This is a genomic window from Vibrio sp. V43_P6S15P86 (assembly GCF_009904725.1).
In the GTDB taxonomy this organism is placed as follows: Bacteria; Pseudomonadota; Gammaproteobacteria; order Enterobacterales; family Vibrionaceae; genus Vibrio; species Vibrio diabolicus.
Genome location: NZ_WXWT01000358.1, coordinates 1 through 54,505, shown reverse-complemented (window position 1 = coordinate 54,505; position 54,505 = coordinate 1). Strand labels below are relative to the sequence as shown.

The 54,505-nt window shown below is 44.9% G+C and carries 55 protein-coding genes; 21 read left to right on the top strand and 34 right to left on the bottom strand.

Annotated elements, in window-relative coordinates; all coding sequences use genetic code 11:
• The 14 genes from lpxB to rpsB all read right to left on the bottom strand — a co-directional run.
• The coding region (lpxB, locus tag CAG69_RS16325; RefSeq protein WP_161445164.1) for a lipid-A-disaccharide synthase at positions 1-508 on the bottom strand (508 nt) is incomplete at its 3' end.
• Positions 509-627: 119 nt separating this feature from the next.
• Entirely contained in the window at positions 628-1,416 is a 789-nt protein-coding gene (lpxA, locus tag CAG69_RS16320) for an acyl-ACP--UDP-N-acetylglucosamine O-acyltransferase (protein ID WP_005380357.1), read from the bottom strand.
• 1 nt (position 1,417) lies between these two features.
• The gene (gene fabZ, locus CAG69_RS16315) at positions 1,418-1,870 is read right to left on the bottom strand and encodes a 3-hydroxyacyl-ACP dehydratase FabZ (RefSeq protein WP_005380349.1); all 453 of its coding nucleotides are present in this window, start codon (positions 1,868-1,870) and stop codon (positions 1,418-1,420) included.
• A 232-nt stretch (positions 1,871-2,102) separates the two neighbouring features.
• Positions 2,103-3,134 carry a UDP-3-O-(3-hydroxymyristoyl)glucosamine N-acyltransferase gene (gene lpxD, locus CAG69_RS16310; RefSeq protein ID WP_065645509.1) on the bottom strand — a complete coding sequence of 344 codons (1,032 nt, stop codon included), beginning with the start codon at positions 3,132-3,134 and terminating at the stop codon, positions 2,103-2,105.
• A gap of 6 nt (positions 3,135-3,140) precedes the next feature.
• Entirely contained in the window at positions 3,141-3,650 is a 510-nt protein-coding gene (locus CAG69_RS16305; protein WP_005391804.1) for an OmpH family outer membrane protein, read from the bottom strand.
• A 13-nt stretch (positions 3,651-3,663) separates the two neighbouring features.
• A complete protein-coding gene (gene bamA, locus CAG69_RS16300) occupies positions 3,664-6,078 on the bottom strand; it encodes an outer membrane protein assembly factor BamA (protein WP_161445162.1) in 2,415 nt (804 codons plus the stop codon).
• Between the two features lie 44 nt (positions 6,079-6,122).
• On the bottom strand, positions 6,123-7,481 hold the full coding sequence (gene rseP / locus CAG69_RS16295) for a sigma E protease regulator RseP (protein WP_124008424.1): 1,359 nt from the start codon (positions 7,479-7,481) through the stop codon (positions 6,123-6,125).
• Positions 7,481-8,686: a 1-deoxy-D-xylulose-5-phosphate reductoisomerase gene (ispC, locus tag CAG69_RS16290; protein WP_161445160.1), complete on the bottom strand. Its 1,206-nt coding sequence runs from the start codon at positions 8,684-8,686 to the stop codon at positions 7,481-7,483. The genes rseP and ispC overlap by 1 nt, the downstream gene beginning before the upstream one ends.
• Positions 8,687-8,736: 50 nt before the next feature.
• A complete protein-coding gene (locus CAG69_RS16285; protein WP_161445158.1) occupies positions 8,737-9,579 on the bottom strand; it encodes a phosphatidate cytidylyltransferase in 843 nt (280 codons plus the stop codon).
• A gap of 12 nt (positions 9,580-9,591) precedes the next feature.
• Positions 9,592-10,347 carry an isoprenyl transferase gene (locus CAG69_RS16280; RefSeq protein WP_161445156.1) on the bottom strand — a complete coding sequence of 252 codons (756 nt, stop codon included), beginning with the start codon at positions 10,345-10,347 and terminating at the stop codon, positions 9,592-9,594.
• 96 nt (positions 10,348-10,443) lie between these two features.
• Complete coding sequence (gene frr / locus CAG69_RS16275) at positions 10,444-11,001, bottom strand: ribosome recycling factor (RefSeq protein WP_005380330.1); 558 nt, start codon at positions 10,999-11,001, stop codon at positions 10,444-10,446.
• Positions 11,002-11,100: 99 nt separating this feature from the next.
• Complete coding sequence (pyrH, locus tag CAG69_RS16270) at positions 11,101-11,826, bottom strand: UMP kinase (protein ID WP_005380329.1); 726 nt, start codon at positions 11,824-11,826, stop codon at positions 11,101-11,103.
• A gap of 147 nt (positions 11,827-11,973) precedes the next feature.
• Entirely contained in the window at positions 11,974-12,819 is an 846-nt protein-coding gene (tsf, locus tag CAG69_RS16265; protein ID WP_012841502.1) for a translation elongation factor Ts, read from the bottom strand.
• Positions 12,820-12,951: 132 nt separating this feature from the next.
• Positions 12,952-13,680 carry a 30S ribosomal protein S2 gene (rpsB, locus tag CAG69_RS16260; protein ID WP_012841501.1) on the bottom strand — a complete coding sequence of 243 codons (729 nt, stop codon included), beginning with the start codon at positions 13,678-13,680 and terminating at the stop codon, positions 12,952-12,954.
• 384 nt (positions 13,681-14,064) lie between these two features.
• Here rpsB and map point away from each other — a divergent pair, with 384 nt between their 5' ends.
• The 3 genes from map (at position 14,065) to CAG69_RS16245 (ending at position 18,202) form a co-directional block, all read left to right on the top strand.
• A complete protein-coding gene (map, locus tag CAG69_RS16255; RefSeq protein ID WP_161445154.1) occupies positions 14,065-14,943 on the top strand; it encodes a type I methionyl aminopeptidase in 879 nt (292 codons plus the stop codon).
• Between the two features lie 108 nt (positions 14,944-15,051).
• The gene (glnD, locus tag CAG69_RS16250; protein WP_085344087.1) at positions 15,052-17,676 is read left to right on the top strand and encodes a bifunctional uridylyltransferase/uridylyl-removing protein GlnD; all 2,625 of its coding nucleotides are present in this window, start codon (positions 15,052-15,054) and stop codon (positions 17,674-17,676) included.
• Positions 17,677-17,818: 142 nt separating this feature from the next.
• Positions 17,819-18,202 carry a DUF3461 family protein gene (locus CAG69_RS16245; protein WP_005380322.1) on the top strand — a complete coding sequence of 128 codons (384 nt, stop codon included), beginning with the start codon at positions 17,819-17,821 and terminating at the stop codon, positions 18,200-18,202.
• A gap of 91 nt (positions 18,203-18,293) precedes the next feature.
• Here CAG69_RS16245 and truC read toward each other — a convergent pair whose 3' ends face one another.
• Positions 18,294-19,064, bottom strand: coding sequence for a tRNA pseudouridine(65) synthase TruC (gene truC / locus CAG69_RS16240; RefSeq protein ID WP_161445153.1), 771 nt, complete (start codon positions 19,062-19,064; stop codon positions 18,294-18,296).
• Between the two features lie 4 nt (positions 19,065-19,068).
• Positions 19,069-19,383, bottom strand: coding sequence for a YqcC family protein (locus tag CAG69_RS16235; RefSeq protein WP_161445151.1), 315 nt, complete (start codon positions 19,381-19,383; stop codon positions 19,069-19,071).
• A 76-nt stretch (positions 19,384-19,459) separates the two neighbouring features.
• Between CAG69_RS16235 and CAG69_RS16230 the strand changes: the two genes are divergently transcribed.
• Both CAG69_RS16230 and CAG69_RS16225 read left to right on the top strand, forming a co-directional pair.
• The gene (locus tag CAG69_RS16230; protein WP_161445149.1) at positions 19,460-20,497 is read left to right on the top strand and encodes a DUF3549 family protein; all 1,038 of its coding nucleotides are present in this window, start codon (positions 19,460-19,462) and stop codon (positions 20,495-20,497) included.
• Between the two features lie 13 nt (positions 20,498-20,510).
• Positions 20,511-20,810 (top strand): DUF3301 domain-containing protein, encoded by a 300-nt coding sequence (locus tag CAG69_RS16225; RefSeq protein WP_012841498.1) that lies wholly within the window; start codon positions 20,511-20,513, stop codon positions 20,808-20,810.
• Here the strand turns inward: CAG69_RS16225 and CAG69_RS16220 are convergent.
• Complete coding sequence (locus tag CAG69_RS16220; protein ID WP_080936742.1) at positions 20,770-21,255, bottom strand: GNAT family N-acetyltransferase; 486 nt, start codon at positions 21,253-21,255, stop codon at positions 20,770-20,772. The two genes, CAG69_RS16225 and CAG69_RS16220, sit on opposite strands and share 41 nt — an antisense overlap.
• A gap of 935 nt (positions 21,256-22,190) precedes the next feature.
• On the opposite strand from CAG69_RS16220, the gene CAG69_RS16215 reads away from it, so the two are divergent.
• The 8 genes from CAG69_RS16215 (at position 22,191) to CAG69_RS16180 (ending at position 29,355) form a co-directional block, all read left to right on the top strand.
• Entirely contained in the window at positions 22,191-22,484 is a 294-nt protein-coding gene (locus CAG69_RS16215; protein ID WP_012841496.1) for a hypothetical protein, read from the top strand.
• Positions 22,481-22,930 carry a YaiI/YqxD family protein gene (locus tag CAG69_RS16210; protein WP_005380310.1) on the top strand — a complete coding sequence of 150 codons (450 nt, stop codon included), beginning with the start codon at positions 22,481-22,483 and terminating at the stop codon, positions 22,928-22,930. Before CAG69_RS16215 ends, CAG69_RS16210 begins: the two co-directional genes overlap by 4 nt.
• A gap of 194 nt (positions 22,931-23,124) precedes the next feature.
• Complete coding sequence (locus CAG69_RS16205) at positions 23,125-24,114, top strand: ketoacyl-ACP synthase III (protein WP_202600799.1); 990 nt, start codon at positions 23,125-23,127, stop codon at positions 24,112-24,114.
• Positions 24,111-25,097 (top strand): NAD-dependent epimerase/dehydratase family protein, encoded by a 987-nt coding sequence (locus CAG69_RS16200; protein ID WP_161445147.1) that lies wholly within the window; start codon positions 24,111-24,113, stop codon positions 25,095-25,097. Before CAG69_RS16205 ends, CAG69_RS16200 begins: the two co-directional genes overlap by 4 nt.
• Complete coding sequence (locus tag CAG69_RS16195) at positions 25,066-25,929, top strand: MBL fold metallo-hydrolase (protein ID WP_161445145.1); 864 nt, start codon at positions 25,066-25,068, stop codon at positions 25,927-25,929. Before CAG69_RS16200 ends, CAG69_RS16195 begins: the two co-directional genes overlap by 32 nt.
• Positions 25,917-27,185, top strand: a complete 1,269-nt coding sequence (locus CAG69_RS16190) for a F390 synthetase-related protein (RefSeq protein WP_202600798.1) — start codon at positions 25,917-25,919, stop codon at positions 27,183-27,185. The genes CAG69_RS16195 and CAG69_RS16190 overlap by 13 nt, the downstream gene beginning before the upstream one ends.
• Complete coding sequence (locus CAG69_RS16185) at positions 27,173-28,285, top strand: ATP-grasp domain-containing protein (RefSeq protein WP_161445141.1); 1,113 nt, start codon at positions 27,173-27,175, stop codon at positions 28,283-28,285. The genes CAG69_RS16190 and CAG69_RS16185 overlap by 13 nt, the downstream gene beginning before the upstream one ends.
• Positions 28,282-29,355, top strand: a complete 1,074-nt coding sequence (locus CAG69_RS16180; protein WP_161445139.1) for a hypothetical protein — start codon at positions 28,282-28,284, stop codon at positions 29,353-29,355. The genes CAG69_RS16185 and CAG69_RS16180 overlap by 4 nt, the downstream gene beginning before the upstream one ends.
• A gap of 106 nt (positions 29,356-29,461) precedes the next feature.
• Here the strand turns inward: CAG69_RS16180 and CAG69_RS16175 are convergent, their stop codons facing one another.
• The 3 genes from CAG69_RS16175 to CAG69_RS16165 form a co-directional block, all read right to left on the bottom strand.
• Complete coding sequence (locus tag CAG69_RS16175) at positions 29,462-31,048, bottom strand: AbgT family transporter (RefSeq protein ID WP_006742541.1); 1,587 nt, start codon at positions 31,046-31,048, stop codon at positions 29,462-29,464.
• Between the two features lie 230 nt (positions 31,049-31,278).
• Entirely contained in the window at positions 31,279-31,404 is a 126-nt protein-coding gene (gene ykgO / locus CAG69_RS16170; protein ID WP_009844388.1) for a type B 50S ribosomal protein L36, read from the bottom strand.
• Positions 31,405-31,407: 3 nt separating this feature from the next.
• On the bottom strand, positions 31,408-31,668 hold the full coding sequence (locus CAG69_RS16165; protein WP_012841491.1) for a type B 50S ribosomal protein L31: 261 nt from the start codon (positions 31,666-31,668) through the stop codon (positions 31,408-31,410).
• A gap of 123 nt (positions 31,669-31,791) precedes the next feature.
• Between CAG69_RS16165 and tsaA the strand changes: the two genes are divergently transcribed.
• From tsaA to CAG69_RS16140, 5 genes are all read left to right on the top strand, one after another.
• Positions 31,792-32,487, top strand: a complete 696-nt coding sequence (gene tsaA / locus CAG69_RS16160; RefSeq protein WP_161445137.1) for a tRNA (N6-threonylcarbamoyladenosine(37)-N6)-methyltransferase TrmO — start codon at positions 31,792-31,794, stop codon at positions 32,485-32,487.
• Between the two features lie 111 nt (positions 32,488-32,598).
• Positions 32,599-34,314, top strand: coding sequence for a proline--tRNA ligase (locus CAG69_RS16155; protein WP_161445135.1), 1,716 nt, complete (start codon positions 32,599-32,601; stop codon positions 34,312-34,314).
• A 177-nt stretch (positions 34,315-34,491) separates the two neighbouring features.
• Positions 34,492-35,160 carry a tellurite resistance TerB family protein gene (locus tag CAG69_RS16150; RefSeq protein ID WP_161445133.1) on the top strand — a complete coding sequence of 223 codons (669 nt, stop codon included), beginning with the start codon at positions 34,492-34,494 and terminating at the stop codon, positions 35,158-35,160.
• 111 nt (positions 35,161-35,271) lie between these two features.
• Positions 35,272-35,478, top strand: coding sequence for a YaeP family protein (locus CAG69_RS16145; RefSeq protein ID WP_005391765.1), 207 nt, complete (start codon positions 35,272-35,274; stop codon positions 35,476-35,478).
• Positions 35,478-35,669 carry a DUF4250 domain-containing protein gene (locus CAG69_RS16140; protein WP_012841490.1) on the top strand — a complete coding sequence of 64 codons (192 nt, stop codon included), beginning with the start codon at positions 35,478-35,480 and terminating at the stop codon, positions 35,667-35,669. The genes CAG69_RS16145 and CAG69_RS16140 overlap by 1 nt, the downstream gene beginning before the upstream one ends.
• Before the next feature lie 110 nt (positions 35,670-35,779).
• On the opposite strand, the gene CAG69_RS16135 is transcribed toward CAG69_RS16140, so the two are convergent.
• The gene (locus CAG69_RS16135) at positions 35,780-37,144 is read right to left on the bottom strand and encodes a sodium-dependent transporter (protein ID WP_046874979.1); all 1,365 of its coding nucleotides are present in this window, start codon (positions 37,142-37,144) and stop codon (positions 35,780-35,782) included.
• Positions 37,145-37,520: 376 nt separating this feature from the next.
• Between CAG69_RS16135 and CAG69_RS16130 the strand changes: the two genes are divergently transcribed.
• Entirely contained in the window at positions 37,521-40,067 is a 2,547-nt protein-coding gene (locus CAG69_RS16130) for an Ig-like domain-containing protein (RefSeq protein ID WP_161445131.1), read from the top strand.
• 134 nt (positions 40,068-40,201) lie between these two features.
• Here CAG69_RS16130 and CAG69_RS16125 read toward each other — a convergent pair whose 3' ends face one another.
• Together CAG69_RS16125 and CAG69_RS16120 are read right to left on the bottom strand one after the other, a co-directional pair.
• Positions 40,202-40,945 (bottom strand): YggN family protein, encoded by a 744-nt coding sequence (locus tag CAG69_RS16125; RefSeq protein ID WP_161445129.1) that lies wholly within the window; start codon positions 40,943-40,945, stop codon positions 40,202-40,204.
• A gap of 61 nt (positions 40,946-41,006) precedes the next feature.
• Positions 41,007-41,486 carry a GreA/GreB family elongation factor gene (locus tag CAG69_RS16120; protein WP_161445127.1) on the bottom strand — a complete coding sequence of 160 codons (480 nt, stop codon included), beginning with the start codon at positions 41,484-41,486 and terminating at the stop codon, positions 41,007-41,009.
• 76 nt (positions 41,487-41,562) lie between these two features.
• On the opposite strand from CAG69_RS16120, the gene CAG69_RS16115 reads away from it, so the two are divergent.
• Positions 41,563-43,488, top strand: coding sequence for a RecQ family ATP-dependent DNA helicase (locus CAG69_RS16115; RefSeq protein ID WP_161445168.1), 1,926 nt, complete (start codon positions 41,563-41,565; stop codon positions 43,486-43,488).
• Here the strand turns inward: CAG69_RS16115 and dinB are convergent.
• The 11 genes from dinB to bolA form a co-directional block, all read right to left on the bottom strand.
• Positions 43,485-44,549, bottom strand: coding sequence for a DNA polymerase IV (dinB, locus tag CAG69_RS16110; RefSeq protein ID WP_161445166.1), 1,065 nt, complete (start codon positions 44,547-44,549; stop codon positions 43,485-43,487). The genes CAG69_RS16115 and dinB overlap by 4 nt on opposite strands.
• A 75-nt stretch (positions 44,550-44,624) precedes the next feature.
• On the bottom strand, positions 44,625-44,858 hold the full coding sequence (locus CAG69_RS16105; protein ID WP_012841486.1) for a DUF2789 domain-containing protein: 234 nt from the start codon (positions 44,856-44,858) through the stop codon (positions 44,625-44,627).
• Between the two features lie 231 nt (positions 44,859-45,089).
• Positions 45,090-45,323 carry a (Na+)-NQR maturation NqrM gene (gene nqrM / locus CAG69_RS16100; RefSeq protein WP_005436655.1) on the bottom strand — a complete coding sequence of 78 codons (234 nt, stop codon included), beginning with the start codon at positions 45,321-45,323 and terminating at the stop codon, positions 45,090-45,092.
• Positions 45,324-45,345: 22 nt separating this feature from the next.
• A complete protein-coding gene (locus CAG69_RS16095) occupies positions 45,346-46,350 on the bottom strand; it encodes an FAD:protein FMN transferase (RefSeq protein WP_047008896.1) in 1,005 nt (334 codons plus the stop codon).
• A gap of 155 nt (positions 46,351-46,505) precedes the next feature.
• The gene (gene nqrF, locus CAG69_RS16090) at positions 46,506-47,729 is read right to left on the bottom strand and encodes an NADH:ubiquinone reductase (Na(+)-transporting) subunit F (RefSeq protein WP_005380271.1); all 1,224 of its coding nucleotides are present in this window, start codon (positions 47,727-47,729) and stop codon (positions 46,506-46,508) included.
• A 33-nt stretch (positions 47,730-47,762) separates the two neighbouring features.
• Complete coding sequence (gene nqrE / locus CAG69_RS16085; RefSeq protein ID WP_005380270.1) at positions 47,763-48,359, bottom strand: NADH:ubiquinone reductase (Na(+)-transporting) subunit E; 597 nt, start codon at positions 48,357-48,359, stop codon at positions 47,763-47,765.
• A 7-nt stretch (positions 48,360-48,366) separates the two neighbouring features.
• Complete coding sequence (locus CAG69_RS16080) at positions 48,367-48,999, bottom strand: NADH:ubiquinone reductase (Na(+)-transporting) subunit D (RefSeq protein ID WP_005380269.1); 633 nt, start codon at positions 48,997-48,999, stop codon at positions 48,367-48,369.
• Positions 48,999-49,769 carry a Na(+)-translocating NADH-quinone reductase subunit C gene (locus tag CAG69_RS16075; RefSeq protein WP_006742550.1) on the bottom strand — a complete coding sequence of 257 codons (771 nt, stop codon included), beginning with the start codon at positions 49,767-49,769 and terminating at the stop codon, positions 48,999-49,001. Before CAG69_RS16075 ends, CAG69_RS16080 begins: the two co-directional genes overlap by 1 nt.
• The gene (locus CAG69_RS16070; protein ID WP_006742551.1) at positions 49,759-51,003 is read right to left on the bottom strand and encodes an NADH:ubiquinone reductase (Na(+)-transporting) subunit B; all 1,245 of its coding nucleotides are present in this window, start codon (positions 51,001-51,003) and stop codon (positions 49,759-49,761) included. The genes CAG69_RS16075 and CAG69_RS16070 overlap by 11 nt, the downstream gene beginning before the upstream one ends.
• 5 nt (positions 51,004-51,008) lie before the next feature.
• A complete protein-coding gene (locus CAG69_RS16065) occupies positions 51,009-52,349 on the bottom strand; it encodes a Na(+)-translocating NADH-quinone reductase subunit A (RefSeq protein ID WP_041853022.1) in 1,341 nt (446 codons plus the stop codon).
• Between the two features lie 473 nt (positions 52,350-52,822).
• A complete protein-coding gene (gene bolA, locus CAG69_RS16060) occupies positions 52,823-53,131 on the bottom strand; it encodes a transcriptional regulator BolA (RefSeq protein ID WP_005380262.1) in 309 nt (102 codons plus the stop codon).
• A gap of 243 nt (positions 53,132-53,374) precedes the next feature.
• Between bolA and CAG69_RS16055 the strand changes: the two genes are divergently transcribed.
• The coding region (locus CAG69_RS16055; RefSeq protein WP_161445125.1) for a methyltransferase at positions 53,375-54,505 on the top strand (1,131 nt) is incomplete at its 3' end.

Here is a 54,505-nt window from a genome sequence, read left to right as displayed (position 1 = left end):
TGGCATCAGCCAAGGTATGACCAATGAACTCGCAAGGTACATTAAATTTGTCGTAGAACGCTTTCTCAAACGGAAGAAATGCTAGCACCAAGTTCGTTGCCGCTTCTATTTTAAAGATGCGCTTCTGACGCCAAGCCCAAACAGACGGACTCACGTAATGAACGGTTTTAATGCCCGCTTGCTTGAGGTCAAGCTCTAGGCGTAAGTTAAAGTCAGGAGCATCGATCCCGATGAAAACATCAGGCGGATTCTGAGTAAAATACTGAACGAGTTCAGCTTTCACTTTAAGAAGTCTCGGTAAACGGCCTAAAACCTCGACTAACCCCATCACCGCAAGCTCTTCCATATCAAACAGAGACTCGCAACCTTGGGCTATCATTTTCGGACCGCCAATACCTACGAACTCTGCGTCTGGATATTGCTGCTTTACTGCTTTGATAAAGCCTTCACCTAGCGTATCGCCAGACAATTCTCCGGCAATGATGCCAATACGTAATGGTCTTTCCATATCTACTTCGCTATTTTTCCTGTGCGCTATGGATAACGGTTTGCCTTATCCATAAAACACAAAAAGATCGTAACCTCAAATTCGGTCACGATCTTTTTATTTATTGCTTCATTCGCCAATTAACGAATAATGCCACGTTCCGTCGTTTCCAGAATATCTGAGAAACGCTTCACAGCCGGCCACTCTTGAGCCATTTCAGCCAGAATAGGCTTCACTTCTTCTAGCGTCTTACCTGAACGATAGATTTCTTTATACGCTTTTTGCAGCGCACGAATCTCTGGTTTCTCAAAGCCGTTACGCTTCAAGCCAACAAGGTTCAAGCCGAAAGGAGTCGCGTGGTTGCCTTGCGCGAGTACGTAAGCAGGGACATCTTGCACCACTGCTGAGCAGCCGCCAATGTACGCGTAAGCGCCCACTGTACAAAACGGGTGAATCGCAGACAGTGCCATCACACCAGCATAATCATCAACAGTAACGTGACCACCAAGAATCGAGTTATTACCGATATGAGTGTGGTTACCAATAACAACATCATGCGCAACGTGTGCATTCACACACAATAAGTTATCATCACCAATGATCGTGGTTGCTTTGTCCTGCACTGTGCCGCGGTGAACTTGGACCGCTTCACGAATGACGTTACGATCACCGATAACCACAGTTGTGTCTTCACCACCGTATTTTTTGTCTTGGTTTTCTTCGCCAATGACAGCATGCGGGAAAATACGGTTATCTTTGCCAATAGTCGTGTGACCTTTGATCACAACGTGAGACATCACTTCTGTGCCTTCACCAATTTCAACCGTAGAGGTGATGTACGTAAAAGGACCTACTGTTACGTTAGCACCAATTTTGGCGCCCTCTTCTACCACCGCTGCCGGGTGGATTTTAGCGGTTTCATGAATCATATTAAAACTCTCGACGAGCACACTTCAGTTCTGCAGAACATACCACTTCGCCGTCAACTTTTGCTACACCGCTAAATGCAGCAATGCCGCGACGTTCTTTCAGAAATTCTACCTCAATAACCAATTGGTCGCCCGGAACCACTGGTTTACGGAATTTCGCGCCGTCTACGCTTGCAAAGTAGTACAGTTCATTTTCTGTTGGTGCACCAAATGATTTAAATGCAAGTAAGCCTGTTGCCTGAGCCATTGCTTCTAAAATCAAAACACCTGGGAATACTGGTAGTTGAGGAAAGTGACCTGTGAACTGAGGTTCGTTAACCGACACGTTTTTAATCGCGTGAAGATACTTTTCTTCTTGGAAGTCTATCACTCGGTCGATCAATAAGAATGGGTAGCGATGAGGTAGTAGCTCTTGAATTTCAGAGATGTTCATCGTTTTCTTTTCAGTAGTCAAAGTCGTCTTCCTATATCAATTTTTTGCCGCCAAGATGGCAAACGTGGCAACAGGTCGTAAAGCCGAATCGCTTTGCAATATACTAGCAAAATACGCACCATCTTGGAGTTAAATCTACTTAGAGCGCGTCATTATAGAAGAAAAAGACCCGCATTTCGCGAGTCTTCGTACAGAATATGGAACTAGAGCCTGTTAGCTTTCACGTTAAATACAGAGCGAAAGATAACTTGTTCTAAATTTCTTCTTTCTGTTCCAGCTGTTTTTCAACCGCTTTCAGGCGCTTATTCATCTCATCAATACGGTGAACTCGAGTTGCAGTTTTACGCCACTCTCTGTTCGTTTGTAGTGGAATACCTGATGAGTAAAGGCCTTTTTCTTCGATACTGCGCATTACCATGCCCATACCTGTAATCGCCACACCATCTGCGATAGTGATATGGCCATTCAGAACAGACGCGCCGCCAATCTGGCAGTACTTACCAATTTTTGTACTGCCCGCGACAATAGTACCACCAGGCATCACGGTACCATATCCGATCTGCACGTTGTGCGCGATTTGAAGTTGGTTATCCAGAATGACATTGTCTTCAATGATAGTATCTTCGAGTGCACCGCGGTCAATCGTAGTACAAGCACCAATCTCAACGCGGTTACCGATACGCACTGAACCAAGCTGAGGAATTTTAATCCACTCGCCTTTGTCATTCGCATAACCGAAGCCATCAGAGCCAATGACGGTGCCCGATTGAACAAGACAGTCATCACCCAATGACACTTCATGATAGATAGTGACATTAGCCCAAAGCTTGGTGTTATTCCCTAGCTTGGCGTTCTTACCGATAAAACAACCAGCGCCAACGCTTACGTTGTCGCCGAGTTCCACGCCCGTTTCAATCACGGCGTTAGCGCCGATTGTAACATTCTCACCCATCTTAACGTCAGCGGCAATCACAGCACTTGGTGCAATATCGTCTGCCGGTTTTGGTGTGGTATCCATCGCTTGGACCACACGAGCAAATGCGACATAAGGGTCCGAAACCACTAGCGCGTTTCCAACGCATTGCTCTTTATGCTCAGCCTTTACCATAACAACGGTAGCTTGGCACTCAGAAAGGTGTTTTGCGTATTTTGGGTTAGACAAGAAGGTTACATCACCTTCTTGTGCTTTATCCATTGGGGCAACACGGCTTACAACGAGAGACTCGTCACCAAACAGCTCACCCCCGGTAATTGTCGCCAATTCGGCTAATGTTAATGTCTTCATAACTTCTTATTTTAGAGCTTTAATTACGTCTTCAGAGATATTGTATTCTGGCTTGCCGTACTGCAAAGCAGAGATATCAATCACAAGATCGTAACCATTTTTGTCTGCGACTTTCTTAACTGCATCTTGAATCGTTTTGAAAAGCTTCGCTTTTTCTTCAGCTTCACGACGCGCACTTGCTTTTTCAAGTGCTTGTGCTTTCACTTTGTACTCGCTGTCTAGCTTCGCGATATCGATACGTAGCTTTTCAACTTCGTCTTGACCCAAAAGCTCGCCGTCACGTTGTAGCTTTTCGATCTTTGTTTTAGCTTGGGCTTGGATTGACTTCAGTTCATCAGCTTTGCTTTTGAAGTCTTTCTGCATTTTTTGTAGTACAACTTCACGTTGAGGAAGAGCTTGGAAAACTTGAGCTGTATTTACGTAAGCAATTTTCTGTGCAGCTTCTGCCGCATTTGCAAACATTGAAGAGCTCAGTACAAGAAGGCCAATCCCAGCCGCTTTGATCATTTTATTCAAAATATTTTCCTCTTTAGAAAGTTCTACCGATAGTGAATGTGAAGAACTCTTCATCATCGCCATCAAATTTCTTAATTGGTTTCGCTAGTGAGAAGACTAGTGGCCCCATTGGAGACATCCACTGCAACGCCGCACCGTAAGAAGAGCGGTAGTTGGTTGGATCTGAGTAATCGTAGTAGTAACGGTCACCATATTCCGCACCTGAATCGCGGTAGTCAAACTCCGTATCCCAAACACTTGCCATATCAAAGAAGATACTGGTACGAATTTGGTTTTGTACTTCTTCTGATGCAAATGGTGTTGGGACAATCAACTCAACACTTGCTAGCGCTACGGCGTTACCACCAACAGAGTCATCTGTTGCTGTATCTGCGCCATTGTTTGAACCAGATGTATCACGGTAAACCGCTTTAGGACCAACAGAGTTTGAGCCAAAGCCACGAAGCGATGTAAAGCCACCTGCGTAGTAGTTTTCGTAGAATGGGAACAAGTTATCGTTACCATCTGTTTGACCGTAACCATTACCGTAACCTAAGCGGCCACGGAACAAGAGGGTAAACTCGTGCTTTTTAGTCAATGGCACATACTGACGGACATCGTACTGCATTTTGAAGTATTGAACGTCAGAGCCAGGTACGGTCATTTTATAGAATGCACGCTGATGGTTACCTGCCGTAGGGAAGTAGCCACGGTTTAAGTTATTACGTGTCCAAGAGATATTGAAATCGAAGTCGTTCGTGTTCAATGCCCCACTTGAATCTATATTATCTTTTTGCGCTTCTAAGAACTGCTCTACCTGCAAGTAAGGCGATAAGTTACCGATCTTGTTGTGCGTATAACCGACACCGAATTCAAAACGGTTCAACTCATCGAATGGGAAGCCCCACGTTAAGCTCGTGCCATAGCTTTCGTTGGTATAGTCAACGATATTGGCTTCTTTCGCTTCAAATTCGTTATAGAAGACCTTACCACCCAAGCTTACACCGTCTAAGTTCCAGTACGGGTCTCGGTAATCTAGACTGATGTTTTTCTGGTAGTCATTCATCATCGCGTTGATACCAACACGGTTACCGCTACCAATAAAGTTATCTTGTTGCAGGCCAACCTGGAAGCTCACACCCGATTCTGTACCGTAGCCAACACCGAAGTTAACGCTACCAGAGTTCGCTTCTTTGACAGAGTAAACTAGGTCAACTTGATCATCACTACCAGGAACTCGAACCGTCTGTACTTCAACATTTTCAAAGTAGCCCAAACGATTTAGACGAGTTTTACCCGTTTCAATCGATTTCGAGTTCAACCAACTGCCTTCCATCTGACGCATTTCACGACGAAGGACTTCATCTTTGGTTGAGTTGTTACCCGTGAAGCGGATATCACGTACGTAAATACGGTTACCTGGATCGACGTTAACGACCAAAGAAACTTCTTGATTCTCGTCGTCAAACTCAGGAATGGTATTCACTTGTGGATAAGCGTAGCCGGACTCACCAAGCACACGTTTAATACCCTCTTCCATTGAAGTGACCAACGAGCCGTTGTATGTCTCATTGTCTTCAAATGGCACAAGTCTTTCGAACGTCGCTTCCTCACCGATCAAGTCACCACGGAACTTCACGTCCTTAACGGTGTAAACCTCGCCCTCTTCTAAGCCAAGAGTAATGTATACCCCTTTCTTGTCAGGAGAAATTGCAACTTGTGTCGAATCAACGTTAAATTTTAAGTAACCGCGGTCCAGATAGAATGATTTGAGCGCTTCAATATCACCTGCAAGCACTTGTTTTTGGTACTTTTCGTCAGACAGGAAATTCCACCACGGCACATCAACATTCAAGTTAAAACGAGAAAGAAGGTCCTCATCGCTGAAAACTTCATTGCCGATAAAATTGATTTGCTGAATTTTTGCCGACACGCCTTCAGTAAAGACAAACTTTAGGTCAGAACGGTTACGTGGCAGTGGAGTCACCACAGCTTTTACTGTGGCGTTGTATTTACCTACGCTGTAGTAAAAGTCTTCTAAGCCTTTTTCAATGTTGCTTAGCGTGGTGCGGTCAAGCGCTTCGCCTTCACGAACACCAGATGCGTTCAGGTTTTCTTGTAGCTGCTCGTCCTTGATTGCTTTGTTACCAGAAAATGAGATGCTGGCAATGGTAGGACGCTCTTTGACTTGAACCATCAGAACGCCGCCGTCACGTAACACTTTCACATCTTCAAAGTTACCAGATGCATACAGTGCACGGATAATCTCTGCAACATCGCCTTGGCCAATGGTATCACCGACACGTACAGGCATTTTCAACAACGCAGCACCCAGTGCTACACGCTGCAATCCATCGATTTCAATATCTTGAACTACGAAGTTCTCTGCTCCATTTGCAGATACACTGGTCGCCAGTAAACTTGCAAATAGAATTCGCTTAATCGCCATACTTGTTCTAATTATTCCTTGCTACTGCTTTTGTCTCTGAACTATCACAGACGAGTAAAATCATTAAATAGCGCTAACGCCATGAGCGAGAAGATGATCGCACCACCAATTCTAAAACCCATTTCCTGCACTCTCTCAGGAACGGGACGTCGAATGACTGCTTCAATTGCAAAAAACAACAAATGACCGCCATCCAACATTGGTAAAGGAACGAGATTAATAATACCTAGGTTAACACTAATTAGAGCGAGAAAACCTAAAAAGTAGACCAAGCCATAATCAGCCGTCGCGCCTGCGCCTTTGGCTATTGATATTGGACCACTCAGATTATTCAGACCAACGTCACCAACAATCAGTTTCTTAAGCATGCTGATTGTCAAGCCAATGACTTGGCCGGTTTTGTCTACCGCCTTACCTACTGACTCGAATACACCAAACTGAAGGTCGAAGCGATAACTTTCTGGCCATTCTGCGACTTTAGGTGCAATACCTGCAAAACCAACGACTTCTTTGTTAGCTAGCTCACGGCTACCAGGCGTCAGCGTTAATGTTTGCTCATAGCCCTGACGCAATACCGTTAATTCAATCGGTGTATCAGGATTAGAGCGAACCGCTTCAACAACCTGCTTCCACTCCGTGACGCGTTGTTCACCAATAGCGACAATCTCATCACCTGGAAGCACACCTGCTTTTTCCGCCGCTCCACCTTGCGAAACCTGTTCGATAACGCGATACACCTCCGGTGTATACGGCGCAAAACCTAAGGACTGCATCGCAGACTGAGTTTCAGGGTCGAACTCCCATTCGCGCAGATCGAGCGTTTTCGTTACTTCTGAACCAACTTCATTCGCTGACGTCAGTGTTACTGTCATCAAATCATCGCCAATATGAGAAATCAATCCCATATTTACCGATTCCCAATCCGGAGTTTTGATACCAGATATCGATTTAAGTTCCATTCCTGATTCAATTCCGGCTTCTGCGACGATCGAATTGGGCGTAACTTCACCAATTACTGGCTTAACTGCTGGGATACCAATAAGAAATACGAGCCAATAGGCGAAAATTGCGAAAAGGAAGTTAAAGATAGGGCCTGCCGCAACAATAGAGGTTCGCTTCCATAGCGGCTTCTTATCAAACGCTAAGTGCTTCTCATGTTCTGGCACCTCATCAACACGGCTATCAACCATTTTTACATAGCCGCCGAGAGGGATCATTGAGATGCTGTACTCCGTTCCGTCTTTGCCTACCTTACTCCAGATAGACTTACCGAAACCGATTGAAAACTTTTCAACTTTCACGCCGCAACGGCGAGCAACCCAAAAATGCCCAAACTCGTGCACAGCGACAAGAATGCCCAGTGCGACGATAAAAGAAATGAGATTCCACAATATACCAGTCATCAGATACGCTCGCGTATGGTTTCTAGGGCAATAGTTCGTGCCATTCTATCTAGCTCTAACAAGCTTTCCAAGCTATTCGCATTCTCAGCTTTGCAGCTTGCATTGATTTTATTCAACACAGACTCATTGATGCGAGCGATATCCGTAAAACCTAGGCTGTTATTTAAAAATGCATCAACAGCGACTTCATTCGCTGCATTCAGTGCCGTTGTTGCATGTTGACCTTCATAACAAGCGTCAATTGCTAGTTTTAGACATGGGTAACGAGCAAAATCAGGTTGCAAAAACGTCAATTCGCCAATTTGCGTGAAGTCTAGTGGCTTAACCCCAGCTGCAACCCTTGATGGGTATGACATAGTCAGTGCAATAGGGGTCGCCATATCCGGCTCACCCATTTGTGCCAAAACCGAACCATCGCGGTATTGAACCATTGAATGAATAACAGACTGCGGATGAATAATAACCTTTAGCTGCTCGCGAGCCGCATTAAACAACCATTTAGCTTCGATATACTCCAGGCCTTTGTTCATCATCGTGGCTGAGTCAACGGAAATTTTTGGTCCCATCGACCAGTTTGGATGGGCGATCGCCTGTTCAGGAGTCACCTTTTCCAGTTCTGCGATGTCAGTGTAACGGAAAGGACCACCAGAACCAGTCAGCAAAATATGAGAAATGCCATGTTCTTGTAAATTACAACGACCTAAATTGGTTTGTACTTGCTGTGGTAAGCATTGGAAAATAGCATTGTGTTCACTATCGACGGGAAGTAGCTCCGCACCAAACTCTTCTACGGCATCAATAAATAACTGGCCTGACATGACCAATGCTTCTTTATTTGCCAACAATACTCGCTTACCAGCTTTCACAGCAGCCATGGTAGGCAGTAGACCAGCCGCTCCGACAATAGCGGCCATCACACTGTCAACTTCATCCAATGAAGCAATATGGCATAGAGCATCCACACCACCTAATACTTCGGTGTTTGGCGAAACCAAATGTAACTCAGATTGGAGTTGAACCGCTGCGGCTTTGTCCGCCATGACCGCGTATTTAGGTTGCCACTGACGACATAGCCCGATCATCTTTTCAACGTTGGTGCTTGCCGCTAAGGCAACGACAGAAAACAGCTCTGGGTTTTGTTCGACCACTTTAAGCGTGCTTGCACCAATGGATCCAGTAGCACCAAGAATCGTTAACTTTTGCATGTTGTAAGACCGTTAGAAAGCTCAGGAGCGACAATGCCGCTCCTGATAAATTAGAATACGTAGTAAAGAAGAGCAAAAACTGGGAATGCTGCGGTTAGGCTGTCAATACGATCGAGCACACCGCCATGTCCTGGGATAATGTTGCTGCTGTCTTTAATGCCTGAGACACGCTTGAACATACTTTCCACCAGATCGCCGAGCACTGATATAACAACAGTAACCAACGTAATCAACACCATATGTACAGGACTGGTGAACTGAATATCGAACCAACCAGCAAATGCCCACGCCACGATCAATGCCGTGATAATGCCGCCAATAAGCCCTTCAATGGTTTTATTCGGACTGACATGTGGCGCCATCTTGCGTTTGCCTAAGCTTTTGCCTGCAAAGTAAGCACCGCTATCTGCAGCCCATACCAAGAAACAAACGTATAACACGAGCTTTGCTCCGTGGTATGGATCTACCGTAATGTCATGAGCTCTAAGAATAACTACACTCCAAAGGAATGGAATTAATGTCAGAAAACCAAACACATGGCGTAAAACAAAATTATTTTGCCAAGATTTCGTCGTGTTGGGATAAGTAATCGCCATTAAGCTAGCAATAATCCACCAAACAAAACCAAGGCCCAGCACAACATAATGAGGCGTTGCTAAATGGTTGAGGCTATGTGCGTCAGGCGAAATATATAGAAAACTAAGTCCGGTAACAATGACTGCCGGAACGAGGGCAGCAAAGCGAGAGTTGCTTCCTGTAAATTGAGTCCACTCCCAAAAACCTAATAAGGTAATTGCAGTTAAAGCGGCAATAAAGCCCATTAGGGGTAATTTAAAAATGCCTAAAATAACCAGGGGAGCTAAAATTAGTGCTGTTATTATTCTCTGTTTCAAACTAACTAGTCCTTATTGAGCTGCCATCAATGCCTTTATTTGTTCACCTGTACAGCCAAAACGACGTTCTCGATTGATAAACCAAGTTACAGCTTCAACTAAGCTGTCTTCGTCGAATTCCGGCCAATACTCGGGTGTAAAGTACATTTCTGCATAAGCCATTTGCCACAACATAAAGTTGCTGATGCGACACTCTCCACTGGTACGAATCAAAAGATCCACTTCAGGTAAGTCTGCCATGGTCAAATGCTCAGTGATTAGCTGCTCATTGATATCCTCTACACGAATCTCACCGCTACGTGCTTTTAACGCTAACGTTTTGGCCGCTTCTGTGATGTCCCACTTACCGCCATAATTGGCTGCAATGTTGATCACCATCCCCGTGTTACCTGCCGTTAGATTTTCAGCTTCTACAATCTTCTTTTGTAGACGCTCACTAAATCGACTGGTATCACCGATCACGCGCAACCGTAAATTATTTTTGTGTAGTTTTTTTACTTCACTAGACAGGACCGTGATAAACAGTTCCATCAAAAGACCCACTTCTTCCTCCGGACGACGCCAGTTTTCACTACTAAAAGCAAATAGCGTCATGGCTTTAATGCCAAGCTTTGAAGCAGCAGCCACGGTCTTACGAACGGCATTAACGCCTTTTTTGTGACCAAATACGCGAGGTTTTCCTTTGGACTTAGCCCAACGGCCATTACCGTCCATAATGATGGCAATATGCTTAGGAAGGGAATCAGAGAAGGCTTGAGAATTTTGCATAGGGAGTTAATTGAGTTCCATCAGTTGGATAGACTAACATAAAAAAACGCTGAGCTGTGAGCACAGCGTTTTCCAACAGTGATGTGTGTGGGAGTATTAAACTTCCATCAACTCTTTTTCTTTTGCAGCAAGAACTTCATCGATCTTCTTAACTGCAACGTCAGTTAGTTTTTGAATTTCGTCTTGTGCTTTACGATCTTCATCTTCAGAGATTTCTTTATCTTTTAGAAGCGCTTTTAGATCGTTGTTTGCGTCACGACGGATGTTACGAACAGCAACACGACCACCTTCAGCTTCACCACGAACGATCTTAACTAGGTCTTTACGACGTTCTTCCGTTAGCGGTGGAAGTGGAACGCGGATGATAGTGCCAGCTGACATAGGGTTTAGACCAAGGTCAGACGTCATGATCGCTTTTTCTACTTTCGGCGTCAGCTCTTTATCGAAAACCGTGATTGCAAGTGTACGCGCATCTTCAGCAATAACGTTTGCTACTTGGTTTAGAGGTGTTGCTGCACCGTAGTATTCTACAGAAATACCAGATAGTAGGCTTGGGTGTGCACGACCTGTACGAATTTTAGAAAGGTTGTTCTTAAGCGCTTCAACGCTTTTATCCATGCGCTCTTGCGCGTCTTTTTTGATTTCGTTAATCACAGTTTCACCTTAAAAATGTCATCTTTCCTGAAGAAAGCCTAAAACGGTTGAGCAAAGCAAACGCCACCCTAACGCTTTGGGTGGCACCTTGGGACAAGCTTATTCGTTGATGAGCGTGCCTTCTGCTTCGCCCATAACCACGCGACGTAGTGCGCCTGGCTTGTTCATGTTAAATACGCGGATTGGCATTTTGTGGTCACGAGCTAGCGTAAACGCCGCCAAGTCCATCACTTTCAGCTCTTTATCCAGAACTTCTGCGTAAGATAGCTTATCATACAGCTCTGCGTCTGGGTTTGCTACAGGGTCAGCAGTAAATACACCATCAACTTTCGTCGCTTTTAGTACAACATCCGCTTCAATTTCAATACCACGTAGGCAAGCAGCAGAATCCGTTGTAAAGAACGGGTTACCCGTACCAGCAGAGAAGATGACAACACGGCCTTGGCGAAGCTCACGGATCGCATCAGCCCAATTATAGTCGTCACATACGCCTTTTAGAGGAATGGCAGACATAACGCGCGCATTCACGTATGCACGGTGAAGAGCATCGCGCATCGCTAGGCCATTCATTACTGTAGCAAGCATACCCATGTGGTCACCAACTACGCGGTTCATACCAGCTTCAGCAAGGCCTGCACCACGGAACAAGTTACCGCCACCGATAACTACACCAACCTGAACACCCAGTTCAACCAGTTCTTTAACTTCTTGTGCCATGCGATCAAGGACCGCAGGATCAATACCAAAACCGTCTTCACCTTGAAGAGCTTCACCACTCAGTTTTAATAGAATACGTTGATACGCTGGTTTAGGGTTCGTAGTCATGGAGTTTACCTTCCAAAGAGAGTTGTTGATTAACAGTCATGAATAGACACAAATTCAGTTATGGCTATTCATCACGGCTAATCGTTCACTGCTCATAAAAAGACCGCAGCCAAGGCTACGGTCTAATCTTTATACAGTCTCTAAGGATTAACCTTTTTGAGCTGCAGCAACTTCTTCAGCGAAGCTCATTTCTTCTTTCTTCTCGATACCTTCACCTACTTCTAGGCGAACGAATGTAGAAACTGAAGCGCCTTTTTCTTTCAGCATTTCACCTACAGTTTTCTTAGGTTCCATGATGAAAGCTTGACCTGTTAGAGAGATCTCGCCAGTGAATTTCTTCATGCGGCCAACAACCATCTTCTCAGCGATTTCAGCAGGCTTGCCTTCGTTCATTGCGATTTCAACTTGAACCGCTTTCTCTTTTTCTACTACGTCAGCTGGTACGTCTTCTGGGTTAACGAACTCAGGCTTAGAAGCAGCAACGTGCATTGCAACGTGCTTAAGAGTTTCTGCGTCGCCTTCACCAGCAACAACAACACCGATTTTCTCACCGTGACGGTAAGAAGCAATTGCAGTGCCTTGAACGTATTCTACGCGACGGATAGTGATGTTTTCACCGATTTTAGCTACAAGAGCTACACGTGCGTCTTCGAATTGTGCTTGTAGCTCTTCAACAGTCGCTTTTGAAGCTAGAGCTGCAGCTGCAACTTCTTCTGCGAATGCAGTGAAGTTACCGTCTTTAGCAACGAAGTCAGTTTGGCAGTTAACTTCAAGAAGAACAGCAACGCCGTTTTCTTCTTTGATGATGATTGCGCCTTCAGCTGCAACGTTACCAGCTTTCTTAGCTGCTTTCGCTGCGCCAGATTTACGCATGTTTTCAATTGCTAGTTCGATGTCAGCGTTTGCTTCTACAAGCGCTTTCTTACATTCCATCATGCCAGCGCCAGTACGCTCGCGAAGTTCTTTAACTAGAGCAGCAGTTACAGTTGCCATTCTGTATTCCTCGTTTGATTCGAAATAAGGTAAAAAACAGGGGCCTAACATTGTCGGCCCCCATTGCTAACTATAACTTAGTTTATGCTACACAAAGGTTTCACATAGACCAAGTGTGACACAGAGCCGCTATTATTCAGCTTCTACGAAACCGTCTTTTTCAGCAACTGCAGCTACGTCTTTGTTACGACCTTCAGATACTGCTGAAGCAGCAGCGTTCAGGTATAGCTGTACAGCGCGGATCGCGTCGTCGTTACCTGGGATTACGTAGTCAACGCCGTCTGGGTTAGAGTTAGTATCTACCACAGCGTATACTGGAATACCTAGGTTGTTAGCTTCTTTAATTGCAATATGTTCGTGATCAGCGTCGATTACGAATAGAGCGTCTGGTAGGCCGCCCATGTCTTTGATACCACCAAGAGATTTCTCTAGCTTCTCCATTTCGCGAGTACGCATTAGAGCTTCTTTCTTAGTTAGTTTGTCAAAAGTACCGTCTTGAGATTGAGTCTCTAGATCTTTTAGACGCTTGATAGACTGACGAACTGTTTTGTAGTTTGTAAGCATACCGCCTAACCAGCGGTTGTTTACGTAAAACTGGTTGCTTGCGATTGCAGCTTCTTTAACAGCTTCAGATGCAGCGCGCTTAGTACCTACGAATAGAACTTTACCTTTCTTCTCGCCAACTTTAGCTAGTTCAGCTAGAGCGTCGTTGAACATTGGTACAGTTTTTTCTAGGTTGATGATATGAACTTTGTTACGAGCGCCAAAGATGAATGGCTTCATTTTTGGGTTCCAGTAACGAGTCTGGTGACCGAAGTGAACACCAGCTTTTAGCATATCGCGCATTGATACAGTTGCCATTTTAAATTCCTCTATGGGGTTAGGCCTCCACATTCCCCATAACTCCGACCAAGCTTCTGCTCAGCACCCCGGAATATGTGACGGAATGTGTGTGATTTAAAGATAAAAGGTTATTCGGATGAAGCTTGCTTCGCCGCTTAGCTTTGCTAAACGAAGAGAACAATCCTCTATTCCGGCGCGCTTTATACCATATTTTAGCTCACTGTGGCTAGTAAAAATTATTTCTTCACCGTGCCACTTTCTCCTATTTATAAGCAAAACTTTAAACATACGATCGAATTAAGAATGATGCATATTCCTATCTAACTTGGGTTAACGCCCCGATGTCTGATAGAATGCGGCCATTCGCACGTTTACGTGCTTAGGAATAAGTAGAGAAAGCCAATGTCAATCAAGATTAAAACTGCTGAAGAAATAGAACGCATGCGCATTGCGGGCAAGCTGGCCGCAGAGATTCTAGAAATGATCGAACCTCACATCAAAGTTGGTGTGACGACAGAAGAGTTGAACAAAATCTGTCATGAGTACGCTCTAGAAAAAGGCGCATACTCTGCTCCGCTTGATTACCATGGTTTCCCTAAGTCGATTTGTACTTCAATCAACCATATCGTATGCCACGGTATTCCAGCAGAAAAAGACGAAATCGGTAGCAACGGTCAAATGAAGCCAGCGGTACTAAAAGATGGTGACATCTTAAACGTTGATATTACCGTAATCGTTCCAAATGACGAAAATGCGGACCTGAGCGTGCGTCCTCAAGGTTACCATGGTGACACTTCTAAGATGTTCCTAGTCGGTGATGTTTCACCTGCAAACAAACGTCTATGCATGGTTGCTCAAGAAGCACTGTATGTTGGTATGCGTACCGTAAAGCCAGGTTCAACAGTTGGTGACATCGGTACAGCTATCGAGAAATACATCAAAGAGAACAACAAAAACAACCCTCGCAACAAGTTTTCTATTGTGAAAGACTTCTGTGGCCACGGTATCGGCGATGAGTTCCATGAAGAACCACAAGTGGTTCATTACAAGAACAAAGACCGCCGCGTACTAAAAGAAGGCATGTGCTTTACTATTGAGCCGATGATTAACGCAGGTAAATTTGGTTGCTCTGTTGACGCTCAAGACGATTGGACCGTTTACACAGGCGACGGCAAGCACTCTGCTCAATGGGAACATACCATTGTTGTAACAAAAGAAGGTTGTGAAGTACTGACGCTTCGTAGCGACGATACGATTCCTCGCCTAATGAAAAACGCGTAAAGCTGACGACCACTCGTTGTTTACTATATCCCTGCTTCGGCGGGGATATTTTTTATCTGCCACAAATTTGTTAGATTGTAACTAGATTAGCTTGCACGGATGGCAAATATGACACTTCAGTCCCCTCTTACCTTTTCCGATGAACAAATCAATATCGGAGAGCTCAAACAAGAGTTAGAGAAATTTAGCTCCGATCAAAACCAAGAGTTTCTCAATCATCATCCGGTAACAAGCTTGGTTTTAGCCAGGGCAGAATACATGGATCTGCTTCTGAATCGTTTGTGGCAACATTTTGGCTTCAAAGATATTTACAACATTTCTCTAGTTGCCGTGGGTGGCTATGGGCGTGGCGAGCTGCATCCGCTCTCCGATATCGATATTTTGATTCTGTCGAACAATAAGCTGCCGACCGCGCTAGAAGCAAAAATCAGCGAATTCATTACGCTGTTGTGGGATTTAAAACTCGAGGTCGGACACGCTGTTCGCACCGTTAACGAATGTGCGGAAATTGGTAAAGCCGATCTGACCGTCGCGACAAACCTTCAAGAAGCGCGTCTACTGTGTGGCAGCGAGGATACCTTTCAGGCACTGAAGAAAGTCGTGTTATCAGACTCCTTTTGGCCAAGTGAAACGTTTTACCGCGCGAAAATTCAAGAGCAGCGCGAACGCCATGCGCGTTACCACGATACGACCTACAACTTAGAACCAGACATTAAGTCGACCCCTGGCGGGCTGCGCGATATTCATACATTAAGCTGGGTCGCCCGACGTCACTTTGGTGCCACGTCATTGTTGGAAATGAGCCGATACGGATTTTTAACTGACGCAGAATACCGAGAATTGGTTGAATGTCAGGACTTCCTTTGGCGAGTGCGTTTTGCTCTACACATGGAGCTTCGCCGCTATGACAACCGCTTGACCTTTGCCCATCAAGCACAAGTTGCGGAAAACCTAGGCTACGTCGGTGAAGGCAACCGAGGCGTAGAAATGATGATGAAAGAGTTCTATCGCACACTTCGTCGTGTGGCAGAGCTCAATAAAATGCTACTCAAACTTTTTGATCAAGCGATCATTAATGGTGGTGCGACAGAAAGTGCCGAGATTCTCGATGCCGACTTCCAACGTCGTGGCTCTTTGATTGAAGCGCGGAAACCCGCATTATTTCAAGCTCGCCCAGAAACTATTCTGGATATGTTCTTACATATCGCGAACGACTCAACCATTGAAGGGGTGAGCCCACCAACACTACGTCAGCTGCGCACCGCGCGCCGTCGACTCAACAAATTTTTGCACACTATTCCTGCTGCGCGTGAAAAGTTCATGGCGTTATGTCGTCACCCTAATGCTCTGCATAAAGCATTCAGCCTGATGCACCGATTAGGGGTTATGGCGGCCTATTTACCGCAATGGAGCCAAATTGTTGGTCAAATGCAGTTTGACTTATTCCACGCCTACACGGTTGATGAGCACAGTATTCGCTTACTGAAACACATTAATACCTTTAGTGACCCAGACAATCATGCGAAGCACCCTATTTGTTGTGACGTCTACCCACGGATGCAAAAGAAAGAACTGCTGATTATTGCCGCTATTTTCCACGATATCGGTAAAGGACGTGGCGGCGATCACTCTGTTATAGGCGAAGGTGAGGCTTACGACTTTTGTATTGAGCATGGCTTATCAAAGCCCGAGGCCAAACTTGTCGCTTGGTTGGTAAGGCATCATCTATTAATGTCCGTCACCGCACAGCGCCGAGACATTTATGATCCCGATGTGATTACCGAATTTGCCAAAAAAGTCAGAGACGAAGAATCTCTCGATTATCTTGTGTGCCTGACAGTTGCAGATATTTGTGCAACCAACCCAGAACTTTGGAATGCTTGGAAACGAACCTTACTGGCAGAGCTGTATTACTCCACACAACGTGCTTTACGTAGAGGGTTAGAGAATCCTGTCGATGTGCGTGAGCGAATTCGCCACAATCAACAAATGGCCTCCGCAATGCTACGTAAAGAGGGCTTTGCCGCGCGCGAAATTGAAGTATTGTGGCAGCGCTTTAAAGCTGACTATTTCCTTCGTCATACTCATACGCAAATCGCGTGGCACTGCGAACACTTACTTCGCATGGAAGATCCGACTAAGCCTTTGGTGTTGATCAGTAAAAAAGCCACTCGTGGCGGCACTGAGGTGTTTGTATATACGAAAGACCAGCCAGCTTTATTTGCGACGGTCGTGGCGGAGTTAGATAGGCGTAATTTTAATGTACACGACGCGCAAATCATGACCAGCAAAGATGGGCACGTGATTGATACCTTTATGGTGCTCGATCAACATGGCGAAGCGATTGATGAGTCTCGTCACGCCGCGGTGATTAAGCACCTCACCCATGTACTAGAGGCGGGCCGACCAACCAAGATTAAAACACGCCGTACTCCGAACAAACTTCAGCACTTTAATGTGAAAACCAAAGTCGACTTCTTACCAACCAAAGGTAAAAAACACACGTTGATGGAGTTTGTCGCGCTAGACACACCAGGGCTGTTGGCCAAAGTAGGCCGTACGTTTGCTGATTTGAATATCAACCTTCATGGTGCAAAAATCACCACCATTGGTGAGCGAGCAGAAGACTTGTTTATTTTAACCAGTGATGCAGGGGGAAGATTAAGTGAAGAACAGCAAGATGAGCTAAGAGAGAGATTGATCGAAAAGTTATCTGATGAGGTCGCAGCTTAGATCAAACCTGCCAATCTTTTCGGTTCAGGGCGAGAGCGATCTTGCCCACAAGTTAAGCATTTTGGCTAAATATCAGCTATCTAGCTCATACATAGGCTGCTACAGTTATATCAATATCAATTCGATGTAATAGAGGTAGCCTATGTATCCCCACCTCACTGGTTTGGGTATTCACGACCCTAAGCAGATTGAACGTTATTCCCTACGCCAAGAAGCACACAAAGACGTGCTCAAGATCTATTTCCACAAGCAAAAAGGCGAGCTGTTCGCCAAAAGCGTTAAATTCAAATACCCGCGCCAAATCAAAAATGTTCTTGTGGACAGTGGCAGTCACAAATATAAAGAAGTAACGGAAATCAACCGTAACCTCACATTGGTCATTGATGAACTGAATAAAATTACTAAGCCAACGAAACAACCTGAGGTTGATGTAAAAGAGAAAATTCTTTCAGACCTTCGTCATTTAGAAAAAGTCGTTTCGAGCAAGATCGCAGAGATCGAAGCAGATCTCGAAAAACTCAAGTAAAACGTTAAGTCTTAAATACTAAAAAAGGGTTAGCATTGATGCTAACCCTTTTTATTTGTACCCAATCATTATCTAGATCTAACTAATCCCATTATCGGTTGATCATTGATTCATCCCACTCAAATCGAGTAAACAATTGCTGCCAAGTTTCATCAAGATTGGCCGTCATGACAATCTCTTGATCGGTAAATGGATGGACGAACCGTAACTCTGAAGCATGCAGTAGCAAGCGGTGAGCATCAAACTCTGTGCGATATAGCTTGTTGTGCTTGCCATCTCCGTGCGTTGTATCACCCACGATCGGATGGCGTAGATGCGCCATATGACGACGAAGTTGGTGCTTACGCCCCGTTTTAGGTTTCATCTCAACTAAGCAATAACGCGTTGTAGGAAATTTACCCGTCGAATAGGGAACTTCCACTTTAGCCAACGGTTTATATTCCGTCACCGCTTCTTGCGCTTCTTTTTCTTGTGAAGCGAACTTATCAGCAATCTTGTCTAACTCGACTTTGAGTGCGTAATCCAAGATGCCCTCTTCCTCAATCCAACCGCGTACTATTGCGTGGTATGTCTTTTCCATTTTATGTTCAGCAAACATCGGCATGACTTGTGATGCGACTTCACTCGACAACGCAAACACGAGCACACCAGATGTTGGACGATCCAGACGATGCAATGGGAACACATGCAGGCCAATTTGGTCGCGCAAAGTTTGCATGACAAACTGAGTTTCGTGTTTATCTAACCAACTGCGATGTACTAACATGCCTGCAGGCTTGTTGACCGCTACAAAATATTCATCCTGATAAACGATCTCCAGCTCAACTGGTTCTGAAGATCGCGCTATTTCTTGTTCTAGCATTCGTTTACTTACACAGTTCGTCAATGGTTCGGATTGTAACAAGCAGCTCTGCGAACTGCGGTTCCTGCTTCCACGCTTCTGAAAAATAGGGCTCGAGAGAAAACCCTCTTGGCAATGGTTGGTTGTTTTCCACTAGCACGTGCATTCTGTCTATAAAGATCCACTGCAACCACTCATGAGGATGCAATGTATCAATCGCAAATGGCTCCACGCTTTGTAAGGCTTGCTCTGAAGGCCTAGTGTGTTGCCACAACTTATGTTGTTTGAGCTGCGCTTCAAGTTGGTGAAGTAAGTCGACCAATTGAGTATTTGTTACCATTAATTCTATCTCGAACCTTGAATTAGCCGAGAATGATACCATTTCTTGTGAAAAGAACGTTAGGACGTCGTATTTAATGGAAAACATTCAAACCCTCACTCAACTGTTGAACAACAGCCACTGTGATTATCAAATCTTCGATCTTGGTCGTCGTATCAAAACCATCGCTAAGAAAGAGTTTGCCGATGTAGAAAAAGGTCAAGCACCGTACCCATTCCCAATGCAGCGTAAAGCACACCTTGCCATCGCTTATTGGAATGAACAAAAGCAACCTTGGATTTGGTTTCTAAAGTTTGAATTGGACGAGCGCGGTTTGTTAAAGCAAGCGGATATCGGCAATTTCATTAAATACGTAGTGGAAGCCATGGGAACACGCCTCAATGATGATATCACTGAAGAGCAACAGCAAAAGCTGTCTAATAACCCATATACGTTCAAACCTTCCGAAGACAAAATGGCCGTGTTCCATAGCCAGGTCCGCGCGAATCTCGATCTTCCTACCAGCCAATATTATGAGCACACTCAGCATTACTTTTCAGGTGGTTTAGGTTGGGATAATTGGCAAACCGTAGGTCTGCAAGGAATCACCGACATGGCCGCTCGTTTGGACAAGGAGCAAAACGGGGTAATGATACGCAAAGCATTGAACCACCTACCGAATGAACCACTTTATGCTCTGTTGGGTGCGCTTGAGCATGTAGAGTTACAAGAGCGTTTAGCTGAGCGTATCGCCGACAAAGCACAACAAGAAATCGCAAGTAGCGAACCGGATCTCTTCCTACTTTCAGCACTTATCCGAGCTTTGGCTGGCGCACCAACAGCCATTGCCTCTCCAGTGTTAGAAGCGATTTTACAAAGCCCTCGTTTAAGCCATCAGGAAGTACTGATTGGCGTGGCTGGCCGAGCTTGGCACTTACTAGCCAATGAAAAGGTAGCAGAACAGTTTTTGCTGCGTTTAGCTCAAACCGGTAATCAAGCCCTATTTAATCAGTTATTTGCCGATTTAGTGATGCTACCAGAGTTAAGAATGGTGCTATTGCCCTTGCTACATTCAAATCCATCTGAAGAACTAGCAAACGCGCTAGTAAGCTTACAACAAGCAACAAAGGGATAATAAAGGTTCAGGGATGATTGGTGATCTTTTAGCAATTTTAGGGCTATGCTTTTTCTGTTATCTGTTTTGGCAACAACGTCGTCAAGCCGAACTCGCAAAAGTGGCAATCACGCGTAAATGTGAGCAATTGGATCTCCAATTAATCAGCATCGCCTTTGGTGCCCACAAACTAAAAACGCCAGACGGAGTCTGGCGTTGGCATACGGTGTATCAATTTGAGTTTTCATCTCTTGGTGACGATTGCTACCAAGGGGAGTTAACCATGGTCGGTTTCAGGCCGCAGAACTTTCACCTACCACCGCATCGCTTGTAAATTCCATTTCAAAGTAAGGACCATATAGATCCTTACTTTCTTTTGTTTCAACAAATCCCAGTTTTTTCAGCACCGCCATAGAAGCTTGATGGTTGCTATTCACATTAGCTTTCACCTTATGTAGCCCCAGCTCACGGCACGCCTTAGGGAAAAACGCTTTTAGAGCTTCTGTCGCTAACCCTTTACCCCAATAAGATTTATCAAAAATAAACCCTAACTCAGGCTCGGAATCGAGATGGGAAATGAACACGTGCCCCATATAGTCACGACTGGTGCTCTCTAGCACCGCCATACTATAAATATTTTCATCATCCAGTATTTTCTCAAACATCTGTTTGGCAGACGCGACAGTATACGGACCGTTCATTTCAGCACGGTTTTTCGCACAGCAATTCAGCATGACGAACTCTAGTTGCAACGACTCATTGTAGGGTAGAAGAAGCATTCTTCTGGTTACTATGGCCACATCTGTTCCTTGATTACAACAAACTTTATTTATCCGCAGATCGCAAACTCGATGAGCTTGAATATGCTCAATAACTGCGGGGCATAACACCTTGTAGAGAAGCCGAAAGTTAAACCAACTGATTGGAAAGGATATTGATCTGGATTGTTTTTTATTAAGTGTTATTAGGAATTTATAAATTTTGTGATACTGATATACCCAAGTCACCTCGAGGTGCTTAATTCAACGAGAACGACTAGGTATCTTTTTTATATAAGAAAGACCCCGACACATAAGTATCGGGGTCATGGTCTTACTCGCAGCAGTCCGGCTACTAAAAGTGCTCCATGCATCATCCATAATAGTGGCTGATTCCGTCAGCTTATTCCTTACGTCGCCGTCCTAGCGGTGTCCTTATCATCCTGATAACTAACATTCCCCGTTAGCACACATCACTTGTTCCTTGAGCGGTGTCCCTTGCATCTTCCTGACGCTGTCCATAACCTCTATCCTAGAGGGGTCCATTGTCTATCCTTAGTCATCAACATCCTATTAATGATAGTGTCCTTACAATGTCCTACGCTCCATGCTTGATTAATCATCCTGACCAACCAAATCGTCTTCCTGACGATAACCAAATCCTTGGTGCTTTCCTGTTCCATGTCTGCTTCCTGCTGACAACTCTCAATTTACGCCTTTCCTAAAAATTGACAATCTATCTTAGATAAATATTTATACACCACATTGGTTAAATAGTTGTTAAATCATTATTTATCAATAAGTTGATGATTGTAATTTCTATTTTTCCGCTCACGAAATCGTTTTCTCTCACAACCCATGTAAGAGATCTCTCACACCACACATTCCAAATTGCTATTCGCCAAATTAGGGGACTCAACGTATGATGATAGATATATCGTTGTTAAGGATTAAAAATGTTAACTCAAGACGTTACTAAAGAATTAGAAGCGGTAATGGAACAACTGCAACAACAAGGAAAAGAACCAACCGTAGCGTTAGTGAAAGCACGCTTGAAAACGCCCGTCCCAATGCCTGCATTAATCACCGCAATAAAAAGTTGGAAAAGTGCTCAGCGTGTTCCCAAGGTTGAAGTCGCAGCACAAGCGCACACCGATAATGATCGTCTTGCAGCGCTAGAAAGCACGGTGAAAAAATTAGTGGCTCGTATTGAAGAGCTAGAAGCCAAGCTAAGTGAGAAGTCATCATGAAGTTATGGGTAGATGCAGACGCATGTCCGAAAGTCATCCGCGAAACCATTGTGCGCGCCGCCGAACGCACGGGGATTGAATGTACGTTTGTCGCCAACCACGTTGTCCCGGTGCCCAAAAGAGACAACATCCACTCGCTGCAAGTTCCAGCTGGATTTGACATCGCTGACAACGAAATCGTTAAGCGTGTGGAGGCCAACGATTTGGTGATCACATCAGATATTCCGCTTGCAGATGAGGTCATCTCTAAAGGCGCTCAAGCCCTCAGTTCACGTGGCGAGCTTTATACGAAAGACACCATCAAAGCGCGTCTAAATATCCGCGACTTCATGGAAACCATGCGTTCAAGTGGAATTCAGACTGGTGGTCCCGCTGCGCTTTCCCAAACCGATCGCCGCGAATTTGCGAACCATTTAGATCGTATTTTGGCTAAATTTAAGAAGTAACCCTCACTCTATTCATATTGAGCCAGCAAATCAAAGCCTGGCTCATTACTGAAAATTCACTTTCAGCATTGCACCCAAAGCGTGCTCTTACTCCCATTTGTTTTGTTCTGTTTATTTTTCATCTCGCTCGCCATAGCTTCAATATGCAACGTGGTTTATTTTGAACGACGTTTTTAATAAATGTATAGAGAATAATGGGCTTTAACATCGTTTCCAGTGGAAGCTACCTGCCAACGAATCAATGGTCAGATCGAGAGATGGATCGCTTCCTAAAATTAGCGCCAGGGACCTGCCGAAATAAATTCGACGTTGAATATCGTCATGTAGCCAATACAAAAGAGACCGCTATTTATATGGCGGTGCAGGCGGTAGAGCAGTGTTTAGGAAACATACATACCTTGGGCTCCGTTGATCTCCTTATCTACGCCAGCGGCACTCACCACCAGTCTCTGCCCTACGACGCTTCAGCGGTTCTCGCCGCGTTAGACGCTCCAACATGGCTAGAAAGCTTTGATTTGAACAGCACCTGCTTATCATTTCTCTCTGCGCTTGATCTTGCTCAGAGTCTATTCTTCGCAAAACGATACCGTCGGATTCTCATTGTTACCAGTGAGCTCGCCACTGGCATCACACTGAATCGAAATTTTACGCTCAAACCAGAAGTTGCAACCTTATTCGCCGACGGTGCCGCCGCGTTTTTGCTCGAAGAACAAAACGGTGATGGATTACTCACCAGTCACTTTGAAACGCATCATACCGGGTATTCATTTTGTCAAATTAAGGGCGGAGGTAGTCATGTCAACCCTCACACCTCAGAGCATCAAGCTTATTTAAAAAGCTGCCAGTTTGAGATGGAGGGCAAAGCACTCTTTAAACATGTGCGTAAAACCTTACCGGCGTTTCTAAAAAAAGGCTTTGACGCCTCTCCGGTAACACTCGGCGATATTGATTATTTTCTTCCGCATCAAGCCAGTGCGCACGGGTTAAAAAAACTGCCATCACTCACCGGGTTACCAACCGAGAAAACCGTTAATCACTTTTCGACTTTGGGAAACCAAGTCGCCGCCTCACTCCCAATTAACTTACACTGGCTGCGTAATCAGCCAGAAACAGCAGGAAAACATGTGTTATTAGCTGGCACCGCCGCAGGGTTGTCACTAGGGATGGGAGTGCTAAAACTATGAAAATATTAGTCACTGGCGGCAGTGGGATGTTGGGTAGCGCAATTCTAAGAATGTTTCACCAGCAACATGAACTGCATTTTACAGCACGAAATACAGTCATCGCCAAACAACTCACTGAGCAATTCGATGTAATCCCACATTTAGTCGATTTGAGAGACCACTCTGCTGTTCATGCGGCATGCCAAGGCATGGATGCAATCATCCATTGTGCCGCTCTCTCAAGCCCATGGGGCAAGTGGGAAGCGTTTTATCAAGCCAATGTAGATGCCACCAAAAACCTCGTCAGTGCGGCTAATTCGCATCAAATCTCGCGCTTTATCCATATTTCCTCCACCAGCGTCTATTTTGACCATCAAGACCGTTGGAATATTCGAGAAACCGACGCCATTGCTTCACACTGGTGTAATGATTACGCACACACCAAATACCTATCTGAACTTGAAGCCGTAAAAGGCCAAAGCAAAGCGATCATTTTAAGACCGCGTGGCATTTTTGGCCCCAACGATCGCGCGATTATCCCAAGAGTGCTTAAGGCGATAAAAAACAACACTCTGCTTCTGCCATCGGGTAGAAACCCAGTGGTTGATCTAACTTATGTCGACAACGTTGCCCATGCGGCGATGCTCGCTTGCACTCAGGCAGACCGACTTCAGCATGGTGATGTCTTCAATATATCCAACAACGAACCAATGCCAATTGAGACTGTACTGCAAGCTTTATGTGTGGGGTTGAACCTAAAAGTAACGTTACAATCACTACCATACGGTGTGGTATCACCATTATTAAAGCTCAGTGAGCAAATACGAAGGCGCTTACCACATCAGCCAGAGCCAAGGCTCACTTCATACAGCGCAGGATTGTTTAACTATCATCAAACTCTGGATATCAGCAAGGCGATAAAAAACCTGAATTACCAACCGCTTTTTTCAATTCAAGAAGGAATACAGCAGTATGCAAACTGGTCTAAAAATAAAAATCTTTGAGGCTGGACACTGCGTACACCCAGGCTTTGTTGTCAAACCAGGCTCTGGTATCAAGCCTAGAGCATTTCCGGCAGCCGTTGCGTTAATTCAACACCCGACACAAGGCAACATCCTGTTTGATACGGGATATCACGAGCACTTTTTTAGCGCGACTCGTTCCTTCCCTGAACGTTTTTATGCTTGGACAACACCTTGCCGCTATCAACAAGAACATGGGATTGTTGCGCAGTTAGCAAAAGAAAATCTCAAACCTCATGATATTGAGCATTTAGTGCTCTCCCACTTTCACGCTGATCACATTGCCGCCGTGTCTGAGTTTTCTCACTCTCAATTGCATTGCCAACAAAAAGGGGTAGATGCGATAACTAAAAGTGGTCGAATTGGAGGCGTAAGAAAAGGCTACCTAAAAGCTCTACTCCCTCCACAGCTTGAATCTAACTTCATCATTCATGGTGATTTTTCTGTGCCAATCAGCCAAATTCTTCCTCAGTGCCAAGGGGTTAACTTGCTCTGTAAAGACATGTTCGACGATGGACTTATTTATATGGTTAGCTTGCCAGGCCATGCAGCTGGCCAAGTGGGCTTGCTGGTTAAAAGAGACCAAAGTTGGCTGTTCTTACTCGCCGATGCATGCTGGTTAATCGAGAGCTTGAGTGAAAATATCGATCAGCATTGGCTGGCGAACATGCTTTGCGATGATACAAAAGCCTATAAAAACACCCTCTCTGAGTTGAGAAGTTGCTACCAACAAACCCGCCACGTTGTTCGCTTCGTACCTTCACATTGTCAGGAAACTATCCAACAGCTAATCAAAGAAGGATGGATGAAGTGAGAACGCTTATCTCAGAATTCTGGCGAACCCGCTACCGCACTTTCGGTTCAAGGGAACAAGTCGAAGCGTGGCAGCAACAACATTTAACGCAACACCTGGATTGGGTATGCTGTCGTTCACCGTATTACCGCTCTTTTCAAGGTGCACCACTCAGTGATTTCCCTATCATGAATAAGCAAACCATGATGGAGAACCTTTCAGAGTTAAATACGAAGGGCTTAGATGCTGAACAGCTAATGCAACAAGCACTCGAAGCAGAACAGTCACGCAACTTCGCCGCTTCGAAAGTTGGCGATGTTACGGTTGGACTTTCTTCGGGCACATCAGGCATGCGCGGGTTGTTTCTTGCTGACAAACAGGAAACGCAACTATGGGCTGGCAATATATTGGCTCGCCTGTTGCCCAACCTATGGCAAAAACACCGAATTGCTCTAGCCTTGCGCGCCAACAGCCCACTGTATAAATCCGTCGCGAAAGGGCCTGTCACATTCTTTTATGCCGATTTAACCAAACCTTACCAAGAATGGATAAAAGAGCTAGATGAGTTCCAACCCACGCTTTTGGTTGGTAGTGCGCAAGCTCTTCAGCTCTGCGCCCAGTTCAGCGGTCAATTTGGTCAACCCGCAATTCAACCACAGCGGATCATTTCTGGTGCAGAAGTCCTAACCGAGAGTGACCGTCACTTTATTTCTCAACGGTTCGACAGCGAACTCCATGAAGTCTATCAATGTACTGAAGGTTTTCTTGCATGTACGGATCAGCATGGACAAATGCGCTGGAATCAAGATGTTGTTTACATCGAAAAACATTGGCTGAATACCGAACGTACTCATTACAGCCCAATTATTACCGATTTTCGTCGTAAAACTCAGCCCATTATTCGTTATCAGCTCGACGATATTATTGAGAATAAACAGGATAATGGCGTATTTGAACCTCTTGGCGCGATTGCCGGACGATGTGGTGATCGCCTCACGCTAAACGCAAACCACGTCCCAGTGACGGTGTTACCAGATCTCATCTACCGCGCTATAACACTATCCGCCCAAAGTCGCGTGGATTACCGAATCACCCAAACAGGGTCACAAGCCATTCAAATTGAAGCGGATGTTCACCACCATAGGGTTATACATCAAGCCTTGATAAAGTTGTTTGACCAATTACGGCTTGATCCTGTCAGATTTAGTTACCGCCCTGCGCCTATTTGGACGCCAATGAATAAACAACGACGTGTGGTGAACATATGCGGGTCTTAATCACCGGAGCCCGAGCACCAGTTGCACTAGAGTGGGCAACCATGTGTATGCATCATGGGCATGAAGTAATTCTCACCGATTCGCTAAAAAAGCCTCTGGGATCATTTTTGCGGGGCATCGAGTCTTATATACCCACCGCTTCACCTCGATTTGCATTTCCCACCTACCAACAGCAGATCCTAAAAATCATTACTCAGATGCACATTGATATGGTGATACCCACTTGTGAAGAAGTGTATTACTTGGCTCATGTTGACAAACAATGCCCAGATGTGAATTTCTTTCTGCCCGATATGGCGCTGCTCAATGCCCTACACAACAAGTTGACCGTCTTTGAACAGCTTCAAGGCTTGCCAGAAATTACACTTCCAAAAACTCGTTTGGTCGCTGATAAAAGTGAGGTTGAAACTAATGAAAGAACCGTTCTAAAACCAGTTTACTCTCGGTTTGGCGGGCAAGTAATAAGAGATGTGGCAACTCAGTCTATTTCTGCCGTCACGATATCGCCACTTTATCCTTGGGTTCAGCAACAAAAAATCCATGGGACTCCGGTGTGTAACTATGCGATTTTTGAACATGGTGACCTTAAAGCACACCAAGCTTATGTGCCGAAATACTGTGTAAACGGATCGGCCGCCAGTGCTTTTCAGCCACTCTCATGCGAACGACTAGATACATTTATCGCAGCTTTTGGTGAGCGTCATACTTATCATGGGCAGGTGTCGTTTGACTTCATCCAATCACAAAATGATCTCTACGTGATTGAATGCAACCCAAGAGCCACAAGTGGTTTGCACCTACTCTCATCTCGATGCAATCAACTGCTTCCTAATATGGAGTTTACCAGTCCTTCCAAGCAGCGATTGCATCATTTAGGTCCAATAACACTCATCGCTGAAGGTGGATTATCCCTATTTAAGGCTCGAACTTGGCAAGATTGGTGGTCTGGAGTGAATGTAATGCAACAGCATAACTTGCCGGTAGGGAGCCAAATCCGGAGTGTGTTTGAATTACTCCGGTTAGCTAGGCAGAACAAGGCAAAATGGAGCGCCGCTTCTACCGTTGATATTGAGTGGAATGGAGAAGCGTTGCCATCATGACACTTTCCTCTCAAGAATGGCATAAAACCTTTATCACTCTTATGCAGTCGAATCTTATTGATGAATGCACAGCAAGCTTTGGTTGCTACTATATCGATGATGTTGCCATTCCCTACTCCGTAACACCAAAAATACCAAACAACTGTTATGCCGTGTCCCCTATGACACTGCTTAGTGGCTACGCCGAAGAAGAGCTTCACAAAGTCAAAAATGTGGCTGTTCGATGGGTATGTAAGCTACTTATTAATATGACTAAACCAATCTTATCATTAGCTGGATTGGATCAAGTCCAAACGCTCAACAATCAGTGCTTGTCCACCAATATGTATAGCGAACAATGGGAATCCTTAAACCTTGATGAACTGCGTCGCGTGGCACTCGATCAATACCCCACCTTTCCCTTGGTGCTTCGCTCCCTCAACCAACTTCAGCACTCACACTTAATTCAGCGATTAGAACAGCAACAATGGCAAAGCTTAGTAACGCGACAAGTGTATTTACTTGAGGATTGGCAAGCCTTCAGCTTCAACCGAGATTTAACGAAAGACTTCAAGCTGTTTAATGATAAAGATTGGCAGTTTAAGCCACTGGCTACTGATGAAGAGTTTCAGCGTGCCAAAGCGTTATATGACATGCTTTACCTTGATAAATACAGCCGGAATAACATCCAGTTTTCAACCCAATATTTAAAACAGGCTAACCAGAATAACTTAGTGCATTTAGTGGGACTATTTTATCAAGGAGAGATGCTGGCTACGTTAGGCATAGTAGAAATTGATAACGACATGACTTGCCCAATTTTTGGCTACGATACCAATAAGCCGCAGAGTTTTGCGCTGTATAGAAGAATATCTGCTTATACCATCCGCCATGCAATGATATGCCAGCGTCGCTTTAATATGAGCTCAGGGGCTCCAGCTTTTAAACGCAACCGAAAAGCCCAGCCAGAAATTGAATTTAGCTATGTTTATATTGCGCACTTACCTTGGTACAAACGCGTAATTTGGAAAAGCTTGTGCTGGCTCACTCAGCACTTTTATCGCCCTTTGTTGATACGTTTTCAGCTATAAACCGACATCTATAATCAGGTAAGCCTGCGTACACAGTCTCAATCGATAAAAAAGCCTGCGACGTTCGCAGGCTTTTTATAATGGAGCTGTGTGAGGTAACCGTTTTCTACGGTGTGTAGTATGTTGCTGCGCCAGGGCCTACTGGTAAACCAAATACGAATACCCATAGGTAGAACAGCACACTCCAACCTACAATGAAGCAGATTGAGTAAGGTAGCATGGTCGCGATCAGCGTACCGATACCTAAGTTCTTCATGTAACGAGTCGCTACGGCAAGAATCAAACCAAAGTAGCTCATCATTGGAGTAATGATGTTTGTCGTCGAGTCACCAATTCGGTAAGCAGCCTGAATCGTTTCCGGTGCATAACCAACAAGCATCAACATAGGAACAAAAATCGGAGCCGTTACTGCCCACTGTGCCGATGCCGAACCAATCATTAGGTTGATAAAGCCACACATGAGGATGAAGGCAAAGAACAACATTGGGCCAGTTAAGCCAATTTCTTGCAGGAAGCTAGCGCCAGCAACCGCGAATACCTGACCGAAGTTAGTCCATTTAAAGAAAGCAACAAACTGAGCAGCAAAGAAAACTAATACAATGTACATGCCCATAGAAGACATAGATTTCGCCATTGCATCAATTACATCGCGATCCGTCTTCATCGTGCCAACAACTTTACCAAACACAAAGCCTGGGATAGCAAAGAACACAAAGATGAATGCCACGATACTTTTCAGGAATGGAGAACCTGCAATTGTACCTGCATCAGAACGTAAGATGCCGTCAGCTGGAACAACCGTCCAAGCAAGCAACGCGGAAACAACCAGTACAGCAACACCTGCTAGTTTTAGACCTTTCTTCTCAATGTCTGTTAAGCCGCCCATTTTGTCGTTCGACAAATCTTCTGAGGCTTCTTCTTCACTGTATTTGCCAAGCTTTGGCTCAACAATTTTTTCAGTAACAAACGCACCAGTGATTGCAATGAAGAACGTCGAAACAAACATGAAGTACCAGTTAACTTCTGGACCAACAGTGTAAGTTGGGTCAATCATTTGCGCTGCAGTTTCAGTAATACCTGACAGTAGCGGGTCAACCGTACCGATAAGTAGGTTTGCTGAATAACCACCAGATACACCAGCGAATGCCGCAGCAAGGCCTGCAAGTGGGTGACGACCTAGAGAATGGAACAGCATTGCTGCCAGTGGAATAAGTACCACATACCCCAGCTCTGATGCCGTATTTGAAATGATACCAGCGAAAACAACAGTCACTGTTACCATGCGTTGAGATGCGCCCATGACCAAGCCACGCATTGCTGCAGATAGCAAGCCTGAGTATTCAGCAATAGCAACACCCAACATCGCAACCAAAACCGTGCCTAAAGGTGCAAAGCCAACAAAGTTTTTCACTAAATTGGTAACGATAAGTTCGAGTCCATCAGCGTTAAGTAAGCTGACGACATGAATCATGCCATCTGCGGCACGACCTTTTGCGCCCTCAGGACGAGGGTCTACAACGGAAACTTCGAAGTATCCTGCAATGCCCGACATCACCAGAATGGCTAAACAGAAAATGGCAAATAGTGTGATCGGGTGAGGTAATAAGTTCCCCAAATATTCGACAGTATCCAAAAAGCGCGTAAACAGCGGCTTCTTAGGCGAGTTTTGTTTAATTGAATCAGATGAACTCATCTGTTCCCTCCTTGTTTTTATTCCTGTGCAAATGTGACAAAAATGTCAAAAAAGCGAGCGAAGGGTACTTGAGTAGAAGGTTAAAGAAAAGCCCTAAATGTTACAAACTGTGACCATTAGAGAGTTTTATAACCAATAATAAACAAAAACGTAGATATTTCATCCATGTAAAACAGTTAGGTCAAAATTATCAATTAAACAAAACCATAAGCCAGAAATATGCAGAACGATTACTTCTGCACTGCTTTAAACCTCGGATTCGCCTTACAAATGACATATAGACGCCCTCTTCGTTTTACGATCTGGCAATCCGGATGACGACTTTTTGCACTTTTTAATGATTTTACTACCTTCATGATTTATTCCTTTTCGCTCTTAAATTGACCAAAACGACGGTTGAAGTTCGCAATACGACCTTCTGTTTGAACCACTCGCTGTTTACCGGTGTAGTACGGATGGGATGCTGACGACACATCTAACGTAAAGTAAGGGTAGGTTTTGCCATCTTTCCATTCGATGGTTCTCTCTGTTTTCAACGTAGAACCAACAACGAAGTATTCATCTACGCTGGTGTCGTGGAACACCACTGGACGATATTCAGGGTGGATTCCTGGTTTCATAATACTTTTCCTCTTAATTAAAATGTTATGTTATAACGTTTTAATTAATAATCATTATCAACAAGAAAAGCAAGAGAAATTTGTGATACTTTTCATCTCAATGAATTCTTAAAGATGTCCACCATGTATTCCATTGAACCCATCGGTGTCATTGAGACACCGTACAAAGAAAAGTTTGCAGTACCGCGCCAGCCTCGCTTAGTACCAACAGCGAAAGCACGCGTAAAACTGTTAGGCGCAGCGAATAGCCCTGAAGCAGTGCGTGGGCTAGAACAGTTCTCTCACGTTTGGCTGTTATTTTTGTTTGATCAAAATCTGGAAGCAGGTTGGAAGCCAACCGTCCGTCCACCACGACTAGGCGGCAATGAACGAATAGGTGTCTTTGCCTCACGCTCGACTTTCCGCCCAAACGGAATCGGAATGTCAGCCGTTGAAGTGAAAGGAGTCACTAAGCAAGGCGATCAAATCTATCTTGATTTAGGCAGCGTTGATCTCGTTGATGGGACACCGATTGTAGATATTAAGCCTTATATCCCCTATTCGGATTCTATTTCAGAAGCACAAGGCGGATACGCAGACCAAGAACCAGAAAAGTCACAAGTCACCTTTTCTGCTCAAGCATTAGCAACGATAGAAAATCGATCCGATACTGACTATGTAAGATCAGTCATTGAACAAGTTCTGGCCCAAGATCCTCGTCCTGCATACAAGAAAAACAAGCCGGACGACAAAGAATATGCGGTAAATTTGTTCGACTTGAACGTAAAGTTCACAGCAACAAGCAACTTAATAACGGTTACCGCTATTGAAAGCTTTTGACAAACGCAATTGGCTGATATTATAGACGGCTAATAAATTTCCCTTTCGGGAACTCCCATACTCCAGCTTATTCAAGCTTGAGTATCTAACTTAAATAAACGGATAAATTTAATGCGTACCAGTAATTATCTTCTTTCTACTCTGAAGGAGACTCCAAACGACGCAGAAGTAGTGAGCCACCAGCTCATGCTACGTGCAGGTATGATCCGTAAGCTGGCTTCAGGTCTATACACCTGGCTACCTACTGGTCTACGTGTACTGCGTAAAGTCGAAAACATCGTTCGTCAAGAAATCGACAATGCAGGTGCAGTCGAAACTTTGATGCCCGTTGTTCAGCCGTTTGAACTATGGGAAGAGACAGGCCGCAGCGAAAAGATGGGTCCTGAGCTACTTCGCTTTACTGACCGTCATGTTCGTCCGTTTGTACTTAGCCCAACCGCTGAAGAAGTGATCACTAGCCTTGTTCGCAATGAAGTGAGCTCTTACAAACAGCTTCCGCTAAACCTGTACCAAATCCAAACCAAATTCCGTGATGAACGTCGTCCACGCTTCGGTGTAATGCGTTCACGTGAATTCTCAATGATGGATGCGTACAGCTTTGACATTGATAAAGATGGCCTACAAAAGTCATACGACGCAATGCACGACGCTTACTGCAAAGCATTCGATCGCATGGGTCTGGATTACCGTCCTGTACTAGCAGATAGCGGTGCTATCGGTGGTAGCGGCTCTCAAGAGTTCCACGTATTGGCTGAAAGTGGCGAAGACATCATCGCATTCTCTACCGAGTCAGATTACGCGGCAAACATCGAAAAAGCAGAAGCACTAGCTCCAGCCTCTGAAGCAGCGGCACCAACGCAAGAAATGACGTTGGTAAATACGCCAAACGCAAAAACAATCGCTGAATTGGTTGAACAGTTCGAGCTGCCAATTGAAAAAACAGTGAAAACTTTGTTTGTGAAAGCGTCTGACGAAGTTGATGCACCAATCATCGCGCTTATCATTCGTGGCGATCATGAGCTGAACGAAGTGAAAGCAGAGAACCTTCCTCAGGTTGCAGCTCCACTGGAAATGGCATCTGAAGAAGAAATTCGTGAGCTTATCGGTGCAGGCCCTGGTTCACTAGGCCCTGTTGGCCTTAAACTGCCGTTCATTGTTGACCGCAGCGTAGCGGTAATGAGCGACTTCGGTGCGGGCGCGAACATCGATGGCAAACACTACTTCGGCATTAACTGGGGTCGTGACGCAGAGCTTGGTCAAGTTGAAGACCTACGCAACGTGGTTGAAGGCGATCCAAGCCCATGTGGTAAAGGCACTATCCAGCTTAAGCGTGGTATCGAAGTTGGCCATATCTTCCAACTTGGCAACGCTTACTCCGCAGCGATGAACTGTGGTGTACTTGGTCCTGATGGTAAGAACGTCATCCTAGAAATGGGCTGTTACGGCATCGGTATCACTCGCGTCGTAGCGGCTGCTATTGAGCAAAACCATGACAAATACGGCATCATCTGGCCAGATGCAATCGCACCATTCCAGGTTGCGATCGTTCCAATGAACATGCACAAGTCAGAAGAAGTAAAAGAAGCCGCTGAGAAGTTGTACGCTGAGCTAACGGCAATGGGCATCGAAGTCCTATTTGACGACCGTAAAGAACGCCCAGGCGTAATGTTCTCTGACATGGAGCTTATTGGTGTACCGCATACCATTATTATCGGTGACCGCTCAATGAAAGAAGGCAACTTCGAATACAAGAACCGTGCTACTGGTGAGAAAACGCCAGTCGCAATGACTGATATTATCGAGCACGTAAAAGCTCAACTAAAGTAAGCGCTCTACGAGTTCGCATTTGAAGTAATTTCAAAATAATTAGAAAGGGTTGGCTTCGGTCAGCCCTTTTTTATTACTGGGCAACCTTACTACTCCCCTTTAGATCTATTCACTTTGTTAATCTTTGGTTCAGCTTCTTGCTATTAAACTGATTTCATCATCTAAAGGAGGTCAGTTATGGATTTAAAAAGTCTTCTAAACCAAGCACTCAAATCAGACTTACTCAAGCAAGGAGCTGATGCGTTAGGTAAACAAACTAACAACATCAAATCCTCATCAAACTCAAGTAGCCTGAAAACGCTAGGAGCAGGTGCCGTTGGCGGAGGCCTTATCAGTATGCTGATGGGCTCGAAGAAAAGTAAAAAAATGACCAAGAAAATAGGGTCAAGCGCATTAAAAGTCGGTGGCGCAGCTGCGCTTGGAGCATTAGCCTACAAAGTTTATAACGACTGGCAAGCCAAACAGTCCGGTCAAGGTGTTCATGAGACCTTTGACCCCGATGACAGCAAACACAGTGTACTAATTTTAAAAGCAATGATTGGAGCCGCAAAAGCCGATGGCCATGTCGATGAAGAGGAAATGGCCCGCATCAAGCAAGCCCTCGCGGATATGGGCGCAGATGAGCACGTACGTCAACTCGTTCAGCAAGAACTAAACAAACCGCTCGATCCTGCTGAAATTGCTAATCAGGCGACCTCTCCTCAACAAGCGTCAGAAATTTATCTCGCGTCTTTGATTGTTGCTGATGAGCAAAACTTCATGGAAAAAGCGTATTTGCAAGAACTGGCAAAACAGCTTCAGCTTTCACCAGAAGTCACTCAGCAGTTAGAAGTACAAGTGCAGTGATTAAATCTCGCTCAAGCAACTCCTCAACTTGAGCCAAAACAACTCTGCACTTTGAGTTTCAAATCTGCTGTGTGTATATTGAGATAAGTTATCATTTAGTGGAAAGAAAACATGCAAGTATACGGCTGTTGTGAACTGGTTCGTGAGCTTTATGCTCAAATTGGTAGTGGCGATCAAGCTTACATTCCTCAGGCAATTTCATGTGCTGTTAAAGCGCTGAACGATGTTGCGGCGGATGAGTCTCTGCCTAAAGAAGTGCGTGAAAAAGCGGCATTTGCTGCGGCAAACCTACTGATTTCAGATTTTGAGGATAAGTAATGAATCTAGCGAACTTTGAATCCATGGATCCTGTCATGCTCATGAGCATTGTAAATATGAAGCTACGCGACGACTTCGGTGGTGACTTAGATAAACTGGTAGCTTTCTTCGATATCGATCGCACAGCACTAGAAGCAAAACTGGCTTCTGCTGGTTTTGACTTTCTTCCAGAAGCAGGACAATTCCGTTAACCCGCAGCAATCCAATCACCGCGGGTAACTGAAACGGGGAATAACCAACATGAAAAAGGGCTTGATGATCACTCATCAAGCCCTTCTCTTTTGTCCAATAGACGTTTCGATTAGCCGAATGAAGCCCAGATGACCGTAGCCACAAGAATTGGACATACAAACTTCACATACGCTGGCCATAACTTACCAAACCAACCTTGCGTAAACTCCGGGCAACCTTGCTCAAGCTCTTTGATTTTTGAGTTGCGATTCCATACCCAACCACCAAATAAGCAGAATAAGAGCGCAGCGGTTGGTTGTAGATACTGAGTAGCAACCGTCGCGACCATACCAAACAGAGCGCCAAAGTTATAAACAATCACCACACTGAACAAGGCGATGAGACCACCTAAAACCCAGCTCGTTGCGCTACGCTTGGTGTTGAAACGCTCACTCACTAACGCCACTGGACACTCTAACATTGAAATGGAAGACGTTAGCGCCGCAATCGTCAGCAATAAAAAGAACACAATAGAGAACAATTGACCAAGCAAACCTAAGCTATCAAACATCAACGGCAATACGGTAAATACCAACGTATCAGAGCTTAATAGAGAGCCATCTTCAGCATAGATTTGAACGCCTTTTTGCATCGCAACAAACATCGCTGGCATCACCACTAACCCTGCAATGAAAGCAACGGCAGTATCTACCATGGTCACGTTCATCGCCATCTTTGGTAGGTTCTCTTTCTTACTCAAGTAAGAGCCATAAATCAGCATTGAACAGCCACCGATCGTAAGCGAGAAGAAGCCCTGCCCCATTGCAGCAAGAATCAACTTGCGGTCCCATACCTTTTCGAAATCCGGTACCAAGTAATGCTTTAGCCCTTCCATCGCACCGTTTTGCGTCATGATGTAAGCAAACAGTAGAGCAAACAAAACAAACAATGCTGGCATCAAACGTGTGGACCACTTCTCAATACCTTGTTTTACGCCACCTTGTACGATGAGAATCGTTAGCACATAAAAAGTAATGGCTCCGAACAAGTTACGTTCAACGCTAAAGCCCTTTAGCCATTGAGTTGCAGCTTCTAACCCCATTAGATCTGTGATTGCACCCAGTAAAAAGCAGATCAACCAACCACCGACAATAGAGTAAAACGCTAAAACAGCGCTTGGTACGCTTAAACCAATCCAGCCCACAATACCGCCGAGCTTTTTACCTACCGGATGATTGGTAAGCGAACGCATACTATCCACCGGGTTGGCTTGACCATGACGACCAATCGCCATTTCAACCACCAGCATAGGAAATGCGACGATAAGAATCATCACCAAATAAACCAACAGGAAAGCACCGCCGCCATTACTGGCAGCTTGGGTTGGAAAGCCCCAAATATTGCCAAGGCCAACTGCGGCACCTGCGGCTGCTAAGATGAATCCGAGACGAGAGCCAAAATGCTCACGAGGCTGAGAAGAGGTTTGCTGTGTCATACTACTCACACAAAATATCATTGAACTAGCTAACTAGTACACTATAGCAATATTCACTATTCAACAAGAGCACTCCGGTTAAATACTCGACAGTTGAAACAATTCACAGTCATTCAGCTTGTAAATTTTAACGTACATCTCACATTCATCATTCTAAGACCTGGCGACTTTTGTCTTTTTCACACGCCTAGAATTTGTGATTCTCCCATCGTGAAGTGAGCCGAAAAATAATGAGCTTTGGTGTAAGGAACGAATAGTTCCTCGTGATACTGTGTCGAAAAGCAGAATATTGTGCTTCGCTTTTTCCCCCTTATGTCTATTTATCAGCTAGTTATTACTCTGTTCTCATTTATACCCATGACTCAAGGAGAGGAAAATGAAGGTCACTCTACTTCACGGAGCGATGGTTGCAGCACTCAGCGTCAGCTACCAAGCTCAAGCCTATAACTGCCAAAGCCTACCCGACTGGGACAGCACTGCGACTTATACATCGGGCACTTTAGTAAAAACGCAAGGAGCCGCTTACGAGGCAGCGTATTGGACGCAAGGCAATGACCCTGTTACCAATTCAGGGGCTTGGGAGGCATGGAAAGCGTTAGGGCAATGTGATGGTGGAAGCAACAACCTAGAGCCAACAGTGTCATTCTCCTCTCCAACAAACAACGCACAAATTCCCGAAGGCAGTGCGATCACCTTGCTAGCCAACGCAGCCGACGAAGATGGCCAAATCGCACAAGTTGAGTTTGTTGCAGGCAACCAAACGGTTGCTGTGGTAACTCAAGCACCATTCGAAGCATCTTGGACCGCTATTGAAGGTGTCTCGCAATTGACCGCAATTGCGACCGATAATGAGGGAGCCGTTACCACCACGACGATTTCTATCCAAGTTCAACCACAAGTCGAATTACCGCCACCAAGCATTTCATTGACAAGCCCAGTAGGCACAGAAGTGCTTAATGTAGGCGATAACCTAACCGTAGCCGCTCAAGCTGATGATATTGATGGTGTGGTCACACAAGTTGAGTTCTTCGTGAACAATCAATCCGTCGCGATTGATACCAGCGTACCTTACGAATATCAATGGACCGCGAGTGCTGGTACACATTCGTTTAAAGCACAAGCGACTGATGACACAAACCTCGCAACCATGAGCCAAGAAGTAACGCTTGTTGTTAGTAATTCAGAAACAGGGACGGGCGGATGTGCAGATGCAGCGCCTTACACGGCGGGCACGAGTTATCAAGTTGGCGACCTAGTTTCTCACCTCAACCAAAAATATCGTTGTGACGTTGCGGGTTGGTGTTCCTCGGATGCGACATGGGCTTACGAACCAGGTGAAGGGCTATACTGGCAAGATGCTTGGAGTGGCCTAGGTGCTTGTTCGACGCCACCGCAAGTTACCATTACGGCACCAACGGATGGACAAGTCGTGCTCGCTGGCAGCAATAACGAAATCACGGCTAACGCAAGCGATGCTGATGGCACAGTCACGCAAGTTGAGTTTTTTGCGAACAACACCAGCTTAGGGGTCACCACTCAAGCACCATATTCCGTTACTTGGAACGCCACACTTATTGGCGCTAACCAGCTTAAAGCCGTCGCAACCGATAATGATAACAACACGTCAGAGTCCTTGGTTGGTGTGGAAGTCAGCGATAAAGATTTGGTCGTCTCACTGACTTCACCAAGTAGCGGTCAAACCGTCGGCTTAGGCAAAAACCTCGCATTAAGTGCCAATGCAACGTCTTTAACCTCAGGCATTAAACACGTTGATTTCATGATCAACGGCTCTATTGTTGCAACCGATACCACGGCACCTTACACAGCCAGCTGGACACCAACTGCACTTGGTAACTTTACAGTTAGCGCCCAAGCTGTGGATTTGTCAGGAAGCAATACATTGTCTGACGCAGCAGCAATAACGGTGGTTGAGCAAGCAGAGAAACGTCATAAACTCATCGGTTACTGGCACAATTTTGTAAATGGGGCTGGCTGTCCAATTCGTCTAGCGGATATGGCTGATGCGTGGGATGTGATTGATATTGCCTTTGCCGAAAATGACCGCAACAGTGATGGTACCGTGCACTTTAATCTATATTCAGGCGATATTTACAGCGATTGTCCAGCGCTCGACCCAGCACAGTTCAAACAAGACATGGCAGCGCTTCAAGCTAAAGGTAAGAAGTTTGTTCTCTCTCTTGGCGGCGCAGAAGGCACGATTACGTTGAATACCGATCAAGACGAAGCCAACTTTGTCTCTAGCCTAACAGGTCTTATCGCTGAGTGGGGCTTTGATGGTCTTGATGTGGATTTAGAGAGTGGATCTAACTTGGTTCATGGCTCGCAAATTCAAGCTCGCCTTGGTCGTGCTTTGCTTCAAATAGAGCAAAACATGGGTGGCGATATGTACCTAACCATGGCACCTGAGCATCCTTATGTTCAAGGCGGCTATGTGGCTTACAGCGGTATTTGGGGAGCTTACATTCCTGTGATTAATGAGACACGCAGCACGCTCGACCTGCTTCACGTCCAGCTATATAACAACGGTGGTTTGCCAAACCCATATCTGCCAGGCAGTGCACCAGAAGGCTCTGTGGATATGATGGTAGCGCAATCTAAAATGCTTATCGAAGGCTTTGAATTGGCCGACGGCACTCAGTTTGCACCACTACGTGATGATCAAGTCGCAATCGGCTTACCTTCAGGTCCTAGCTCAGCAAATTCAGGGCAGGCTCCAACACAGAATATTATCAGAGCACTAGATTGTTTAACCAAAGGCACTTCATGCGGCACCGTTAAGCCAGCGTTCAATTACCCGAATTATGCAGGGGTAATGACGTGGTCTATCAACTGGGATCAGTATGATGGTTTTAATTTCTCAAAACCTGTCGGCGATAAGCTCACCGAGATGAACGCGCAATAAACTATCAAAGAACAAGCGGGTAAAACGGAAATATCGTCTTGCTTTCATTACTTGTTCAAGTAAGTAAAAACGAAAAGAGAGCACAATTGTGCTCTCTTTCTTTATACCATTGAGTTCTACTTTTTGAAGGGTAATTAAATCGTAAATACTCGGTAATCTTTTAGCTCAGGGATTTTCTTCAACAAATCGTCTTCTTGCCCTGCCATGTCATCCAACGAGTCACACAAGTCTTCTGCTTGTTGCTCTACCTCTTTCGAATGCTCAGCTAAACGCTCTTCTACTTTCGCGCTGAGTTCAGCCATACTCTCTGATAATGCAGTGAGGTTTATCCCTCCCTCTTCCTTCATTTTTCTCGATAAAGCATCCAACGAACTGGCTAAAAACTCTTTATTGAAGATCTCTTGTGCTTTTGCAAAGTCTTCAGTCCACCCTTGTGTCATAGACTCAAAACTCTCCGCCGGCAGGATGAAATCACCATCTTTGTAGTAACGTGATTCAACATCAGCGAAAAAGTCCTTTACTGCGACTTTTACATTATCAAACGCATCAGGTGCATCGAGGCTTTCCGCAACATCATCAATAATATCATTCGCAAGCGCTAAACCATCACTCGCCAATTGCTTTGCTTGTGGAATATACGCGTTCATTTTTTCGCGATAGTCTTCAATTGCCGCTTTTTGGTCGGCATTGAGTTCAATTAGCTCACCTTTGATGAAAAGGTTGTTATCTTCATCCACAACCGCTTTGTCACCTGTCGTTTGGCGAATTTCCAAGCTTTGCCCATCCATACGGACTTCATTATTGATGTCCACACGACACTGCGCTGCATAACCAGTAGCACTGACCATCAGCAATGAGAGTGTAAAAAGCTTTTTCATGTCATTCTCTTTTATTTAACATTACTCGTGTTAAACATAACACTGAGTGATACATGAGATGTCAGCAAACCGTCACGACTTCGTAACAAGTTGTTTTTTCTCCTATTTTCACATCAATCTCATCGCCTTCTTCTTTCCCGAATAACGCTCGACCAAGAGGAGATTTTGCTGTTAAGACAAAGACTTCCTGAGCCTGATGTTTAACAGTCAGACCACCAGAACAAGGGCCTACAAAGAAGTGTTTTGCAAGCAAATTCTCATCTGCGAGAATGACGTAAGCACCTACACCAACAGGTGCGCCTTTAAAGTCGCGAGTCACTAGAGCGCGATATTGACGCAGCTCGTCTTCACTCTCTTGGATTCGCATGGCTTGTCCATGAGCAAGATACGCGGCTTCAAGTGCTAACGTATCGTACTTATGCTCGGGAACAGTTTCTTCATCTGTCGCGGCATCAATGGCTCGCTGAGCAGATGCATGGGCCACTTGAAGTTTTTCTTCCAGATGTTGGATGATAATTTGGACTAAGTCAGCTTTGTTCATACTTTTAGGACGCGCGTTTGGCACTCAGGGTGTGTTAATGTACCTAAGTTTACCATCAAAGAAAGGTTTCCCTATTATGCAAAGCGACTCGCTGCATCAAACACTTCAATCCGTATTTGGTTTTGACTCATTACGCCAAGGTCAACAACCTGTTATTGAAGCTGTTATGAATGGTTACTCTGCTGCGGCCATCTTTCCTACAGGTTCGGGTAAGTCTCTCTGTTACCAATTGCCAGCAACCGTATTGCCCAATCTTACGTTGGTGATCTCGCCGTTGTTGGCGCTAATGAAAGATCAGCTGAACTTTTTGCAAAGTAAAGGGATCCCGGCCGCTTCTATCGATAGCAGTCAAAGCAGAGAAGAGTCACAACGCGTCATTGCAGGGGTAAAAAATGGACAGATCAAAATATTGATGATTTCTGTTGAGCGCCTAAAGAACGAGCGTTTTCGTGAGTTCATTCGCCAAGTACCGCTCTCTTTGATGGTGGTTGATGAAGCGCACTGTATTTCAGAATGGGGACATAACTTTCGCCCTGATTATCTCAAGCTACCGCAATATCAACGTGAACTGAACATTCCACAATCTTTGCTTCTCACTGCAACAGCAACGCCCGCAGTTATTGAAGACATGAAACAAAAGTTCGATATTGCCAGTGAACATATTACCGTTACAGGCTTCTACCGCCCCAATCTGGATATCTCGGTGATCCCGTGCAAGGAAGCAACGAAACAAGAAAAGCTAAGTGAAATCATCGCCTCTTCTCCTAAGCTTCCAACTATCGTATACGTGACACAACAGCAGACAGCAGAGCAAGTAGCAAAATCACTAATCCATATTGGCATTAATGCTCACGCGTACCATGCAGGTATGAAAAGCGACATCCGTGAACAAATCCAACAGCAGTTCATGGATAGCCAAATTGACTGTATTGTTGCCACGATTGCATTTGGTATGGGGGTCGATAAATCTGATATCCGCCGCGTCATTCACTTCAACTTACCCAAATCGATCGAGAACTACGCACAAGAGATTGGACGTGCAGGCAGGGACGGGCAACGTTCTGAGTGCATTCTGCTGGGCAATACGTCCGGCTTAACGGTGTTGGAAAACTTTGTCTATGGTGACACACCTGAACTAACCTCGATTAACTATGTAGTCGAGCAAGCGAAAGAACATGCTCCACAATGGGAGGTAGTGCCACTGCGTTTATCGCGTGAAAGTAATATCCGCCAATTGCCACTCAAAACCTTGTTGGTTTATTTGGAGCTACATAAACTCATTGAAGCAAAATACAGTTACTTTGCGGAATATCGCTTTAAGTTTTTGCACGATCAGCAATTTATTGTGAATCAATTTCAAGGCGAGCGACGTCAATTCGTGGAGGCTATTTTCTCCTGCTCGCAAAAAGCCAAAGTGTGGTGCCAAGTTGACCTAGAAGCGTTATGGATGAACTATCAATCGGAACGCAGCCGAGTTGTCGCAGCCCTCGACTATTTTCACCAGAATGGTTGGATAGAGCTAGAGAGCAAACAACTGACCGACGTGTACTCTGTTTTGCCAACCACACAAAGTTCTGATGTTTTAATCCAACAACTGTATGAACTGTTCCAATCCAAAGAAAGCAAAGATATCGAAAGAATTCACACCATGCTGCGCTTGTTCCAGTCAGAGCACTGTTTGAGCTCACAATTGGCGAACTACTTTGCTGACCACAATGCACCAGAGCAATGTGGTCACTGCTCCGTGTGTCGTCGTCAAGTCGCCTCGTTCCCAACACCACAAGGTGAGGATATTGAGCCACCTCAAGTAGCTATGTGGGTGCAGGAATTTATTCAGCTCTCCCCTTCAGCTATCAGCAATGATGCTGTCGCCCGCTTCTTGTGTGGAATTAGTACCCCTTTAATTAGCCAGCTAAAAGCTTCAAAACTGGCGGGTTATGGTGCGATGGCCAACACAAGCTTTGAACAAGTATTAGCTCAGGTAGAAGCAGTAAGAGCCTAGAAAAAGCTCAATTGGCGCGCTTGGTTCTCGGGCTTGAGCATCACGTTCAAGCCTAAAAGGCGTATTTCCCGTCCGTTTTGGCGCTTAAGAATATCTCTTAGCAAGATCTTGAAGTCCTCAAGCTCTAATTGCGGATGGATATGCTCAATTGTTGTCAGTTGAAAGTCGGCAAATTTAACTTTAATACCTTGTTTAATAATCGATTTATCTGGGCTTGCACGCTCTAAGCGTTTCTCGAGTTCAGGATAAAGTTTATCCTCGATCACTTGCCAACATTCATCGTAGCTCGAGATATTCTGGCTGAATGTCCGTTCCACACCGACGGATTTTCTCTCGCGCTCAACGACGACTTCTCGATTATCAATTCCATGGCTACGCTGCCATAAAGAGGCCCCCTGACGACCAAACTGTCTCAGCAATTCACGATAGTCGCTGTTTTTAATATCCTCACATCGATAAAAGCCCGCTTGATGTAGCTTCTCAAGACTCACCTTCCCAACACCAGGAATTTTTTCCAGCGGAAGTGTATCGATAACTTCCTGGACCTTATCTGGCGGGATAACAAACTGACCGTTGGGTTTATTCATATCAGAGGCGACTTTGGCAAGGAACTTAATCGGTGCAATGCCCGCCGATGCCGTCAGCCCAAGCTCATTCCATATGTCGCGTCGAATAGACTCCGCGATCAACGTTGCGGAGCCACGACAAGCTGTCGAGTCCGTAACATCGAGGTATGCTTCATCTAATGATAGAGGTTCAATGATAGGCGTATAACGCTCAAAAATAGCACGAATCTGCTGAGAGACTTGTTTGTACACGTGCATTCGACCGGGAACGACTAGTAAATGGGGGCAGAGTTGCAATGCTCGCGCCGTTGACATTGCACTACGAACGCCATATTTGCGCGCCTCATAATTACAGGTGCTAATCACGCCACGCTGTTTTTCATGACCGCCAACGGCGAGTGCAATGCCACGGTAACTAGGATTATCTCTCATCTCAACGGCAGCATAAAAACAATCCATATCGACGTGAATGATTTTTCTAATTCGGTCTGACATAGCCATCAAATACTGTTCAAAAAAACAGTATAAATTAAATCTGCCTTGATAGAAATGAGAGTTTGTAAACGTGCTTTAATCTCGTAACATCACATCAAGCTGATCGACCAACTCTGCCCAGTCTGCGTCTTCTTCAATGGCTTGTTTGAGAAATGTGGCCTGCGAACTTGTCCAAAAGCTGGCTTCATGCAAAGGGGCTGAAGCTCTTTTGTGTCGATGTTCGTTAATAAAGTCCTTTATCTCTTGAGGAGAGCTGCCGAGGCCTAATTGTTGAAACAATTCAGCCATACCGTGTTGATGCATTTCCATATTTCCTCCTAAGTTAACGCGCTTTAGTTTGAGTATATAACCAAATAACAGTTAAGTACGGTGATTAAAGGGAAATGACGTGGCTGTGAAGTCTGCACCGACTTAAGCCTCCGGCCATCCTAGATTAAACGTAGCAAGCAAAGTATAAACTCTCAGAGAAGTAGAGCGAGAAATATAAAAAAACCCAGCTAAAGCTGGGTTATTTTGTATTACTCTTTGGATGACCGATACTTAAGCAATTCGATCTTTTTCCCATGCAGCCAATTTCTCAGCTCGCGCCGCTTCACGTGCTTCACGTTTCTTACGCGCGTCACATGGTTCTGGACAGTTACATACCTTCTCAATACCTACTGCACCAAGACCGCCACAGCTACCCTTCACTACTTTCTTCTGGAAGATGTAGCCAACAGCCATCGCTGCGATTACCGCAACAAAAACTGCAAACGTAATTAGAAATGTACTCATAAGAACATGCTCACTTCTGTTGTTATTTCTTCATGAACGGCTTGTATGCTTCCGAAGCCAGCTCTTTAAAACCATTTTCCGTCTTCACAATCATGAAAACAGGAATATTATTTTCGTTCGCAATTGCCATGCCTTTGTCTTCACCTAGCACCATAAGACCAGTTGCAAGACCATCAGCAGTCATCGACGATTTATCTAATACCGTTACAGACACCACTTTATGATGAATAGGTTTGCCTGTTCTTGGATTAATAATATGAGAGTATCTCACACCATTACTCTCAAAGTAATTACGATAGTCACCACTTGTTGCAATTGCCATGTCCCCTGGCTCAATAATTTCTTGAATTGAACGCTCATCAATAGTCGGCTTTTCAATCGCAATGCGCCACGGCACGCCTTCACGATTCACGCCTTTGAGGCGCATTTCGCCGCCCACTTCTACCATGAAGTTATGAACCCCTTCAGATTGAAGGTAGTCAGCAACCACGTCAACCCCCCAACCTTTAGCAATAGTTGATAAATCGACATACAAGTTAGGAATGTCTTTGGACAATTTATTGCCATCAACAGATAGATGATGAATGCCAGTATTAGCTTTGCGTGCCGCTAGCTCTTCATCTGTAGGAACGACATCAGGGCGAGCTTCTGGGCCAAAGCCCCACAGGTTAACTAAAGGACCGACTGTCACATCCAACGCACCTAAAGTAAGACCGTTGAGACGAATCGCTTCTTTCACTACGGTTGCTGTTTGTGTCGATACAGTAAATGGCTCACTCGTTTGATGCTGGTTAAAACGACTTAACTCTGAATCATCACGGTAGGTCGACATTTGGTCATTAACCTCTTCCAATAAGCGATCAATTTCCGTCTGCATCGCTTTTGGCGTTGGAATACCATCTTGCTCGATATATTTGATGTTATAAGAAGTCCCCATGGTAGGGCCACTTAGATGAATTTGATCTGCTGGCTGCTCACAGCCAGCCAAAATCAATAGAGAAGCGAATGCAACAAGCCACGTTTTCACTTGTTAACTCCCAATGTTGTTGAATTGATATGGGGAATGGGACCGATTACTTAAATCCAATTACCTATATCAACTGTTGAATATTATTTTTACTTCTACAAAAAATAATGGCTAGCTCTTAGAGAGCTAGCCATAGATTCAATCACTTGGAGGGATTAACCACCGAAGTCATCTAGTAGGATGTTTTCATCCTCTACACCTAGATCTTTTAGCATGCCGATAACAGCCGCGTTCATCATAGGTGGACCACACATGTAGTATTCACAGTCTTCTGGCGCTTCGTGATCACGTAGGTAGTTCTCGTAAAGAACGTTGTGAATAAAGCCAGTGTAACCATCCCAGTTATCTTCTGGAAGTGGATCAGACAGTGCACAGTGCCATACGAAGTTGTCATTCTCAGCTTGTAGCATATCGAAGTCTTCTACGTAGAACATTTCACGCTTAGAACGTGCGCCGTACCAGAAAGACATCTTACGCTTAGAGTGCAGACGCTTAAGTTGGTCGAAGATGTGTGAGCGCATCGGAGCCATACCAGCACCACCACCAACGAATACCATTTCTGCATCTGTATCTTTCGCAAAGAACTCACCAAATGGACCAGAAATAGTACACTTGTCGCCTTCTTTTAGAGACCAGATGTACGAAGACATGATGCCTGGTGGTACGTCTGGGTTGTTCGGCGGCGGAGTTGCGATACGAACGTTAAGCATGATGATACCGTGCTCTTCTGGGTAGTTAGCCATTGAGTATGCACGGATTGTCTCTTCGTTAACTTTAGACTCGTAACGGAAAAGGTTGAACTTCTCCCAGTCTTCACGGTATTCCTCAGGAATATCGTAGTCTGCGTATTTCACGTGGTGAGCAGGTGCTTCAATCTGGATGTAACCACCAGCACGGAAAGGTACTGATTCGCCATCTGGAATTTGTAGCTTAAGCTCTTTGATGAATGTCGCTTTGTTATCGTTAGAGATAACGGTACATTCCCACTTCTTAACGCCGAAGATTTCTTCAGGAAGCTCGATGTCCATGTCAGTTTTCATAGCAACCTGACACGCTAGACGCTCACCTTCACGCGCTTCACCTTTAGTAATATGGTCAAGCTCGGTTGGTAGGATGTCGCCACCACCTGATTTAACTTTTACGCGACACTGACCACATGAGCCACCGCCACCACAAGCAGAAGATACGAATACGCCAGCACCGGCTAGAGCACTCAGTAGCTTACCACCTGGTTGTGTAACGATCGCCAGAGAAGGGTCATCGTTCACAGAAATTGTAATGTCACCTGTTGGTACAAGCTTAGACTTAGCGAAAAGAATCACTAGTACTAGTGCAAGTACGATCAGAGTAAACATCACTACACCAAGAATAATGTCCATTGACTATTCCTTAATTGTTGCGGTTTACCCGACTTACAGTTGAACACCAGAGAAAGACATAAAGCCTAACGCCATAAGACCTACAGTGATAAATGTGATACCAAGACCACGTAGACCTGGAGGTACGTCAGAGTACTTCATCTTCTCACGGATACCTGCAAGAGCAACGATTGCCAGCATCCAGCCCACACCAGAGCCGAAACCGTAAACGATAGATTCAGCAAAGTTGTAGTCACGTTGTACCATGAAAGATACACCACCGAAGATTGCACAGTTTACTGTGATCAGCGGTAGGAAGATGCCTAGCGCGTTGTACAAAGGTGGGAAGAAACGGTCTAGAACCATCTCTAGAATCTGTACAAGTGCTGCAATTACACCGATAAAGGTGATGAAGTTTAGGAAGCTAAGGTCCACGCCCTCAACTAACGCGTTCTCTCTCAGAACTAGGTTGTATACTAGGTTGTTCACAGGAACAGCGATAGTCAGTACTACCACAACTGCAACACCTAGGCCGAAAGAGGTCTTAACCTTCTTAGATACGGCAAGGAAAGTACACATACCTAGGAAGAAAGACAGAGCCATGTTTTCGATGAAAATCGATTTAACTAACAGACTAATGTAATGTTCCATGACGTCCTTACTCCTTCGCTTCTACTTGTTCTGGTTTCAGAATACGGATTACCCAGATAAGGAAGCCGATTAGGAAGAATGCTGATGGTGCTAGTAGCATTAGGCCGTTAGGCTGGTACCAACCACCGTTGCTCACTAGAGGTAGAACTTCTAGGCCAAATAGCTTGCCTGAGCCAAATAGCTCACGGAAGAAACCTACAGTGATAAGAACGAAACCGTAACCTAGACCGTTACCAATACCGTCAATAAGAGATGGTACTGGCGCAGACTTCATTGCGAATGCTTCAGCACGACCCATTACGATACAGTTAGTGATAATCAGACCAACGAATACAGATAGCTGTTTAGAGATATCGTATAGGTAAGCTTTTAGCACCTGGTCTACCACGATTACTAGCGATGCGATAATTGCCATCTGAACGATGATACGCACACTGTTAGGAATGTGGTTACGGATCAATGAAACAGAGAAGTTAGACAGCGCAGTTACAAATGTTACCGCTAGCGTCATTACAAAAGCTGTTTCTAGTTTAGTTGTTACTGCAAGAGCAGAACATACACCAAGAACTTGTAGCGCGATTGGGTTGTTATCCAATACTGGCGCTAAAATGCTCTTTTTAACGTTTTGTGCACTAGACATTAGTTAAGTTCTCCGTCACGAACTTTTGCTAGGAAAGGACCAAAGCCCTTGTCACCTAACCAGAAGTCAAATGTGTGTTGAACACCATTACTAGTGAGCGTTGCTCCTGATAGGCCATCAACACCGTGCTCAGAACCTTGCGGTGCGCCGCCTTTCACGACCTTAATCGCTGGCTGATGATCTTCATTGTACAATTTCTTGCCAATGAATTGATCGCGCCATGAAGGGTTCTCTACTTCACCACCAAGTCCAGGAGTTTCACCTTGCTCGTAGTAAGTAATAGCAGACACAGTGTTACCATCAGTTTCAACGGCTACAAAGGCATACATCATCGACCATAGTCCTTTACCGTGCATAGGCAAGATAACTTTTTGGACTTCATCTTGGTCTTTTACTAAGTACACCACTGCTGTATTCGCACGACGACGGATATCAGCGACGTCTTCTTCTGGTGTCAATGCGATTGAACGTTCTGCATCTTTTGATGCTTCACGCTGATCGTACGTAGATGCATTACCCTCAGTAAAGTTACCTGTTTCAAGGTCTACCAGACGAGGTTCGATGTACTCAGCAAATAGCTCTGGTACTTTCTTACCGTTCGCGTCAATGCCTGCAACTTCAACGATCTTTGATTGCTTATCTAGGACAGCGTTAGCTTTTTGCTTATCACGCAGACCTACTGCTGCTGTTGATACGATGATTGAACAAACAAGGCTCAACCCGATAACAACACCCAGCGTCTTTTTAATGCTGTCGTTATTACTTGCCATAGCGTGCTAGTCTCCGCTTGATGTTCTTCTCAATCACTACATGGTCGAACAGAGGTGCGAATAGGTTCGCAAATAGAATCGCCAGCATCATACCTTCTGGGTACGCCGGGTTAACTACGCGGATCATCACACACATTGCACCAATCAGGATGCCGTACCACCATTTACCTTTGTTAGTAAATGACGCTGATACTGGGTCCGTTGCCATGAAGAACATACCGAATGCAAAACCACCTAGAACTAGGTGCCAGTGCCATGGCATGTTGAACATTGGGTTAGTGTCAGAACCGATCACGTTAAACAGAGTCGATACTGCAATCATACCGATCATTACGCCCGCAATAATGCGCCATGAAGCGATTCGCATGTAAACGATCATCGCTGCACCGATCATTAGAGCTAGAGTCGATACTTCACCAATAGAGCCAGGGATGTTACCGATGAAAGCGTCCATCCAAGTGATAGGAGAACCAGTTACTGTGTTAACTAGAGCACCGTTACCACCTTGAGCCCATTGGCTAAGAGCAGTTGCACCAGAGAAGCCGTCAGCTGCAGTCCATACTACGTCACCCGAGATTTGCGCTGGGTAAGCGAAGAATAGGAATGCACGACCTGCAAGTGCAGGGTTAAGGAAGTTACGACCTGTACCACCGAAGATCTCCTTCGCAACAACAACACCAAATGTGATACCCAGTGCCGCTTGCCATAGAGGTAGCGTTGGTGGAACGATAAGTGCGAACAAGATAGAAGTAACAAAGAAGCCTTCGTTTACTTCGTGCTTACGCACCATACAGAAAAGCACTTCCCAGAAACCACCAACAAGGAATACTGTTGCGTAGATAGGTAGGAAGTAGGTCGCACCTAGTAGCATCTTACTGCCAACCCCTGCATCAGCGGCAATCGTTCCGCCCAGCATTTCAGTTAGCCAGTAGTGCCAGTTACCAGAGATAACTGTCGCTAGTTGATCACCAGCGTACATGTGGTTAAGCGCTGCAATAGCTTGGCCACCTGCGTTGTACATACCCCAGAACATTGCTGGGAATACCGCAAACCAAACCATGATCATGATACGTTTTAGGTCAACGCTATCACGAACGTGCGAGCTTTTATTTGTTACGATACCTGGAGTGTAAAAAACTGTTGCTACAGCTTCGTACAGGGCAAACCATTTTTCGTGTTTACCACCAGGCTCAAAATGATGCTCGATGTCTTCAAGAAACTTTTTAAGAGCCATGAAAATTACCCTTCCTTCTCGATAGTATCTAGGCATTCACGAAGTAACGTACCGTACTCGTACTTACCTGGACATACAAAGGTACACAATGCTAGATCTTCTTCATCCAGTTCAAGCGCACCCAGTGCTTGAGCACTGTCTGTATCACCTGCACATAGATCACGAAGCAGCAGAGTAGGCTCCATATCTAGAGGCATTACGCGTTCGTAGTTGCCAATTGGAACCATTGAACGATCACTACCATTGGTCGTCGTTGTCATATTGAACAACTGACCTTTGAATACGTGACCAAGGAAAGAGCGAGTTACCGAGAACTTATTCTTACCAGGCATTGCCCAGCCAAATAGTTCTTTCTCACGGCCTTCACGTAATACAGAAACCTGTTGATGGTAACGGCCAAGATATGCGTGTGGACCAGTTGCATGTGTACCTGTCAGTACAGAACCAGAAATCACACGAACTTCGCCAGGCATCAGCTCATTATCTGTTAGGTCATCCAAGCTTGCACCGATTACGGTACGAACTAGACGAGGGTTATTCACAACTGGACCAGCTAGAGACACAACACGATCTGTGTATAGCTCACCAGTTAGGAACAGCTTACCGAACGCGATAACGTCTTGGTAGTTGATGCTCCATGCCACATTTTCTGCATTCACTGGGTATAGGAAATGCATGTGGGTGCCAGCAAGACCTGCTGGGTGAGGGCCATCGAAGACGTGTTCTTCTACGTTAGACTGTGAAGAGCGTGGCAAACTAGTGCCAGATTTACATACGTAAACCTTGCCTTCTGTCAGGGCTGAAAGAATGTCTAGACCAGCAATGAATGCTTCTTGTTGCTCATTAATGATCAACTCAGGCTTAGCTGCTAGTGGATTAGTATCCATTGCAGTTACGAAAATAGCCTTAGTAGAAGACTCGATTGCAGGAACCTTGCTAAACGGACGAGTACGTAAAGCGGTCCATAGGCCAGAGTCAACCAACTGAGTCTTGATCACTTCACGATCTAGACCTGAAAGTTGAGCGGCTTCGAACTTATCAAATGTCACCTGCTCTTCACCTGCCACTTCAATCACTACAGATTGAAGGACACGTTTAGCGCCACGGTTAACTTCGATCACTTTACCGGCTGCTGGTGCAGTAAATTTCACGCCAGGGTTCTTTTTATCTTCAAAAAGAACTTGCGCTTTTTTCACTTCATCACCAACGCGGACATGCATGGTAGGACGCATGCCAACGTACTCTTCGCCAAGCAAGGCGACTTTTTTGATGGTCTTACCATCATTAATCACCTGGGATGGAGTTCCTGCGATAGGAAGATCCAAGCCCTTCTTTATTGTAATCATACGCACTTGCACTACTTTTATCGGGAAAAAGATTCTTTTGATTGCGTAACTTTTAGACACGACATCAGTGTCCGGTTTTGATGTTGTTTTAAACATCAAAATCGCAACATCCTATTAAAAATCTCGTCACAAGGAATACGCGAGATTTATCAGGTGCCGTAGTCTAGCATTTTTTAGGAACTTGATGCCATGACCAATCATTAGAATAGAGGGGTTATTTCGGTAGAATCAGGTCTAAAAGGTCAAAGAATAGTCATAACTTTGACCGATCGCACAAATGCCATATTCCATACATATCTTATGGAAAAATCATATTCATCGCCTGAAATATCCTGCAATTTCCATTCATTTGTTGAAACACTGTTAACACATTTTTTAACCAGAATTTGTGCCACATCAATGCCCCTAAAGAATGTAAAACGAAAAAAGATGGCCTTGGCCACCTTTTCTCTGCACCTTTATATTTTGCGTCTTTAGTGACCGCCACCCATACACATAGGGCTATCAGGAGCGCCATCTTGTTCACGCTTCCACTCTTCATCAGTGTATGTATGAATAGCTAGTGCATGAATGTGGTTATCTAGCTCATCTGCCAAAATTTGATGAACTTGGCGATGGCGTCCAATCAAACGCTGTCCCGCGAACGAATCACTCACAACAATCACTTTGAAGTGACTCTCCGAGCCTGGTGGCACATTATGCATGTAGCTCTCATTAATCACTTTGAGATAGCTTGGTTGCAGCTCACTGTGTAGTTTCTTCTCTATGATTTCTTGGATCATATTCGTTCCTCATTGATGCGAATTCCATAAGTATATACCTAAGTAAAGCAGACGTGTATCACTCAAACATCACTCTCATTATTGATGCATTTTACGTTCAACTGATTTCAAAGCGCTTGACGCTATGAACATGCCTAGAGAGCGACCACCACTGAACACGTAAAATTTGACAGCTTTTTGTATCTCGACACGTCATCATTTGCGACAATAACACTTAATTTCTAAATCAACTTACATTTAGCTATGAAAACCGAACTGAATATTCACGAGCGAAGCTTAACACTTCATCGTTTCCCAAAACGCAGCAATGAAACTCTACAAGCGTGGGATGCCGGTGATGAGTATCTTATTAATCATGTTGAAGAACTTGCTTTGCCAGACAATCAAAACATCCTCGTGATTAATGACAGCTTTGGTGCCCTCTCCTGCTGGTTTTCAGAAAAGCACCATGTAACGCTAATGAGTGATTCATTCATTTCTCATAAGGGTGTGCAGCAGAACCTTGAGCAAAACCAGTGCAATAAGGTAGCGTTTGCAACCACGATGGATCCCGTACCTTCCAATACTGATCTCGTATTGCTGCAACTGCCAAAAAGTAACCGTCACCTCGTTTGGATACTCAGTCAGTTAAGAAAAGCACTGCCTGCATCCTGCCCCATCATGGCAGTTAATAAAGCGAAAGACATTCATACTTCAACGCTAAAACTGTTTGAAAAATATTTGGGTGAGACAAAAACCTCTCTGGCCTGGAAAAAGCACCGATTGGTATTTGCTCAAGCAACGGTTGATCCAACAATTGAAGTAAGCCCTTTCACGACTTGGCGCGTTGATGGCGAAGATATCGAACTCAAGAACATGCCAAATGTCTATTCAGGAGAAAGCTTAGATTTAGGTGCGCGTTTTATGCTGCAGCACCTACCTCAAGATCCATTGGTAGATAATGTTATCGATCTCGGTTGCGGTAATGGTGTTCTGTCTGTGAAGTTTGGTCAGCTGAATCCGAATGCTCGATTAACATGTGTTGATGAAAGCTTTATGGCGCTTGAGTCCGCGAAGCAGAACCTGCTAGATAACCTTGGTGAAAATAGAGACATACAGTGTGTTGCAAACAATTGTTTGGACGGTTTTAAACACAACAGCTGCTCTATGATTATGTGTAACCCACCCTTTCACCAACAGCAGGCCATCACCGATCATATTGCTTGGCAAATGTTCTGTGATGCAAAGCAAGTATTAAGTGAAGGTGGTAAGTTACTGGTGATTGGAAATCGTCATCTTGGTTACGACGCAAAACTAAAACGGCTGTTTGGCGATAAGAATGTGAAACTTATCGCTTCCAACAATAAGTTTGTGATTTTACAGGCCACAAAAAAT

Excerpts from the sequence above, each read along its gene's own strand:
- lpxA (WP_005380357.1), bottom strand. The coding sequence starts at position 1,416 with ATGATTCATGAAACCGCTAAAATCCACCCGGCAGCGGTGGTAGAAGAG.
- lpxD (WP_065645509.1), bottom strand. The coding sequence starts at position 3,134 with ATGAAGACATTAACATTAGCCGAATTGGCGACAATTACCGGGGGTGAG.
- bamA (WP_161445162.1), bottom strand. The coding sequence starts at position 6,078 with ATGGCGATTAAGCGAATTCTATTTGCAAGTTTACTGGCGACCAGTGTA.
- rseP (WP_124008424.1), bottom strand. The coding sequence starts at position 7,481 with ATGACTGGTATATTGTGGAATCTCATTTCTTTTATCGTCGCACTGGGC.
- ispC (WP_161445160.1), bottom strand. The coding sequence starts at position 8,686 with ATGCAAAAGTTAACGATTCTTGGTGCTACTGGATCCATTGGTGCAAGC.
- CAG69_RS16280 (WP_161445156.1), bottom strand. The coding sequence starts at position 10,347 with ATGCAAAATTCTCAAGCCTTCTCTGATTCCCTTCCTAAGCATATTGCC.
- pyrH (WP_005380329.1), bottom strand. The coding sequence starts at position 11,826 with ATGACTACGAACCCTAAACCAGCGTATCAACGTATTCTATTAAAACTG.
- tsf (WP_012841502.1), bottom strand. The coding sequence starts at position 12,819 with ATGGCAACTGTAACTGCTGCTCTAGTTAAAGAACTTCGCGAGCGTACT.
- rpsB (WP_012841501.1), bottom strand. The coding sequence starts at position 13,680 with ATGGCAACTGTATCAATGCGCGATATGCTAAAAGCTGGTGTTCACTTC.
- map (WP_161445154.1), top strand. The coding sequence starts at position 14,065 with ATGTCAATCAAGATTAAAACTGCTGAAGAAATAGAACGCATGCGCATT.
- glnD (WP_085344087.1), top strand. The coding sequence starts at position 15,052 with ATGACACTTCAGTCCCCTCTTACCTTTTCCGATGAACAAATCAATATC.
- CAG69_RS16245 (WP_005380322.1), top strand. The coding sequence starts at position 17,819 with ATGTATCCCCACCTCACTGGTTTGGGTATTCACGACCCTAAGCAGATT.
- truC (WP_161445153.1), bottom strand. The coding sequence starts at position 19,064 with ATGCTAGAACAAGAAATAGCGCGATCTTCAGAACCAGTTGAGCTGGAG.
- CAG69_RS16235 (WP_161445151.1), bottom strand. The coding sequence starts at position 19,383 with ATGGTAACAAATACTCAATTGGTCGACTTACTTCACCAACTTGAAGCG.
- CAG69_RS16230 (WP_161445149.1), top strand. The coding sequence starts at position 19,460 with ATGGAAAACATTCAAACCCTCACTCAACTGTTGAACAACAGCCACTGT.
- CAG69_RS16225 (WP_012841498.1), top strand. The coding sequence starts at position 20,511 with ATGATTGGTGATCTTTTAGCAATTTTAGGGCTATGCTTTTTCTGTTAT.
- CAG69_RS16220 (WP_080936742.1), bottom strand. The coding sequence starts at position 21,255 with ATGCTTCTTCTACCCTACAATGAGTCGTTGCAACTAGAGTTCGTCATG.
- CAG69_RS16215 (WP_012841496.1), top strand. The coding sequence starts at position 22,191 with ATGTTAACTCAAGACGTTACTAAAGAATTAGAAGCGGTAATGGAACAA.
- CAG69_RS16210 (WP_005380310.1), top strand. The coding sequence starts at position 22,481 with ATGAAGTTATGGGTAGATGCAGACGCATGTCCGAAAGTCATCCGCGAA.
- CAG69_RS16205 (WP_202600799.1), top strand. The coding sequence starts at position 23,125 with ATGGGCTTTAACATCGTTTCCAGTGGAAGCTACCTGCCAACGAATCAA.
- CAG69_RS16200 (WP_161445147.1), top strand. The coding sequence starts at position 24,111 with ATGAAAATATTAGTCACTGGCGGCAGTGGGATGTTGGGTAGCGCAATT.
- CAG69_RS16195 (WP_161445145.1), top strand. The coding sequence starts at position 25,066 with ATGCAAACTGGTCTAAAAATAAAAATCTTTGAGGCTGGACACTGCGTA.
- CAG69_RS16190 (WP_202600798.1), top strand. The coding sequence starts at position 25,917 with ATGGATGAAGTGAGAACGCTTATCTCAGAATTCTGGCGAACCCGCTAC.
- CAG69_RS16185 (WP_161445141.1), top strand. The coding sequence starts at position 27,173 with ATGCGGGTCTTAATCACCGGAGCCCGAGCACCAGTTGCACTAGAGTGG.
- CAG69_RS16180 (WP_161445139.1), top strand. The coding sequence starts at position 28,282 with ATGACACTTTCCTCTCAAGAATGGCATAAAACCTTTATCACTCTTATG.
- CAG69_RS16175 (WP_006742541.1), bottom strand. The coding sequence starts at position 31,048 with ATGAGTTCATCTGATTCAATTAAACAAAACTCGCCTAAGAAGCCGCTG.
- ykgO (WP_009844388.1), bottom strand. The coding sequence starts at position 31,404 with ATGAAGGTAGTAAAATCATTAAAAAGTGCAAAAAGTCGTCATCCGGAT.
- CAG69_RS16165 (WP_012841491.1), bottom strand. The coding sequence starts at position 31,668 with ATGAAACCAGGAATCCACCCTGAATATCGTCCAGTGGTGTTCCACGAC.
- tsaA (WP_161445137.1), top strand. The coding sequence starts at position 31,792 with ATGTATTCCATTGAACCCATCGGTGTCATTGAGACACCGTACAAAGAA.
- CAG69_RS16155 (WP_161445135.1), top strand. The coding sequence starts at position 32,599 with ATGCGTACCAGTAATTATCTTCTTTCTACTCTGAAGGAGACTCCAAAC.
- CAG69_RS16150 (WP_161445133.1), top strand. The coding sequence starts at position 34,492 with ATGGATTTAAAAAGTCTTCTAAACCAAGCACTCAAATCAGACTTACTC.
- CAG69_RS16145 (WP_005391765.1), top strand. The coding sequence starts at position 35,272 with ATGCAAGTATACGGCTGTTGTGAACTGGTTCGTGAGCTTTATGCTCAA.
- CAG69_RS16140 (WP_012841490.1), top strand. The coding sequence starts at position 35,478 with ATGAATCTAGCGAACTTTGAATCCATGGATCCTGTCATGCTCATGAGC.
- CAG69_RS16135 (WP_046874979.1), bottom strand. The coding sequence starts at position 37,144 with ATGACACAGCAAACCTCTTCTCAGCCTCGTGAGCATTTTGGCTCTCGT.
- CAG69_RS16130 (WP_161445131.1), top strand. The coding sequence starts at position 37,521 with ATGAAGGTCACTCTACTTCACGGAGCGATGGTTGCAGCACTCAGCGTC.
- CAG69_RS16125 (WP_161445129.1), bottom strand. The coding sequence starts at position 40,945 with ATGAAAAAGCTTTTTACACTCTCATTGCTGATGGTCAGTGCTACTGGT.
- CAG69_RS16120 (WP_161445127.1), bottom strand. The coding sequence starts at position 41,486 with ATGAACAAAGCTGACTTAGTCCAAATTATCATCCAACATCTGGAAGAA.
- CAG69_RS16115 (WP_161445168.1), top strand. The coding sequence starts at position 41,563 with ATGCAAAGCGACTCGCTGCATCAAACACTTCAATCCGTATTTGGTTTT.
- dinB (WP_161445166.1), bottom strand. The coding sequence starts at position 44,549 with ATGTCAGACCGAATTAGAAAAATCATTCACGTCGATATGGATTGTTTT.
- CAG69_RS16105 (WP_012841486.1), bottom strand. The coding sequence starts at position 44,858 with ATGGAAATGCATCAACACGGTATGGCTGAATTGTTTCAACAATTAGGC.
- nqrM (WP_005436655.1), bottom strand. The coding sequence starts at position 45,323 with ATGAGTACATTTCTAATTACGTTTGCAGTTTTTGTTGCGGTAATCGCA.
- nqrF (WP_005380271.1), bottom strand. The coding sequence starts at position 47,729 with ATGGACATTATTCTTGGTGTAGTGATGTTTACTCTGATCGTACTTGCA.
- nqrE (WP_005380270.1), bottom strand. The coding sequence starts at position 48,359 with ATGGAACATTACATTAGTCTGTTAGTTAAATCGATTTTCATCGAAAAC.
- CAG69_RS16080 (WP_005380269.1), bottom strand. The coding sequence starts at position 48,999 with ATGTCTAGTGCACAAAACGTTAAAAAGAGCATTTTAGCGCCAGTATTG.
- CAG69_RS16075 (WP_006742550.1), bottom strand. The coding sequence starts at position 49,769 with ATGGCAAGTAATAACGACAGCATTAAAAAGACGCTGGGTGTTGTTATC.
- CAG69_RS16070 (WP_006742551.1), bottom strand. The coding sequence starts at position 51,003 with ATGGCTCTTAAAAAGTTTCTTGAAGACATCGAGCATCATTTTGAGCCT.
- CAG69_RS16065 (WP_041853022.1), bottom strand. The coding sequence starts at position 52,349 with ATGATTACAATAAAGAAGGGCTTGGATCTTCCTATCGCAGGAACTCCA.
- bolA (WP_005380262.1), bottom strand. The coding sequence starts at position 53,131 with ATGATCCAAGAAATCATAGAGAAGAAACTACACAGTGAGCTGCAACCA.